The sequence below is a fragment of the Actinoplanes sp. NPDC049265 genome (assembly GCF_043197135.1).
Classification (GTDB): Bacteria; Actinomycetota; Actinomycetes; order Mycobacteriales; family Micromonosporaceae; genus Actinoplanes.
Map to the genome: position 1 here is coordinate 242,654 of NZ_JBICSP010000002.1, position 54,710 is coordinate 297,363.

Sequence of the window (54,710 nt, forward strand, 5' to 3'; positions counted from 1 at the left end):
CCTGACGCTGCACGGACTCGGGCTCCGCCTGATGCTGCACGGCGGACGATTCCGCCTGTTGCGGGGCAAGCAGTGACGACACCGCCCGGTTGCCCGCGTCTCGTTGCAGGCCGAGAAGCCCGGTGCGCGACGGACGCTTCTTGTCCGCGTGCCCGGCGGCCGGCTCGGCCCGCTGTTCCGAGGCCCTGTCCAATTCCATTCACTCATCCAACAACCGGCCGCCCGGACCCCGGCCTCACCTGACAGGAATCCGTCAGCTCGCATCACGCCGGGGTGAGCCGCATCACGGGAAGAAGCCGAATGTGGTCCGGCCGGTGGACGGGAGACCACAGGCGGCCGGTGGTGACCACGCTGGCCGCCGCGTGGTCAGAAGTCGCCGTTGACCTGGTTGCTGCGGGCACGGCGCCGTCGCCGTCGACCCAGCGACCCTTGATGTAGATCTCGTCCCGGTCGAACAGGTCCTCGTCGAGCGACCCGCCGATCTCGTAGAGAGGTGGATCGTGAAGACGGTCGCGGCCTGAGCGGGGGCGGTGACCGCGACGATCGCCATCGTGGCGTCCAGGCCGAGCGCGGCGGGCAGCCGTACGAACATCTTGGTGTTCTCATCGTGCTCCTTCGATCAGCAGAGGTGTGTCAGCTCATGGGGTCGGTCTGGGCCCAGCCGGCGAAGTCACGCGACTCCTCATTGGTCACCCGGAAGGCGCCGTTGCCGGTGTTGTAGGCGACCGGGATCGTCGTCCAACCCGAACCGAGGCCGGGCAGCAGCGCGATGTCCTGGAGGCCGCCGGCGGTGAAGTCGCCGCTGCCCATCATCGGCGGCGTCGCGGGACGCAGCAGGCCGGGCAGCGGGTCCAGTCGTGGAACAACCAGATGCCGCCGCGAACGACCGTCGCCGGTTCGGCGAGGTAGTCGTAGCAGCCGCCGTGGCCGCTGATCGGCCCGCTGCCGGTGGGCGGGTTCACCGGGTTGTCGATGGTCGCCCCGCAGGTGGGCGCGAGGACCTGGCGCAGCCGGGTGTCGGCCGGAGGAGAGGGCGGCGCTGCTGCCTTGATGTCGTGACGGTCAGAGGGGCGATACATATCTTTACACCCCGTGTCGTCAACTTACGGTTGACCGGATTCGGGCCGTAGCCAGGGCATGGGACACCTAGGCTGAGCGTGGCCTTCATATCCCGGTTCCGGGCGGCGATGCTGGATTCACGCCAGCACGAAGGGAGGTAGAACATGGATGACAAAGCGCTCGGCGAGTTCCTGCGCCATCGGCGGGAACGGTTACGACCCGAGGATGTGGGGCTGCCCGGCGGTGGCCGGCGCCGCACCCCCGGCTTACGCCGGGAGGAAGTGGCAAGCCTGGCGGCGTTGTCACCGGACTACTACTCGCGGCTCGAGCAGGGCCGGGTGCGTACGCCGTCGGCGGCGGCCCTGGCCAGCCTGGCCCGCGCCATCCGGCTCACCGGCGACGAGCAGAACTACCTGTTCCGCCTGGCCGGGCAGCAGCCACCGGAGCCGCGCTCACCACTGGCCCACGTCGACCCGGCCATGACCTACCTGCTGGACGCGCTCGAGCACACACCCGCCCAGGTCGCCGACGACCTGCTCACGGTGGTCGCGCAGAACCGTGCCGCGGAAAACCTGCTCGGTGTCTGGACCGGTCGGCCCGGGTACGAGTCCAATGTGACGTGGCGCTGGTTCGCCGACCCGGCCTCACGCGACAGCAACGATCCGGCCGAACACGAACGCATCGGCCGGGCCTACGCGGCCGACCTACGCGCCGGTGTGGCCCAGCGCTCACCGCGCGACCGGTTCGCCCACGGCATCGTGGCCGACCTTCTGCGGCGCAGCACCGAATTCGCCGGCCTGTGGGCGGAACAGTACGTCGCGGCGCTCAGCTCGGCGCCCAAACTGATCCGGCATCCGCTCGTCGGCCAACTCGACCTGCAATGCGATGTCGTGTTGAGCCCCGCCACCGGTCATCGGCTCATCCTCTTCCGGCCCCGGCCCGGGTCCGACGCTCGCGAACAGATCGCCTTCCTCGACGTACTCGGGAATCAGAAGTTCTCCTGAGCAACACCCCTCGCACCTCCAGAAACCGCGGAACGCGGACACTTCCGCGCGCCCATCACCAGAAGGAACCCCGTGAACATCACCGGAAACACCGTCTTCATCCCCGGCGCCACCTCCGGCATCGGCCTCGGCCTGGCCCAGCGGCTGAAGGCCAAAGGCAACACCGTCATCGCCGGTGGCCGCCGCACCGAGTTGCTCCAGCGGATCCAAGCCGAGCACGGCATCGACACCATCGCCATCGACACCACCGACCCGGCGTCGATCACCGCGGCCCGGGACGAACTCACCGCCCGCTATCCGGCGCTGGACACCCTGATCACGGTGGCCGGCATCATGGAGACGGAGGACCTGCGCGACCCGGCCGACCTGGAGGTCGCCGAGCGTACCGTCGCGGTCAATCTCCTCGGCCCGATCCGGCTGATCAGCGCGTTCCTGCCCGGACTGCTCACCCAGCCGGCCGCGACCGTCATGACTGTCACCTCCGGCCTGGCCTACGTGCCGCTGCCGGCCACGCCGACCTACAACGCCACCAAGGCCGCCGTCCACTCCTTCACCGAGAGCCTGCGGGTGCAGCTGACCAACAGCAACGTCCAGGTAATAGAGCTGGTGCCGCCGGCCACCCGGACCACGCTGATGAACCAGCAGAACTCCGAGGTGGCGATGCCCCTGGACGACCTCCTCGACCAGGTCATGGGTCTGATCGAGGCCGACCCGAAGGCCGAGCAGATCGTCGTCGAGCGCGTGAAGTGGCAGCGCAACGCCGTGGCCGAGGGCCGTTACGCCGACGTGCTGGGCGTACTCAGCGGCCGTTACCGCTCCTGACCACCCGCGGCGGGGGTCCGACAGGCAAAGGACGAGGCGGGGCGCGATGGGCACGGACCGCGCGTCCACGGCGCCGGACACCATCGTGTCCCGCGTGCCATCGACGGCCGTTGACCTGGTCTTGCGGAGTCCGCGTACCGTGCCGGAGGATGACCGGACAGGGGTCACCGAGGGTGAGCGTTTTCGAGGTTCAGATCGGGCAGCTGCGAAAAGCGGCCACGGCGGCGGCATCGGCCGCGGACCAGGCGCGGACGGTGGACCCGGGCACCGGCCTGGAGGCGGTCGCGACGGCGCTGCCCGGCGGGACCTCGGCGGCGGACGCGCCGGCCCTGGCGTCGACGTTCAACGAGCGTACGCGGGCGTGGGCGGATGAGATCGACCGATGGAGCGCATCGGTCACGGCCGCCGCGAAGGAATACGCCGAGAGCGATGAATCCGCGAAAAAGGCCTTCGGGGGATGACCGTCGGCTACGACGACGTCCGCCGATGGAACGCCGAGGCGGTCGAGACGGCGGCGACGGGAATGCGGGGCCGGCGGGACAAACTGGTCGGGCTGCAGGACGAGCTCGACGCGGCCCGGGCCCTGCCCGACTGGCACGGCGCCGCGGGTGAGGGCGCTCGCCGCTCACTCGGGGACACCCGGAACAATGCCGAGATCCTGGTCGCCGAGCTGTCCGCAGTCGTACGCGCCCTGGAGGACACGTCGGACGATGTGTCCACATTGCGGAGCCGGGTCGCCAACAACGACTCCCTCGCCGACACCTACCAGTTCCGGATCGCCGCCGACGGCGCGATCGTCGACGTCCGGCCGGCCGACCCGCCGCCGCAGTCGCGGTTCGAGGCCGAGGACCGGGCCGAGACCCGGCGGCACCGCGAGATCATCCGGGCGCAGCTGGTACGGGACACCACAGCGATCCTGACCACGGCCACCAGCATCGACGCCACGCTCACCCGGGTGCTGCAGCTCGCGCGGGACCGCAAGGTCAGCGACCACGAGGCGACCACCCTGGCCGACGCCGGCACGGGCGGGCAGATCGACGCGCAGGTGGCCGAGATGGAGCAGTCGCTGCGTGACGCCGGGCTGCTGACCGGGCCGCCCGCGTCCGGCCACTACCGGGAGTGGCTGGAGAACGCCGTACGCCGCGGCGTGCCGGTCGACACGATCAAGAAGATGATCACCGACCACCACATCACCCCGGAGGACTTCGCGATCCTCGACCGCATGGAGGAGATCCGCGAGGACGAGGACGGCGACGGGATCTACAAGTCGTACTTTCTGATGCCGGCGGACTTCAACGGGGACGACGCGGCCAAGGCCGTACGCATGACCTATGTTCTGAACGCCGGCACCGACTACGGCACCGAGGGCGAGAAGACCGACTTCGCGCCGGCCCCGTACGGATCAGAGGAACTGCGGCGCATCACCGACCGGCAACGGGAGAACTCCTTCAGCTACGACGACGATGTCGGATTCGTCCACGGCAACGGGGGCCGGCTGGTGACCACCCCGAACGGCATGATGATGGGTCTGGGCGGCAACCTCATCCAGGACCAGTTCAGCCAGCGCGGCGGGACGACGTGGGGCGACACGTTCATGCTCAACATCGACGACCCGCAGGACCCGGCACAACAGCTGCGCGAGACGGTGACCTCCGGCCACGCCTGGTACGAGGGCGACGACGGCGCCTACCGTGGTGATCTCGACATGGACCGGCTGCTGCACCACGAGGAGCGCCACTCCCAGCAGTGGGCGCGCGAAGGCTACACCGGCTTCCTCGCCTCGTACGCGTGGGAGCAGATCACCGGCGGCAACGAGACCGAGGAAGACGCGGGACTTTCCGATGGCGGATATCACTAAACTGCTGCGCCTCGCGTGCGCCGCCCTGCTCGTGAGCACAGCGGCCGCGGCGTGCGACACCGAGGCGCAGTTCGCGCCGTCCCTGCCGCCCGCGGCCGGGTTCCGCGTCGACGGCGGCGTCCTGAAACTGTGGACGGGCACCCCGTGCCCGGGCGTCACCGGCATGCGGCTGACCTTCGACTCCGGCACCCAGCAGAGTAGGGAGCAGGTGTGGGCGGCGCCGCAGCCCGGCGTACAGCTGGAACGCATGGATTTGCTCGAGACCGGCAGCCAGCCCGCCCCCGGCACCCCCGGACTTCACATTCAAAAACCACTACCCGCCGGGTACGACTGGACCAAGGCGAATTCCCTCAACTTCTCCGTCGACGGCCCCAAGGCCCTCGGCGCCCGAGCCGACGTCCCCCAGGTGCTCCGCGAGTCGCCCCAGCACCCGTCCGACAGCTATCTTTTCGGCCAGCGGGGCTGGATGAACGCATCCGACGTCCAACGCGAGAACCAGAAGAGTTTCCTGACCATCTGCACCCCCGACCCGAACTGACGCCGACCGTGAATTCGCCGAACCGCACCGGTCCAATACGGAAAGCGTTGCGTTACGTCGTCCTCGGCGCGTTCGCCGGCACCGCCCTGCTGATCCTGTTGCTCGCCGGCGAAGCGATACTCAGCGCCACCGGTCTGCTTTCCGACCCGCACGGCTACGGAATCTTCGCCGGATTCCTGTTCGCGGCGATCCTGACCCCGGTCGCCTTCGTGCTGTGGCTGGTCTACCGCTCGATGCGCCGCCGCGGCACCTGACCAGCGACAGAGCTCGCCGCGCGCTGCCGAAACCTGATCTGATCCGCTCCTGGCGTCCGGCGCCTACGGCGCGGACGGGCAGGCGGCGGTGCCGACGGTGCCGGGGCGGGCGATGCCTCGCCGGTCGAGCAGGTGTTCCAAGGTCGTCGGCCGGGACGACATCAGGCCGTCGGCGCAGGCGTCGATCAGGGAGTTGTAGGTTGCCTCGGTCTCGGCGGCGGTGCCGCTGAACCAGACGTGTACGGCGTACCCGTCGCTGTGTGCTCTTGCGATGAAGGTCGGCGTTGCGACATCGAGACCCTGGAACTCGACCGGGATCTGCAGCGCCACGGTTCCGTCGATCGGGCGGATGCGAAGGGTCAGATATCGGAGCACCCCGTTGAATCCGGGGGCCAGGCCGACCGACGGCGCCGAGCGGTGGAATTCGGCGATCGCCTCGTCGTTGAACGACGCCACGATGATGTCCCGGGTGCGGTTCAGGCGCTGTAGGAGGGCGGCCAGCAGTCGCGCGTTGCGTACGAAAGAATCGTCGTTCTCGCCCTTGATCTCGACGGTGAACGGGGTTTGCGGGAATCGGGTCAGCACCTGTTCGAGCGACGGCACGGTGAAGTCGTCGGGTGAATAACCGGGCGGCGGTGGGCGATCACCGGTTCGTATGCCGCGTAGCTCGGAGTGGAACGCCGCGTCCAGCTGCTGGATGTCACGTAACGACTTGTCCCGGACGGCGCCGTGGCCGTCGGTGGTGCGGTCGACCTCGGCGTCGTGCATGACGACGAGCACGTCGTCGGCGGTCGCGTGCACGTCCATCTCGAGCATGTCGGCGCCCAGGGCGGCGGCGCGGCGGAACGCGTACATGGTGTTGGACGGCGCCTCGCCCTCGCCGCCCTGATGCGCGATGGAAAGGAACGGCCGGGCCATCCACGGGCCCGGAGGCGAGTCGCCGGGGCGGGTCAGGTGCACCACGAACCCGGTCGCCAGCAGCACGACGACCGCGGCGACGATCAGCCAGGTTCGTCGAGACCTCATCCCGGCCAAGCCTAACGGCGAATGCGGAAATAGTAGGGTGGCGCGGTGGATATTCATTCCCTTCGCTGGCGCCTGGTCGATCGGCCCGGTTCCTGGGGCGCGCGACGGCGGGAAGCCCGGTCGCGCTGGCTGGGGGAAACGTTTCCGGAACTGACCGAGATGTCGGTGATCGATCTCGGTGGGCGGGTCGGGTTCTGGCGACAGCTGCCGGTACGCCCCAAGCACGTGCACGTGGTCAATCTGGAACCGTCGTCGGCCGATCTGCCCGAAGGCGTGACCGTCGATTACGGCGACGCCTGCGCGCTTCCGGCCGAGATCGCCGCGCGTCGATACGACCTGGCGTTCAGCAACTCCGTGATCGAGCATGTGGGCGGGCACGAGCGCCGGCTCCGATTCGCCGAGGCGGTTCACACGCTCGCGCCCGCACACTGGGTTCAGACGCCTTACCGGTATTTCCCGATCGAACCGCACTGGATCGCCCCGGGCATGCAGTTCCTGCCGGTGGCCGCGCGCCGCGAGATCGCGCGCACGTGGCCGCTCGCCTATACCCCGGGGCGGACCCGGGAGGAGGCCCTCTCCCGGGTCCTGTGGATCGAGTTGCTGGACCGGACGCAGATGCGTTCCTATTTCCCGGACTCGGAATTGCGGTCCGAGAAGGCCTACGGTCTCACCAAGTCCCTCATCGCGTACAAACGCTGAGGGGGAATCAGAGCCAGGGGCCGGGACGCCAGGTCGTGGTGGCGGTGGCCGACACGTCCTCCGGCGACGGGCCCGTGCAGAACTGGTCGCGGGCCGGTAGCCGGCCGTCGACCAGGAAAGCGGTGGCTATCGCGTCGGTGCACGGGCCGGAGCGGATGCCGTAGATGCCGTGGCCGCCGGCGTCGACGGTGACGAACGCGGCTCGGTGGCCCAAGGCCCGGCGCAGGCCGTAGCCGTTGCTCCAGGAGGTCGCCGGGTCACGCAGGTTCTGCAGGATCAGGACGTTGCGCGGCCCCCGGTCGGTGACCTTGACCGGTGGCTCGACCGGGCGGTAGGGCCAGAACGCGCAGGGCCAGATGTTGGCCGGCATGCCGGCGGTCGCCGGGTACTCGCGGCGGCTGGCAGCCGAGCCACGTGCGTAGACGTTGGTGTCGCGCGGCCAGCTCACGTCGTCGCAGACGATGCTGTAGAGCACGGCGATGGAGTTGTCGGGTGAGGGCTCGGCCAGCCCGGCGACTCCGCCGGCGGCGGGCGGGGTGGCCGGGTCGGAGAACTCCTGCCAGAACTCGGCCAGGAAGGGGAAGGCCCGGTCGTCGTACAGCGCGCTGCGGGTCTGCTCGCGGAAGAGGTTGCCGTTCACGGTGACGTCGGGCAGTTCGACCGGATCGCGGTCCAGCCGTGCGGCGATCCGATAGTAGGTGCGCTCGACCGCGCGCGGCGTGGCGCCCAGGTGGTAGATGTCGTCGCGGCGAGCCGCCCACTTGGTGAAGTCGGGCAGCCGCAACGCCACCGCCTCACCCCAGCTGCTCCACACGCCGTACCAGACCCGGGCCGGGTCGACCGCACTGTCCAGGATGATCCGGTCGGTGCGCCGCGGGAACAACGAGACATAGGCCGCGCCCAGGTACGTGCCGTACGAGTAACCGAGATACGACGTCTTGGACTCGCCGAGCGCGGCACGGATGCGGTCCATGTCGCGGGCGGTGTTGGCGGTGGTGATGTACGGCAGCACGTCACCGGCGTTCGCGGCACACCCTCGAGCGGTGGACCGGGCGTACGCGACGTTGCGCGCGATCGAACCGTCAGTGTCCGGGTACGGCAGGATCAGGTCGGTGGGCGTGGTGACGGGGATGCCGCAGGTGATCGGCGTGCTCTGGCCGACGCCGCGCGGGTCGAAGCCGATCAGGTCGTAGCGGTCGACCACATCGGCGGGCAGGCTGGCGGCTTCGAAGAGCGGCATGTCCAGGCCGCTGCCGCCCGGACCGCCGGGGTTGAGCAGCAGGATCCCCCGCCGCTTGGCCGGGTCGGCCGCCTTGAGGCGGGAGACGGCGACCGTGATCGACCGGCCGTGCGGAGCCCGGTAGTCGAGCGGCACGCTGAGGTCCGCACATTCCAGTGCGGCGTCCGGGACGGTGGCACACGGTCCCCAGCTCAGGCCCGGACTGGCTTGAGCCGCGGTGGCGAACATCTGCGATGCGAGGACGGAGACGGTGACGAACAGGGCAAGTGACCGTTTCATCGAGATACCTCCATCTCTCGATGCTCTCGCACCGGCGCCAGCCCCGGACAGCTCCAGGCCGTGTTTCGCAGTCCGGCCGTGGCCGCACACGGCCTAAACGAAGGCGAACATCCGCCCGTCCGGGACCGCGGGCGGCCGCCCGGTCAGGCGGTTGAGACCGACCCGGAAGTGCGCGTCGTCCGGGCGGGTGAAGTCCAGCTCGGTGAAGCCGCAGGTCAGGAAGTGCTCGCGCAGTTCCTGAGCCGGGTCGGTGTCATCGTCGGCGAAGTGCCCGCGGGTCCAGATGACCAGGCCGCCGTCGGCGAGCAGCCGCGGCAGCACGGCGATGGTGCGCAGCGCGTCGGCGCGGACCACGTTGCCGAAGACGCCGCACGCGGTCAGGATGTGCGCCGGGGCCAGGTCGGCGTAGGTCGCCGGGTCGCCCGCGTCGGCCGTGCGTACCTCGACCCCGGCCAGGCCGAGCTCGGCGGCGCTGGCGCGGGCCTTGGCGGCCAGGTCAGGATCGAATTCGACGAGTACGGCCGAGACGTGCGCGTCACGGCGCTCGGCCAGCACCGGCAGGACGTCGCGGCCCTCACCGGCACACATCACGACCAGCCGCAGCCGGCCGTCCTCGCGAGGCGCCTCGTCCAGCGCCCGGCGCAGGTCACGTTGCACCACCCGCAGGCGCCCGGCCAGCGACGAACCCGGGTCGTCGTAATGCTGGTGCCACTCCTGCCAGTCCTTCTCCCCATTGGCCATACCCGATTCGATCACGTCACCGGGCGGTCGGCGAAGGCTAGCCGAACGACGCGACCACCGGGTAATGGTCCGACGCCATGTCGGTGACCTCGTCGCGCCGCACCGACACGTAGCGGGCCAGCTTGGCCAGCGGCGGGCTCGCCATCAGATAGTCCAGCCGGAAGTCGCCGAACTCGTCCTGGCGCAGGCCTTCGGTGGGTACGGTCGGGCCGATGCCGCGACCCACGTCGACGAACCCGGCGGCGGCCATGGCCTGGATCGCGCGCGTGTCGACGCTGCCGTCCGGGCGCAGGTGGCGGCGCTGATACCGCGGGGCGATCCGCTTGACCGCCTCGCTGTGGTCGGTGCCCGGATCCAGTGAGTTCAGGTCGCCGGCGATCAAGACCTTTTGCCGGGTACGGAAGAAGCACGCCGACAACCAGGTCGCCTCGCGACGGCGTCGTTCCGGGTCGAACGGGTTGAGGTGGGTGCTGACGACTGTCAGACCACCGACCGTGGCGACGGCGGCGGCGTGGTGCAGACGCCACGTGATCGACCGGGTCCGGGCCGGCGCCCGACGGGAGAGCACGGCCACCGGCTGGCCGAACACGGACGGGGCCAGGTGGGCGTGCATGCCGACCTGGCCCGCGAAGTCCCGCGCGCGGCGGGCCGACCAGCCCTTGAGCTCCTGAAGGGCGAGCACGTCGGGCTGCTCACGCCGGATCACCGAGGCGATCGCGTCGAGCCGGTCCTGGCCGCCGACCAGGATGTTCCACGTCATCACACGCACCGGGCACCTCACATCGCCGCCAAACACTTCCCGGCCACGTTCTTTACCCACATTCCACCGTCAGGCGCGCCCCGGATCACGTCGCAGCCCCGGCTGGACTGCGAAACACGGCCTGAAACCCGGACTCGCCGTGGGCGTTGGTGTGACGTTCGGGCGGCCTGGGTACGACTCGTGGCAACGATCCGCGTGGCGAGCGCGACGCGGTCCTCTATCGAAGGTGAGGGACGATGGCGAGCAAGTTCGAGGTGTTCTCCGACAAGGCCGGCAAGTACCGGTTCCGGCTCAAGGCCTCCAACGGGCAGGTCGTCGCGACCGGCGAGGCGTACGACAGCAAGGCCGGGGCCAAGGACGGCTGCGAGGCGGTGCAGCGGGCGGCCGTCGGCGCCGAGATCGTCGACGCCGACGCCTGAGAACCGGGCCGCTCCCCGCCGGTACACGGAACGAATGACGGCACGGGCCGGGATCACCGCACATGATCCGCGTGCCGTTCGTCTCCGCTGATCGCTGGGTGGCGGGCGCCTTCACAGTGGTAGCCCTGAGCGGTGTCCGCGTCCCGGATACCGCTCAGGGCTACCACTGTGCTTTCGCCGGCGGGCGGCCAGGGCCAGCGACAGCAAGCTGGCCGTGATGGACAGGACGTCGCCGGCGACCTGGACGTACTCGTGCATTCGGGCTTCCTCCGAGGTGAGCGCGAGATGAGCGCGACGGGTGAGTGGAAGCACCAGGCTCCCGGCCGGCGGGCGGGTCCGGCCACCGGTCCGGACTCGCCCGGACCGGTGAATCCGGCGACCTGACCGTTCCGGCCGGAGCCGGCCGCGCCTACCGTGGTCCGGTGCTCGCTCCGGACCCCGACCACGTGCGCACACCCGAGCAGTTCGTGGCGGCGCTGAACGCCCTGCGCGGGAAACGCTCCTACAAGACGCTCGTCCGGGCGCACCCGGCGCTGCGGCCGAGCACGCTCGGCGACCTGCTGACCGGAAAGTCCACGCCGACCCGGGAGACGGTCGCCGCGTTCCTCAGCGCCTGCGGCCTCGACCAGCAGGCCCAGCGGCCCTGGATGGCGGCGCGGGACCGGGCCGGGGCCGCCCATCTGAACCGTCCGGCGGGGGCGATCCGGGTACGCGCGGCGGTGGCCCGGCGGCTCGGCGTCCACCCGTCGATCCGGACGAGCACGGACGCCGGTGAACTACCCGGCTACGTGCCGCGGGACTTCGATCCCGGCCTTCGGGAGATGCTGCGGCCGGGTACGTTCGTGCTGCTGCGCGGCGGTTCGTCGACCGGCAAGACGCGGGCGCTGTTCGAGGCCGTACGAGAAACGCTGCCGGACTGGTGGCTGTTGCACGGCGACGGTACGCCGGGTCCGCGAACCGTGTGGTGGCTCGACGAGTTGCAGCGGTGCCCGGTGCCGGCCGACCGCATGCGGGCAGCCCTGGCCGTCGGGGCGACAGCGGTCGCGACACTGTGGCCGGACGAGTACAACTGCCGGACCACGCCTCGGATCCCCGGCCGGCCCGACCCGTACGCCGACGAACGCGAGATCCTCGGCCTGGCGCACGTCATCGACGTACCGGATGAGTTCACCGCGGCCGAGCGCATGCGGGCCGAGCGCCTGGCCGCCGACGACCAGCGCCTGCGGATCGCCGTCGACAGCACCGACGCCGGCGTCACCCAGGTCCTCGCGGCCGGACCGGAACTGATCCGCCGCTGGGCCGGCGCCGACAGCACAGACCCGCGCCAGTATGCCGGCCAAGCCATCATCACGGCTGCCCTGGACGCCCGGCGGGTCGGAGCCCGCGGCCCGCTGACCCGCGACTGTCTGGCCGCCGCCGCACCGGCCTATCTGACCGCGGCGCAGCGGGCCGCCGCCCCGCCGGACTGGCTCGACCGCGCCGTCGACTACGCCACCACCCGGCTGCATGGTGCCGCCGCCTGCCTCACCCCGGTCGGCGCCGGCATGGCCGTCACCGCCGGCTACCTGACCGCCGACTACCTGCACCAGCACGCCCAGTGCGGGCGGCGGGCCGAGCCGCTGCCGGACGCGGTCTGGCAGGCGCTGGTCGATCACCATCCCGGCGACACCCTGGATCTGGCCGACAACGCCGCCCGCCGGGGCCGGCCCAAGATCGCGCGGCTGTTGCACGACCGGCTGCCGCGGGTGGAACGGTTACGCCACTACCTCAGCCGCGAATGCCACCGCACCCTGGTCAACGCCGTCATCCGTGACGGCCTCGCCGACGCCGACGAACAGGTCAACGCGTCACTGGCGGCCGGACGACGGTGGGCCGCACTGCGCGAACGCTCCGACGCCGGGTGTCCCGGGGCCGCCCGTCACCTGGTCGACGGGCTGACCCGCGACGGCGACCTGGACGCGCTGCTGGCCGAGGTGCACGCGGGCACACCGCTGGCCGCCGACCGCCTGTCCGCCCTGGACCGGCGCGCCGCCGGCTCCTGAGGCGCCCCGGGCCGTCATTTTCGCCCGGCCGACTCGGCGGCCGACTCGGCGGCAGGCTCGGCGGCAGGCTCGGCGGCAGGCTCGGCGGCAGGCGAAACAGCGGACGAACCGGCGGCAGGCGAAACAGCGGACGAACCGGCGGACGAATCGGCCGGAGGCGAGACGGAGGCGGCGGCGGGAGAAGGAGCCTCGGCCGCGCGCAGGGGACGGATCACCCAGCACAGCAGGCCCAGCCAGAGCCCGGTCAGCACGAGAGCCCCCAGCACGTCCGTCGGGTGGTGCATGCCTCGGTACATGCGGGACGTCGCCACCCCGAGCGGCATCACGATCGCCGGAAGCAGGGCGAACCAGCGCCACCGGCCGGTGAACCGGCCGATGACCAGGATGGCGATCGCCGTCCAGAGGCACAGCGTCGCGGCGATGTGGCCGGACGGGAACGACGACGTCGGCATGTGGCCGTCCAATTGTTCGACGCGGGGGCGGGGGCGTTGCACCGCCGCAGCCGTACACAGAAAGAGGGTGATCTCTCCGGCCATGGTCACGAGCAGGAACACGACCGGGCGCCACTGACGCCACACCGCGAGGGCCAGTGGGCAGGAGATCAGCAGGACCAGGGTGATGGCGTGGGTGTCGCCGGCCTTGCTCCAGAAGTAGCTCCAGTCGTCCAGCCCGGGGGTGCGGTGGCTCTGCATCCAGCGGTTGACGCCGTCGTCGTGGAAGGTGCGGAACCAGAGGCCGAGGACGTACAGCACGCCGAAGGTCAGGACCCAGCCGGTGATGATCTCGGCGGCGCGCAGCCACGGGCGGGAGATGCCCTGATGCCAGGGCGCGGGGCGGAGGTCGGGCGCCGCGGACGGGTCGAGGCCGCGGGAGGGGAAGTCAGGGCGGAAGGCGTACGCCGTCACGCCCAGCCACGCGACGCCGAGCAGCCAGCCGCCCAGCACGTCGGTCGTGTAGTGCACACCCAGCGCCACCCGGCTGAAGCCGACCAGCAGGATGATCAGGACGGGTACGGCCAGGAACGGCTTGCGCCACCGGGGCGGGACGGCGGGCAGGAAGATCAGGGCGAGCGCGCCGTAGACCACCATCGAGCCCAGGGCGTGCCCGCTCGGGAAACTGTTGCCGGGAGCGTGGGCGACAGGTGTCTCGAAGATCGGGCGTACCCGGCCGACCAGGGTCTTGAGGGTCGGGTCGAGCACGAGCGCGCCCACGCCGGCGACCACCAGGTAGAGGGCCAGCCGCCAGCGCCGCCGGATCAGCAGCACGAGCACCACGATCACGACCAGCCACAGCATGATGGGCCGGCCGCCGAGGGCCGAGATGCCGTTCAGGACCGGGACGTACGGCTCGACGACCGCGTTGAGCCCGTCCGCGACGGAAACGTCGAACCGGGTCAGCGGCGCCCACTGGCCGCGCACGAGCAGCAGGAGCAGGCCGAATCCGAAACCGACGGCCGCCACCACCAGGAAGCCGGCCACTGAACGGGAGCCGAAGCGACGGGTATCAACAGACACGGCCGACCCTTACCCCATGACAAGGATCGTCAATCGTCGGCCGACGGCTCCCACCGATCGGGTGGCGCCGGCTGGACGACCCCGACGCGCTGCGCCTCCAGCTGGGCGGCGAAGGCCAGACCGAAGAAGAACGCCACGCCGGTCAGGTTGGCCCAGATCAGCAGGGCCATGATCGCGGTGAGGGGTCCGTAGGTGGCGTCGAAGTCGTCGCTGATCCGCACGTAGCCGCCCAGGGCCAGGCTGGCCAGCCACCACAGCGCCGTCGCGATGCCGGCGCCGAACAGCAGCCAGGACAGGGCCGGCTGCTTGCGGCGCGGGGACTGCTCGAACAGCACGCCGACGGCGACCACGATCAGCGCCAGGCTGAGCGGCCACCGGACCCAGTCCCAGGTGGTACGCATGACCGAACCCCAGCCCAGCTCGCCGGCCAGCGAGTCGCCGGCCGCTCCCCCGGCCACCAGCAGCAGGAAGCCGGTCAGCGCGGGCACACCGGCGACCACGGCCAGGATCGCGGCCCGCACGTACTTGGCCAGGGCCGGCCGGTCCCGTTCGACACCGTAGATCCGGTTCGCGCCCCGCTCGATCTGCGCCATCGCCTGGGTCAGGGCCACGAGGCCGGTGATCAGGCCGACGACCAGCGCGAACTCGCCGTGGTCCTCGTCCTCCTCGTCGTCCGACATGGAGAGCAGGTCACGCACGAGCGGCTCGGAGGCGCCGGGGGTGAGCGCGACGACGGTGTCGGCGACGACCTTGCCACCCTCCTCGGCGCCCAGGTCGGTGGCCAGGCCGGAGAGCGCGATGAGGAACGGGACGATGGCCAGGCACAGCTGCAGGGCGAGCGCGCGCGAATGGCTGAAGCCGTCGCCGTACCGGAACCGCACGAACGCGTCCCGGAGCAGCGGCCACCGCCCGTAGTGCCACAGAGCCTCGAGCGCGTCGTCGGCGGAGAGTTCGTCCCCGGGCATCATCCGGGTCTCGGGGACCGGTTCGGTCGAGCTCACTCCGCCCTCTCACGCACCGCCTTGGCGTCGTACGCCAGGTCCGGGTCGGACGCGGGACGCGGCACGCAGAGCAGCAGCGCCTTCGGTTTCACCTGGACCCGCATCGTCTTGCCCGGGTCGATCAGGTCGCCGTCGAGCTGGCGCGGCTGCACGTGGTTGCTGGTGATCTCGACCCGCTCGGCCGAGTACGTCTCCATCCGCGGCACCCGCTTCTGCCGCCGCAGCACACCCCAGCCCAGGGCCAGCCAGTGCCACAGGTTGTTGGGGGTGAGGACGGCGACGTCGAGCCTGCCGTCGTCGGGCGAGGCCTCGTCGAGCAGGCGGATGCCACCCTGCAGGCGGCCGACGTTGCCGACGATGACCGTACGCGGGTGGCGGTGCTTGGGCGGGCCTCCGTCGAGCACGATGCGGACCCGCATGGGCGGATCGAAGAGCTTTTTCAGACCGCCGCCCACGTACGCCAGAGATCCGATCCTCTTCTTGGCCGTTTCCGACGTGGCGTCGAGCATCTGGGCGTCGAAGCCCATGCCGGCCATCACCGCGAAGCACTTGTCGTCGACCACGCCGACGTCGATCCGCTTGCGGCCGCCCTCGATCGCCACCTGCAGCGCCCCGGCCAGGTCGGTCGCGAGCCCGAGGTTGGCCGCGAGCAGGTTGCCGGTGCCGGCCGGCAGCACCGCCATCGCGACGTCCGTGCTGGCCAGAGCGGTCAGCACCGCCATCACCGTGCCGTCCCCGCCGCAGGCGAAGACCAGCTCGGCACCGTCGGCGACGGCCTGCTCGGCCTGCCCCTGGCCGGCGTCCTCGGGGGTGGTCTCCAGGAACCGGGGCTCGGGCCAGCCGGCGCCGGTCAACGTGGAAACGATGTCCGAGCGCAGCTGATCGAGGTCGTCAATCTTGGACGGGTTGACCACCACGGCGGAACGGGGTCCAGTCACGCCGCCCAGTCTGGCGGAGCCAGGTCACGACCGCATGTCGAGGTGAGTACCGTGAACTGGTGGGCGAGACGAGCGTCACCTGGTGGGGGCACAGCACGATGTGGCTGGCCGACGCCGGCATCACCCTTCTGACCGACCCGGTCCTCACCGACCGCCTGGCCCATCTGCGCCGCGCCGCCGGACCGCCGCCGCGGCTGCCCGGCCCACCGGACGCGGTGCTGCTCTCCCATCTGCACGCCGACCATTTCCACCTGGCGTCGCTGCGGATGGTCCAAGGCGAGCCGCTGCTGATCGTGCCGCGCGGGTCGGCCGGTTTCATCGCCAAGGGCCTGGGCCGATCGGCCGCCGAGCGCTGCGTCGAGCTGTCACCGGGCGAGGAGACCAAGGTCGGCGACGTCCGGATCCGTGCGGTGAAGGCCGCCCATCCGGGCGGTCGCGGGCCGTGGTCCGGCCTGCGGGCGGTCGCGCTCGGCTTCGTCGTCGAGGGCACCTCCCGGACGTGGTACGCCGGTGACACCGGCCTGTTCGACGAGATGTCCGGCCTGGGCCCGCTCGACCTGGCGCTGATACCGGTCGGCGGGTGGGGACCGACCCTGCACGCGCACGAGCACCTCGACCCCGAGCAGGCGGCCGAGGCCCTGCGCCGGGTCCGCGCCCGGCACGCCGTGCCGGTCCACTACGGCTCGTTCTGGCCGGTCGGGTTCGGCCGGGTCCGGCAGCACATGTTCGGCCAACCGGGTCCGGAGTTCGCCCGGTTCGCGGCCGAGAAGGCGCCGGACGCCCAGGTCCGGGTGCTGCGGCAGGGCGAGACGCTGACCGTACGCCCGGCCGCACCGATCAGGGACGACGCGTGATCCACTGGCTCGGTTCGCTGTTCGGGCTGTTCGGGGTGGTCGCGTTCGGTGCGATAGTGCCCGTCGTTCCGACCGGCGCGGCGGTCAGCGGTGCCGCCGCGCTCGCCTTCCACACCGAACCCCTGGTGCTGGTCCTGGTGGTGGCCTTCGGCGCGGCCGGTGCCTACGTCGGCGACCTGGTGATGTACGCCGTGTGCCGCGCCGGTGGCGAGAAGCTCGCCCGGCGGCTGCGCTGGCTCCGCGACGAGGAGCACCTGGCCTCGGTCAAGGAGCGCCTGCAGGACCGCCAGGTGCCGGTGTTGCTGGTGTCCCGGCTGATCCCCGGCGGCCGGGTGCCGGTCCTGCTGGCCGCGGCCTTCCTCGGCATGCCGTGGCACACCTTCGTGATCGCGAACCTGCCCGCCTGCGCGCTCTGGGCCACCGTCTACGCCGGGATCGGCCTGGCCGGCGGCTCGATCTTCCCCGAACCGTGGCAGGGCGTGGTGGCCGCCGTCCTGCTGATCGTGGTCGTCACCCTGGTCGTCGGCCGCATCCAGAAGCGCCGCGAGGCCAAGGCGAAGGCCATCAGTACTTGAGGTACTGCCGGGTCATCTTGGCGACCTTCTCCACCACGGCGATGCCGCCCGGCATGTCCGCGTTGTTGTGCGACAGCACCGCGATCGACACGTCGGTCTTGCCGTCGTCGGTGCTGACCCGGCCGACCGTGTTGATGATCCAGCGGTTGCCCTCGGTCGAACGGGCCAGCCAGCCGTTCTTGACCAGGAAGTTGTCGCCCTTGGTGGCGGCGGCGGGCACACCCCAGTCCTGGTCGGCGTTGACCGAGCTCATCAGTTCCTTGGCGATGCCCCGGGACTTCTCGTTCAGCGGTCCTTTGGTGTTGACCAGCTGACCGAGCAGCTTGACCTGGTCGCTGACGGTCGTCTTGGTCAGGCCCCAGGACTGGTTGACCCGGGTCTGCTTGAGGCCGAGCTTCTTGTTCGACCGGTTGACCGCGCTCGCCCCGCCCAGCTGCGTGAACAGCGACGTGGTGGCGTCGTTGTCGCTGGCCCGGATCATCCGGCCGGCCCGTTCCTTCTCGCTCGCGGTCAGGTCCCGCTGGCCGTCCTGCGCCTTCAGCAGCAGGCAGGCCAGCACCTGCACCTTGACGATGCTCGCCGTCTCGTAGGTCTCCGAGCCCCGGTAGGCGTACGTCTCGCCGGTCTTCTTGTTCAGCACGGCCACCGAGAACTCCGGCGCGGCGGCCGAGTACTTCTTCAGCGCGGCGTCCAGCGACTTGGTGCGCTTGGCGTACTCGATCTTGCGCAGTTCCTGCGGGCTGGGACCGGTCGGCGTCGGGCTGGCCGTCGGGGCCGACGTGCCGCCGAAGACGCCCGAGAGCGCCTTGCCACCGCCTTCCCCACCGGCGCCGGAGTTGCCGGTCATGCCGACGGCTACGAGCGCGCCACCGCCCAGAATTCCAACGGCGGCGACGGCAAGAATGAGGCTCTTAGTCCGAAGCACCCATGCATATTGCCGTGCCCGCCGCCCGAATCGTTACCCGGAAGCGGGATCAGATCGATATTGGCCCCAAATTTCGACGCAGCGCCCCGGCCCGCGCACACCCTGTGACCCAACTCCTGGTGAGCAGAGCCTCTGCGCACCGGGAGTGGCCACCCCTCGTTGGTGAGCAGAACCGCTCTGCGCACCGGGAGGAGCCACCCCACGCCTGGTGAGCAGAACCGCTCTGCGCACCGGGAGGAGCCACTGGGCCGGCGGCGCGGCGCTAGCTGAGCAGGGCCAGCTCGGTCTTGGTGCGCTGCAGGTCGGCCGGGGCGACGCCGTACGCGCGAAGGGTCTTGGACACCCGGCGGGCCACCGCGGCGGCCTCGTCGACCGGGCATTTGGTGGACAGTTCGAGCAGGTCGGAGCCGTCCGGGTAACGCCAGCGCTCGGCGGTCAGGCCACGGTCGAGGCCGCGCAGCTCGATGTTGAGGCGCCGGACGTCGACGGGGCCGTACACGATCAGGTCGGTCAGGGCGACGCCGGCGGGGGCGTACCGGTCGAAGAGCCGGCGCTGCCGCGCGGACAGCAACCCGGTCAGGGGGCGGCCGGCCCGGAGGGTGCGGGCCACGTCGTTGCGGTCCAGCCGGCGTTTGAGCGCGCCGGAGCACAGGGCGTGACCGGGCAGCGCGTCGATCTCCACCTGGAAGCGGTCGGCGTCGCGCAGCCAGCCGGGCACCCGGCCGGGGTCGACGGGGCGCAGCTTGATCACGGCGTCGTCGCGGCGGCGTCGGCGATCGCGGAAACGGACGATCAGGTCGTTTCGGTACAGCGCGAGATCGGGGGTGTCCAGGTAGTAGACGCGGCGGGACGGCCCGCGTTTCGGGTCGATGCCCAGGGAGCGGCCACCCCGCTCGGGCACCACGACCTTGAGCTCGACCTCGCCGGCCTGCCCGCCGAGGTTGCGCAGCGGGTCCGCCGACCAGAATCCCGTCGTCACGAGCACATCCCTTCACTTTTGTTGCCCGCTGACAACCGTACGTGATCCTCAGAGCTGAAGTCGTATACCCCTCGTCTCATTCTTGTTAACCCGCTGTCCATCTTCGGACCTCGGGCGGCGCCAGGCCCACAATCGGCGCACGGGGGGCGTGGGTGAGCATCTCGTGGGCACAATGAGGGCATGGCTCTCTTCGACCTCGCCCGTGCCGCCGTCGACCTGGCCCGCACCGCCGCGGGGCAGGTGATCGAGACCGCCGCCAACCTGGTCACCGTGCCCGCCCGGGTGCTCGGCGTGCTCGGGCAGGCGGAACTGCTCGTGGCCCGGATCGGCGTGGTCGCCGAACAGGCCGAGGCGATGGTCGAGCGCGCGGGGCGGTCGGCCGCCGAGGCGGAGGGGGCGATCAAGGAGATTCGTACGATCACCAGCGCCGCCGCCAAGCTCGTGGCCGAGGCGGAACACGTCGCCATCGGGGCCCAGCGGCTGATCATCGAGGGTGACAACGTGGCCATCGGGGCGGCCAAGGTGGTCGGCAGCGCCGCCGCGGCGACCGACGCGGCCACGTCGGTGATCACTGACGCGGCGGCCACCACGGGGGCGGCGTCGGGCGTGGTGGTGCGGGCGGCCAAGGCCACCGAGGAGGCCGAGGGGCTGCTGCACGCGTACACGCCGACGCTGCGGAAGGCGGCGCCCCTGGCCGAGCGGTTCGTCGACGAACTGTCGCCGGAGGAGATCAGCGCGGCCATCTCGATGGTCGATACCTTCCCGGAGCTGCGCCGGCACCTGGTCGAGGACGTCCTGCCGCTGCTCGGCAAGCTCGACCAGGTCGGCCCCGACCTGCACAAGCTGCTCGAGGTGACCGAGGACCTGCACCTGGCCATCGCCGGCCTGCCCGGCCTGCGGATGCTCAAGCGTCGCGGCGAGGAGAAGGAGGAGCGGGCCGATGAGCGGGCGGCCAATGGGCGTTAACGTCTGATCTGCCGGTTACCGGCAATATGGTGGGCCTGTGGCGAAGCGGAACGCGAACAGCGGCTGGTCACGAGGATGGTCGGCGTTCTTCGCCATCGTGATCATCCTCGGGGGCGTGGCGGTTTCGCTCGGTTTCGGCGTACGCCTCAGAAGTGCCCTTGAACGCAACGCCGAGAACCGGATGGCCACCGCCAGCACGTCACTCGAGCTCACGGTGACCGAGCAGCTCGCCCGCTACATCGACACCGTCCGGCTGACCGCGGCCGCGCTCAGCTCGCTGGACACGCCGACCGCGCGGACCTTCACCGACATCACCACCGCGGTGGCCAACCAGAAGCTCACCGCGACCACCGGGATCCGCTTCGTGGTCCCGGCCGACCCGAGGTCGGCCGGTTCGGTGGCGCCGTACTGGCGCGACCGCGGCGCCCGGGATCTGAAGATCGGCAAGGTCGCCGACATCCAGGAGCACCTGTTCACCGTCTTCGCCCGCGGGCTGAACGGCGCGACCGCGCCCCCGCTGGGCACCGACCAGGGCTTGGTGCCGGCCTCGGTGGAGGTGACCCGGCTCGCCCGGACCGCCAACGGGGTCGCCGTCTCCGACGCGTACGTGCAGCTCGGCGAGACCAAGAAGGCCAAGGCCGACCAGCAGCTGTCGTTCGACGTGGTGGCGCCGGTGGCCGGGGCGGACAAGCGCCCGGCCGGGTACGTGATGCTCAGCGTCAGCGGCACCGAGTTCGTCACCACGCTGCTCGCCCGGTCGGCCGGCGACCTGCTCGACGCCCAGCTGGTGACCCGGTCCGGCGGTGGCCAGTTGATCGAGGTGGCCACCGTGCTGCACGCGGGCCGGGCCGCCGACGTCCGCCGCGCCCAGGACTTCCAGGCCGGGCAGCGCCAGTGGCTGCTGCGGACCAGTGCCGACCGGGACGTGCTGCTGCCCACGGCCGGGCGTACCGACATGGTGATCGTCCTGGCCGGCAGCATCCTCGCGGTGATGTTCGGCACGCTGATGTACCTGCAGATGTCGGCGACCAAGCGGATCGAGCAGGAGATCGAGGAGGAGGTCGAGGAGCGTCTGCTCGCCATGGACCGGTTGTAGACTGCAAGTGGTCTGGGGAAGGGGTTCCGATGAGCGACGGCCACCGGTCGGGCTGCCCGATCAACCTCTCGCTGGAGGTGCTCGGCGACAAATGGTCGCTGCTGATCATCCGGGACATGATGTTCGGCAACCGGCGGCACTTCCGGGCCCTGCTCACACAGTCCGAGGAGGGCATCGCGTCGAACATCCTGGCCGACCGGATCGCCAAGCTCAGCGAACTCGGCCTGATCACGTCGGCTCCGGATCCGTCGCACAAGCAGCGGGTACGCCTCAGCCTCACCGAACCGGCCATCCAGCTGCTGCCGGTGATGGCCCACCTGGGCGCCTGGGGCCGGCGGCACCTGCCCGTGTCGCCCGATCTGGCCATCCGGGCCCAGCTGCTCGAAGAGGGCGGACCCGCGCTGTGGGACGAGTTCATGGACGAGCTGCGGGAACTGCACCTCGGCGTGGCACGCCCGGCCGGGACACCGTCGGTGCTCGCCGCGCTGACCGCCGCCTACCTCGCGCAGAAGGAAGGGGCCCCGCTCCCGTAGAGCGAGGCCCCCACCTTTGTCATCAGTAGACGCTGACGCCGTACACCGAGAGGGGCTCGGTCACCGGCTGGAAGTAGGTCGTGCCGCCGGAGGAGCAGTTGCCGCTACCGCCGGAGGTCAGGCCGTGGGCCGTCGAACCGGAGTAGAGCGAGCCGCCGCTGTCGCCCGGCTCGGCGCAGACCGTGGTGCGGATCAGGCCGGAGACGCTGCCCTCGGCGTAGTTGACCGTCGCGTTGAGCGCGGTGACCCGGCCACTGTGGATGCCGGTGGTGGAACCGCGACGGGTGACGGTCGCGTTGACGGCCGGGGTGGCCGCACGCGTGATGTCGACCGAGCCGACGTTGCCCGGGCGCGAGACCGAGCCGGTGTAGCGCACGATGCCGTAGTCGTTGCCCGGGAAGCTGGTGCCGGCCCGGGAGCCGATCGTCGTCGAGCCGTTGGTCCAGGTCGCGCCGATGTTGGTGCAGTGACCGGCGGTCAGGAAGGACTGCTGTCCCGAGCTGTTCTGCACGTTGAAGCCGAGCGAGCAGCGCGCGCCGCTGGTGTAGATGGCGTCGCCGCCGGAGATCAGCGTGGTCAGCTTGCCCGGCTCGAGCTCCAGCCGGGCCGCGTCACCGAGGCCGGCTACCAGCTCGCGCACCTTGTCCAGCTTGGCGCCGGTGACCGTGCTGTCGGCCGTGACCACGACCTGGTTCGAGACCGGGTCGGTGGCGAACGACGTACCCGTGATCTTGAGGTCCTTGGTCAGTGAGCCGTTCGCGGCGGCCAGCACCGCGGCGCTGCGGGTCACCATGCGCGGGGTGGCACCGGACGCGGCGACCGTCTTCGCGGTGGCGGCGTCGGTTACGTTGACGACCAGCTTGCCGTCGGAGCCGAGGTACGAACCGGCGGCGCTGTCGCCGAGCTTTGCCTCCAGCGTGTGCGAGAGAGCCGTCGCGGTGAAGGTCGCGTCGGCGGAGAGCGGTGCGGCGGCCGCCGGTGAGGCGGCGAAGGCACCACTCACGAGGATGCCGACGGCCAGGCCGACGATCGGTCGGCGAAGCTTCGGGTTGAGCACGATTCCTCCCAGGGGGGTGGGTGGCGCGCCGGGGGTTCGCCGCGCCGGAGGTGCTCCCGCAGTATCGAACGCCGTCGATGCTCTCCTCAAGGTTCGTTAAGGTTTACACAATGTTTCGTCGATCCTCGTCAAACCAGGCCTGACCAGGGATTTTGGGCGCGTCATACGTCTGGGTTATTACCGAATCGGGATGCTGCCCGGCGAGCTCCTCGGCCAGGTCCCGCGCCTGAGACCTGATTTCCGGCACGGCCGTGGTCTCCCAGCTGACCCCGCGGCGCAGCGGCCCCAGCACCCAGACGTGCGGCTGCACGCGACCCGCGCGGTCCACGTCCAGGCCCAGCTGATGCGGGCCGACCCGGGCCAGACCCGTACGGAGCAGGGCTGCGGTCAAGCCGGAGGCGGCCTCGGGCAGGCGGCCCGGACCGGCACAGTTGACGACCGCGGCCGGCGTCACCTCAGGGACACCTTTCCGGACGACGAGGCGGCCGGTCTCGCGCAGGTGGGCGATGCGCTCGGCGACCCGCGGGGCCATCCGGTGGCGGTGACACTCCCAGACCCGGGCCAGATGCCGCAGGAAGGCCTCCCGGTCACGCTCGCCGAGGCGGTCCCAAATGCCGTTGACCTGCGGGCGGAGGCCGTCGACGACCGTACGCCAATCAGCGGTCGACGCCGCCGCCGCGCGCACCGCCCGGACCACCTCGCGCAGGCCGGCCAGGTGCGCGACCGCCGGAGGTTCGAGCTCGGCCGGACGCTCGACATGAGTCAGCGGCAGCAGACCGTGCCGGCTGTAGGCGATGATCACCCGGTCGGACGGCTCGAACGCCCCCCACTCCCGCTCCGGGGCACTGCGGGACGGCGCGTCCCAGTAGGCGCCCGGGCCCGCGTCCAGATCGCCGACCGGGCTGACGCGGGCGGCCGGTTCCGAGCCCCCCGTCAAGGTCAGTGCCACGTCGACGGCGGTCAGACCGGTGCCGACGAGCACGATCGGGCCGCCGCCGGACGGCAGCCCGTCGAGGGCACCGGGCCGCCACGGGTCCGGCACGTAGAACGGATGATCGCCGCGCCCCGGCCGCGCGCTGGCCGGATTGCCCAGGGCCAGAACCACGTCGTCGGCGCGCACCTCACGGCCGTCGGCCAGGATCACGCGAGGATCGGCGCGTACGTCCACCGCCCGCCCCGGCACCCACCGGAACCGCCCCGGATGCGCGACCGCGGCCCAGTCCAGCACCTCACGCAGATAGCGGCCGTAGGCCTGGCGCGACACGAAGTCACAGTTCTCGACGCCGGCCCAGCGCGCGAAATGGCCCGGGTCGTCCGGGTAGGCGCTCATCGCCCCCGCGCGCGAGTTGAGCAGATGCCACGGCCTGGCCGCCGCACCGTAGGCGACGCCGCCGCCCGGCTCGCCCGGCTCGATGAGCACCACCTCGGCGTCGGTGCGGCGCAGGATCGCGACGGATGCCAGCACACCCGAAGCCCCACCACCGACCACCGCAACGATCCGTCGCCCGGTCATGCGCGCCCCCTCGACTAATTCCTATCCATACGATAGGCAATGGAGGCTATGCCGGTCCAGAACAAGCCACCATGAGGGCCCACCTTATCGGGCGAACGCCGGTCGTTTTGCCGGTTACGCGCCCCGAACTGTGGATAACCGCCGCGATTCGTCACACCCGTCGGCTACGTTTCCCGCCCACCCACAGGGGTGGGGGTGGCGGCGGTCACGGGCCCAGGAGTGAGTGCGGCCGGGATCAGACGACGCGAACGGGAGCCGAGTCGGCCAAGCGGTAGCCGACGCCGTAGACCGTGGTGATCAGTTCGGGGTCGTCGAGCTTGGTGCGGAGGCGGCTGATGTGGACGTCGACCGTGCGTACGCCGGTGTGGACGTGGCCCCAGACGCGGGACAGCAGCTGCGCCCGGGTGAAGACCTGGCGGGGGTGCTCGGCGAAGAAGAGGAGCAGGTCGTATTCGAGGCGGCTCAGGTCGAGGAGTCTGCCGTCGCGGAAGGCCGCTCGGGGGGCCGGGTCGAGGCTGATCACGCCCGGTTCGCCGGAGGGGACTTCGACGGGGGCGCGGAGGGCGATGTCGGCCGCGGGGCCGGCCAGGGACACCAGTTCGCGCAGGGCGGCGAGGATGCGTTCGCGGTTCTCGCCCTCTCCCCCGTCGATGCTGATCGTCACGGTGAGCGGCGCCGCCGGGTCCAGGACGTCGCCGGGACCGAGAGGCTCAGCCGCGCTGAAGGCGACAGCGGGAGCGGAGGCGGGACGGGAAGGGTCGGGGACGGCGCGGAGGCGCGGTCGTCGGTGGGCCTGCGGCGCGTGGGCGGGGGTGGCGACGTCAGCTACGGCGGGTGCGGACATTTGTGGTCCTCCGGTGGATGGGTGGTGCGGGGTGGCCGCCGGGTCGCGGCGGAGCCTTTGAATACATTTCCCATATGCTAGATGGGTTTTGAGGCGCGGCGATGCGCGGGGGCGAAGAGCTCGCGAGGGGGGACCCGGTGCGGGGTCAGAGGCAGCGCGGACACCGGGCGCTTGCGCACCGCAGGAGGTCGATGGCAATGCGCGTGGTGAGTCGCTCACGCCGCTGCATGAGCCCATCGTCACCATTGGGCCGACGGCCCGTCAAAGCATGTCCACCATATGGGAATAGTGTGACTTCAGGCACCGGACGGCAAAAGGAGAGGAAGCCGACCGGCTCCCTCTCCTGATGACGAGAGTTCTGGCGAGAGACGAGAGCGAAGGATCAGGCGCGCACGTCCAGCAGATCCCCGCTCGACATCACGTTCCGCAGCTGACCGACGTCCAGCCCACGGTTCTGCAACATGGTCACCAGGTCGGTGGCCGTGCCGGCCTGCGCCGCGACCTCGGACGCGGGCAGGTCGAGCAGGTCGCTCACCCGGCCGAGCTTCTCCGGGTCCCGGAGCCCGGCGTTGACCGCGCCGGCCGGAAGCCCGGCCTTGAGGGCGTCGATCAGCTCGGTCCGCGACACGCCCTTGGCCGTGGCGAGGTCGGTCAGCCGGTCGCCGCTGCCCACCTCGTCCCGCGAGTCGTCGCGGCCGGGACCGGGCGAGTCGGCCACCGCGGCCATCGGGTCGCGGCGTACGGGCGGCGCCGGCGCGACCCGGTACGCCGCAGCCGCCGAGGAGGCACTGATGCTCGTGATGGCAGTCATGGTTCGACGTTCCTTCGCTGGAGGACCGGGGGTCGGTCCGTACGTCAGGGGGCTATCGGCGGGCCGGACGGGGTCATGAGCGGAATCAGCGGACGGTGAGCAGGAACGTCCGGGAGCTGGCCTGCGGGACGTAGTCGGTGAAGGTGAACTTCACGCGGTAGGTGCCGGCCGCCCGCGGGGTGCCGACGATCCGGCCGATCGAGGAGACGCGGAGGCCGGGCGGGAGCGAGCCGGCGCTGACGGCCCAGGTGCCGGTGCGCGCGGCCGTCAGGGCCAGGGTCCCGGAATAGGCCTTTCCGACCGTACCCGCGGGAAGGGCTGTGGTCTTGATCGCCGCGGGCGCCGGCGGGCGGGGCACGAAGAGGAGGCGGTTGGGCGAGCCCTTGGGGTCGGTGACGACACGGGTGGTGGCGTCGCGCAGCAGCGTCGAGGTCACCGACGCGGGGGTGTAGCCGGGGTGGGCGTCGAGGACGAGCGCCGCCGCGCCGGCCACGAACGGGGTCGCCATCGACGTGCCGCTGAGCACGGCCGAGGCGGTGTCGCTGCCGATGTAGGACGAGCGGATGCCGTTGCCGGGGGCGAAGATGTCGATCCGGCTGCCCCAGTTGGAGAACGAGGCGCGCGCGTCGTTGCTGCTGGTCGCGCCGACGGTGATGGCGGCGGCGACCGAGGCGGGGCTGTAGCCGGCGGCGTTGCTGTTGTCGTTGCCGGCGGCCACCGCGTACGTGACACCGCTGTTGATCGAGCGCTGCACGGCCGCGTTCAGGGTGGGCGAGACGACGGCCGCGCCGAGGCTCATGTTGGCGACGGCGGGGTGGTGCGCGTGTGCGGTGACCCAGTTGACGCCGGCAACGATCTGCGACAGGTAGCCGATGCCCTGGCAGTCGAGGACGCGGACGGAGACGATACGGACCTTCTTGGCCACCCCGTAGGTCGAGCCGCCGAGGATGCCGGCGACGTGGGTGCCGTGGCCGGCGCAGTCGGCGGCGACCGCGTCGTTGTCGATGAAGTCGTAGCCGTAGGAGGCGCGGCCACGGAACTGGGTATGAGTGATGTTCACGCCGGTGTCGATCACATAGGCGTACACCCCGGCGCCGTCGGCCGAGGCGGTGTAGGTCCTGGAGGCGGGCGTCCGCTTGCGCTGGTCGATGCGGTCCAGGCCCCACGTCGGGTTGGCCTGGGTGCCGGCGGCGCTGACGACGCGGTCCTGTTCGACGGTACGCACGTCCGGCGACGCCGCGAGCCGGCGCGCCTCGGCGGCGGTCAGCGTCACGGTGTACGCGCCGGTGCCGGCGTCGGAGGCGGCGGTCACGGCCGGCGTCACGATATAGCGGCCGGGGATCGTGTCGGCGGCGTCGGCCCCGATGACCTGGCCTTCTTTGACGACAGAGGCCGAGGCGGCGGTGGGGGCGACGAGGAGACCGGGGAGAAGGGCGAGCACGGCCCAGGGGGTACGAGTCACGGGACCCACGGTCAGCAGCACCGGTTGCGACTCGGGAGTGTGACGGTTGCGAAGCAGTTGCGTGACCAAAGGTCATCGATTGGTTACAGAGAGCTCCTGGCCTGGCGCCATGGCCCCTCCGGCCTCGTACGGCACGGCGAACACGCTCTGAGGCATCGGCGTGTTCGCCGTGGTGATCTTCCTGACCGGGTTCCCGCTGGCCTACTACGCCGCCCGGTACAACCTGGACCTCGACCTGGGGGCCGCGGCCCTGGATGCGGCGCGGGCCCGAGCCCACACGGGACACCTACGTTCACCCGTGGGAGTGGCTTCGGCTACTGCGGCTCGGTGGTCACCACCGTCATCGTCGCGACGTTCACGACGCGTACGTGTGCTCGCTCTGTCTGAGCACCGACAAAGTCGCGGATCACGTCCGGCCGGCCGGGTAGGCGCGTTACCGTTGAGTACGCAAGGCCGGGAGCCCGCCGCCACGGGCTCCCGGCCTTTCGTACGCGACCATTGGTGCGCAGAGCGGCTCTGCGCACCAACAGCGCGCGGAGCGGCGGGTCAGAGGCCGCGGGCGAGCAAGGCCAGCCGGACCCGGTTGGGCGCTCCGGTTTTGGTGATCAGGGCGGTGACGTGGGTTTTCACCGTCGTCACACCGATGTGGAGGCGGGCGGCGATCTCGCTGTTGGACAGACCCTCGCCGATCAGGTCGAGCACGTCCCGCTCCCGGCCGGTCAGCCCGGTCACCGGCGGCGGCGTGCTCGTCCGCGCGGTGACCGCCCGACGCACCAGCCGCTGCAGCACCTCGTTGCTGAACGGGCTGTCCCCGGCCGCCGCCCGCCGGATGCCGTCCAGCAGTTCGGCCGGCGGCGCGTCCTTGAGCAGGAAGCCGGTCGCCCCCGCGGTCAGCGCCGGATAGAGATGGTCGTCGTCGCCGAACGTGGTCAGCACCAGCACCCGGGTGGCCGGCCGTTCGGCCAGGATCCGGCCGGTCGCGGTGATCCCGTCCACCCCGGGCATCCGCAGGTCCATCACCACCACGTCCGGCGTCAGGCGGCCGGCCAGGGTGACCGCCTCGCGCCCGTCACCGGCCTCGCCCACCACGTCCAGGTCGGGTTGCGCCTCGCACAGCATCCGCAACCCGGCCCGGATCATCCGCTGATCGTCGACGAGCAACACCCGGATCATGCGGCATCCGGCAGCGCGGTGCGCACCCGCCACCCGTTGCGGTACGGCCCGGCCTCCAGCTTCCCGCCCAGCACCTCGACCCGCTCCCGCATGCCGATGATGCCGTGCCCACCGCCCGGCGGCGTGCCGTTCACCGGGCCCGGGCCGCCGTCGTCGGACACCTCCCACGTGACCTGGTCGTCGGTGACCGCTACGACAAGGCGGACGCGCGCTGTCGTCCCCGCGTGTTTGGCCACGTTGGTCAGTGCCTCCTGGGTCAGCCGGAGCACGGCCAGCCCACGCACCGCGTCGAGCGCGGCGAGCGGGCCGGAGATATCGGCGTCCACCACGAGACCGGCCCGGCGGGCGGTCTCCACGGCGCCGTCGAGCGCGGCGGGCAGCGCGGACGGGTCGATGGCGGTCAGCGCGGGGTCGCGTACTCCATCGGGGTCGCGCAGCACCGCGACCAGCCGGCGCAGATCGGCCAGCGCGGTGGTCCCGGTGAGGTGCACGTCGTCGAAGATCTCGGCCGCCTTCGGGTCGAGGCCGGGCAGCACGTGCCGGGCGACGCCGACGCGCAGCACCATCGACGCCACGTGATGGGCCACCACGTCGTGCAGCTCGCGGGCGATCGCGTTGCGCTCGTCGGCCCGCGCCGCCCGGTTCTCCGACTCGCGGCGGCGCTGTTGCTCGGCGGCGCGCTCGGCGGCCTGCTGGCCCAGCTCCCGCGTGGTCCGCACGACCATGCCACCGAGCAGCGGCAACGCTATCGCGATGGCCAGCCCGAAGAGGCTGCCCTGCAGCTCGCTGAGCGGATCGCCCACGGTGTCGGCGAGGTGGACCCCGACCAGCAGCGCGGTGCACCAACCGGCCGTCCGCAGCCGGGGCGTGACCGTGGTGACCTCGAAGAGCATCCAGCTCGAGCCGACCACGTTGATCAGCGGGTCGTCGACCAGCACGCACGCGGCGGCCAGCAGCGCCGCCTGCACGACCAGGCTGAGCACCGGCCGCTTGTGCAGCACCAGGATGGCGGTGAACGCGGCCGCCCCCAGCACCCACTGCGGGATGCTGGGGGTGAGGCCGGGATGGTCGTCGCTGAGCGCCAGGTAGCAGAGCCCGCTGAGGTCGAGCAGGATCAGCCGCACGAGCATGTCGCGCGGGTCGAACAGCCTGCTCATCCAGCTCACGGCGATCAGCCTACGGTTTCCCTCGCGGTTCCCCGCACGGCTTGTGGCACGGGCGCGAACCGGGTGCGGACCAGCAGGTAGGCCAGCAGGCCGAGTGGGCCGAGGAGGATGGTCAGCACCAGGATCGGGGCCATCAGCAGGGCCGGCACGTCGCGTTCGCGCGAATCCAGGTACGCCCACCGCCCGGTGAACAGGTCGAAGGCGATGAAGTGGGCCCACCCTGCCGCCGCGCCGACGTCGGTGCCGAGCAGTTCGCGTACCCCGGGCAGGGTGGGTCGCGTGACCGCGGGGAGCACGTCTCCGATCGCCCCGGCCACCAGCACGAGGTAGATCAGCACCGGCACCACCACGATCCAGGGCGAGCGGGCGATCCGCTTGGTCCACGTCCAGTGCGGCAGCAGGATCATCAGCGCCCAGAACGGTGCCGCCCCGACGAGGAAGACGATCGAGAACAGAAACTCGGTCATGCGGCCAGCTCCAAATCTTCTTGGCGATCGGTACGGACGATCAGGGTGATCCCACCCAGCACCAGGCCGGCCAGGATGCCGAACGCGGTCAGGGTCAGGGCGTCAGGACGGATCAGCGGCTGACCGCGCAGCGCCTGCCAGGTGAGCAGGACGGTCAGCGCGGCATAGCCGGCGCCGGCCATGAGCAGCAGCCGGACCTTGGTGCGCTCGGACATCCGACCCGCGAAGCGGGCCAGCGCCCAGGCCAGCAACGGCAGCGCCTGCAGGGCGTGCAGCCCGACGAAGTGTCCGATCCGGAGGTCGCCGGCCACCGTGCTCCAGCCGACCACGGGCAGGCCTGGTCCACCGTCCGGGGCGCCGACCGTATGCGACATGACGGCACGGCCGCCGACCATCGGGAACGCGGCCATCAGGCCGAGCGCCGAGACACCGAGGCCGAGCCCGACCCCGGTTCGCGCCACCCGGTCCGGGATCCGCGCCCGCAGCACCAGGACCGAGATCAGGATGTGGGCCATGAACAGCACCATGATCGCCACGCTCATCATGTTCCAGAGGGCGGCGTTGAGTGGGGTGGACATGTTGTAGTGGCTGGTCGTACCCCGAATCACCTGACCGATGATGATGGCCATCTCGACGAACAGGGCCAGCACGATGGCGACGGCCGTCCACTCGGCGACCCGCCGCCGGACCGGTAACAGCGACAGCAACCAGGCCAGCGTGAACGCGTAGAGCAGGACCGACACGGAGAACTTGAAGGGTTTGAGCCAGATCGGGGCGCCGGTCAGCACCCGGTCGTCGGTGAACACGCCGACCGCCGTGCCGACCGTGAGGATCGCCATGGCCGCCACCAACAGCATCAGGGGACGGTGCCAGGTCTTGATTTCCATGCTCCGAGCCTTTCGGCACCGGGTGCCGGATTCGCCCGTCCGGAAGCCCGACTCGCGGCCGCGAGGACGAACCGGGCTCAGACCTGGGTAGGAGGGAATACTCATCCCATGGGGTTCGATTTCCCGGCCGACGCGGGTGGCCGGCGGAGCAGTCTGGCGTTCGGCCGGGCGGTGGTCGCTGACGCGCTGCGTACGGTCGACCCGGCCGCCGCCGCGGCCGCCGAGCGCGAGCCGGACTGGCGCAAGGGCTACGTCCGGCACTTCGTCAAGCTCACCGAGCTCGCCTCGCCCGAGGTCGCCGCGGCCGGCCTGGCCTCGGTCCACCGCCGGTTCGACCGGCCCGACCTCGACGGCGGTGCAGCCGCGGCCGTCGAGACCATTGTCGGCAGCGGCACCCCCGAGCGCGAGGTGACGCTCCCCTACCGCGGCCGGCTGCTGCGCGGCTCGGAGCTCGGCCGCCAGCTCGACGCCTGGGTCTCCGGCAGCGTCATCGAGCAGTCCTGCGCCGACGCCGTCCGCGAGGTGGCCGGCAACCCCGAATGGCTCGACGTCGCCGGTCACACGCTCGTCGTGCTGGGCGCGGGCGCCGAGATGGGTCCCCTGGCGGCCTGGCTGGGCTGGGGCGGCACGGTCGTCGGCGTCGACCTCCCGCGGCCGGACCTGTGGGAGCGGGTGGTCGCGGTGGCCGGGAAGAGCGCCGGCCGGCTGCTCGCGCTGCGCGCGGATCTGCTCGCCGAGCTGCCCGAGGTCGCCGGTTGTCTCGCCGAGGTGCCCGGGCCGCTGGTGCTCGGCAACTACGTGTACGCCCCCGGCGCCACCTATCCCCGGCTGGCCGTGGCCGTCGACGCCCTGGGCGAGCACCTGCGGCGGCGCCGCGACGACGTCACCCTGGCCGGGCTGGCCACACCGACCGACGCCTTCAACGTCCCGGCCGCCGCCGTGGCCGAGAGCCGGGAGCGCTGGCAGCGGCGTTCGCTGCGGGCCAAGGCGGGCCACCGGCTCGGCGCCGGGCGGGTGATGGCACCCAACTACCCCGACGGCTCGCCGGCCGTCTTCGACGGGCTGTTCCCGATCCAGGGCCCGAACTACGCGCTGGCCAAGCGGATCCTGCGGTGGCGGTCGGCACTGACCAGCCCGGTGGTCTTCGGGGTGGCCCCGTCCACGCGTACCAGGTCGGTCACCAGCAACCGGCTGCTGGCCGCCGCGTACGCCGGGGCGCACCTGTTCGACGTCGAGATCTTCGAGCCGGCCACGGCCAGCAAGCTGATGGCCATCCTGCTCGTGCATCAGCTGCGCAAACCACACCCCTTCGACGAGGGGTACGCCGCAGCGCACGGCGGCCTGTGGCGGGCCCCGTTCCGGCCTCGCACCGCCCTCCCGCTCGCCGCCGTCCGCGGCCTGTTCCCCTAGTTCCGGGTTTACTCTCGGCCGATGAGGATCGCCGGGGTGGTGCTGGCGGCCGGCGCCGGCCGACGGTACGGCAGGCCCAAGGCCCTCGCCTCCCACCAGGGCATTCCCCTGCTTCGCCGGGCCGCTTCGGCCCTCGCCTCGATCCCCTCGGTCGTCGTCGTCGGCGCCGCGGCGGCTCAGGTCCGGGCCTTCGCACCGGATCTCACCTATGTCGACAATCCGGACTGGGAGTCGGGCCTGGGCTCGTCGCTCCGGGCCGGCCTGGCCGCGGTGGCCGGCGCCGACGCGGCCATCGTCACCCTGGTCGACATGCCCGGGGTCACGCACGCCGCGGTCACGCGCATCGCGGCCTTCGCGAGCCCGGACGCCCTGGTCATGGGCGGGTACGGCGACCGGCGCGGCCACCCCGTACTCCTCGGCCGTGATCATTGGACCGGCGTCGCCGCGGCCGCCGTCGGTGATCGGGGCGCCCGCGACTATCTCCGCGCCCACGACGTGCGGGTGGTCGACGTCAGCGACATCGCCGACGACACCGACCTCGACGTCCCACCGGCGCACCCGGGTCACACGGACCCTTCGGCGACCTGATCAGGACGTCATGGCCACCATGACCGCCCAGGCGATGTAGGCCACGTTCAGGACGATGTTCAGCACGCCGACGGGCCGGCGCTTGCGGGGGAAGGCGTCGACGTGAGCCACCAGGAAGACCGCGATCATCGCGGCGGCGCACCAGGCCGCGAAGGCGCGGGCGGGCGGGATCAGCAACAGCCCGCCGACCGCGAACAGGCCGGCGCCACCGGCCGCGACGAGCAGCCGGGCGTGCCCCAGCCAGGCCGGGACCAGCGAGCGGACGTAGCCGGGGCGGACGAAGTGCGCGGCGCCGTTGACGAAGAGGAAGACGGCCAGGGCGACGGCCGCGATAGCGTTCATGCCGTGATGCTCGGCCCGGCCCGGTCGTGGACGCTTGAACGAAACGACCGCCGCCTCGAATTCGCCGCCGACGACACGACGATGCTGTTCGCCGAGTCGGCCGGCCATCGGGTGACCTGGCACACCCAGCCGGCGTGGAAGGTGGTGCTCACGCTCGGCGACGGCCTGGTGGAGGCCGACCTCGGCGACGGCCGCCGGGTGACCGCGCCCGGCGTGATCGTGCCGCCGCAGCTGCCGCACGCCTGCGTGGCCGGCTCGGCCTACCTGGCGCTGGTGGTCGACCCGTGGACCCTGCGCCCGGCGCGAGCGGCAACCGGCCTGGACGCCGCCACCACCCGCCGGATCGTCCAGGCGTCGGCGTACGGCCGCGGGCGGCTCGACGTGGCCGCCGCGCGCGCGGAACTCGTCGGCCACGCCGGTGCCGGCCGGGGCCTCGATCCTCGCGTGGCCCACGCCGTACGCGGCGACACCGACGTCAATCTCTCGCTGTCCCGGCTGCGGGCGCTGGTGCGGGCCGAGATCGGGATCCCGTTGAGCCGGCTGCGGCAGTGGTCACGGCTGCGCCTCGCCATGGCCGAGCTGCCGCACGCGGGCGGCGCGCTGGTCGCCGCCTCGGCCGGGTTCGCCGATCAGGCCCACCTCACCCGCACCGCCCGGGCCCTGGTGGGCCGCACCCCGTCCGAGTTCACCCGACACCCCGGCCGATCACCCGCGGACCGGAGCCGCCGGGCACGGTGAGCCCGACACCCCGGCCGATCACCCCCGGAGCGCAGTCGCCGGGCACGGTGAGCCCGACACCCCGGCCGATCACCCCCGGAGCGCAGTCGCCGGGCATGGTGAGATGACCGGGTGCTGCACTTACGGATCATCACACCGGCCGATCGGACCGCCCGGGTCGAGGAGGTGCTGGCCGCCGACGCCGCGGTCACCCACGTCGTGGTGCTGACCGGGGTGGCCCGGGACCCCGTCGGTGACCTGGTCACCTGTGACGTGGCGCGGGAGGGCGCCAGCGGCCTGCTCGACGCGCTGCGCGGGCTCGGGCTGGAGCGGGACGGCTCGATCATGCTCGAGCGGGTCGACGCGGCGGTGTCGGCGTCGGCCGAGCGGGCCGAGCGGCGGGCCCCCGGCTTCGGGGTGGACGCGGTCGTGTGGGACGAGATCGAGCACACCACCGGCGAGGAGACGCGGCTCTCCGCCGCGTACCTCATCTTCATGGTTGTCGCGACGGTCATCGCGGGCATCGGCGTGCTGCTGGACCAGCCGATCCTGATCGTCGGCGCGATGGTCGTCGGGCCGGAGTTCGGGCCGCTGGCCGCGCTCTGCGTCGGGGTGGTCCGGCGGCGGGCCGTGCTGCTCCGGCGGGCGGTGACCGCCCTGGTGGCCGGCTTCGCCGCCGGCATCGTGGTGACCGTGCTGACGACCTGGCTGCTCGACGCGGCCGGGCTGGTCGGGCGGGACATGCTGCTGGCCGAGCGGCCGCTGACCAGCTTCATCTGGCAGCCCGACGCGCTCAGCTGGGTGGTCGGGTTCCTGGCCGGCGTGGCCGGGATGCTGTCGCTGACCTCGGCCAAGGCGGGCACGCTGGTCGGGGTGCTGATCTCGGTCACCACGGTCCCGGCAGCGGCCAACGCGGCGGTGGCGCTGGCCTACGGCGTACCGGACGAAGCGGCCGGCTCGGCCCTGCAGCTGGTGATCAATCTGGCCGCGATCGTGCTCGCCGGGGTGCTGACCCTGCTCGTTCAGCGCCTCGCGTGGCGCCGGACCTAGAGGGTAATCTCCGATCATGGTCACACCCTTGACTCTGGGCGCCTGGCCGACCCCACTCGAACGCGCCCCGCGGCTGGCGGCCGCCCTCGGCCTGCGCGAGTTATGGATCAAGCGCGACGATCTCGCCGGTCTCGGCGGCGGTGGCAACAAGGTACGCAAACTGCAGTACACCTGCGCCGAGGCGTTCGCGGCGGGCGCGCACACCCTGATCACCACCGGCGCGCCGCAGAGCAACCACTGCCGGCTGACCGCGGCGGCCGCGGCCCGGCTGGGTCTGCGCTGCGTCCTGGTCCTCGCCGGGTACGAGCCGCCGGCCCTCGCCGGCAACCTGATCCTGGACACGCTGGCCGGCGCCGAGATCGTCTGGGCCGGTGACGAGTCGCCGACCCGGTTGGCCCAGGCCGAGGCGGCCCGGCATGACGGTGCGCACCTGATCCCGTTCGGTGGCACCACTCCCGGGTCGGTGCAGGCCTATGTGGACTGCGCCAAGGAGCTGGTGGGCCAGCTGCCCGACTTCGACCGGGTGGTGGTCGCGGTGGGGTCCGGCGGGACGATGGCCGGCCTGGTGCGTGAGCTCGGCCCCGAGCGGGTGTACGGGGTGGACGTCGGCGCCGTGGCCGACCCGCACGCCACCGTCGGCGCGCTGCTCCCGGTGCCGCCGTCGGCGCTGACCATCGACCAGAGCCAGGTCGGCCGGGGGTACGCCGCGTTCACCGAACCGGCGCGCGACGCGATCAAGCTGGCCGCCCGCACCGAGGGCCTCTTCCTCGATCCGACCTACACCGGTCGCGCCCTGGCCGGCCTGATCGCCGCCGGCCGGGGCGACGGCCTGACCCGCACCGGGCGAGTCGTCTTCCTGCACACCGGTGGCCTGCCCGGCCTCTTCGGTCACCCCGAGCTGTAGCGGGGTTGATGCGTGTTTCAAACCCGGCCAGGGCTGCGGCGTGGCCGGGACATGAAGCACGCATCAACCGGGAGCCGGGCCGGTCAGGGTGATCCAGGCATGCTGGGCGAGCCAGCGTTCGGCGGCGTCGTAGCTCCACCCGCTCTCCTCGATCAGCGATCGCCAGGAGTAGAGCCCGAAGTAGAACCACAGGTGATCTGTGACCGCGTCGACGTCCGGGTCGACCAGGCCCGCGGAGACGAGGTGCCGGGCCGCCTCGCGTAGTGCGTCACGGCACTGCGCCACCACCTGACGCCAGATCTCGTGGGCCTCGGCGTCGCTGGACATCGACGAGTGCAAGAGGTCGATGGAGGGTTTGAACATTTCCTGATCGGCGCGGGTGCCCGCCGCGAGGGCCGCGAGGGCCGCACGGAGGTCCGGTGCGTCGCGGACCTGTCGGAGCGCGGTGGAGGCGTTCGAGGAGGCGGCCACGTCGCCGAGCAGGAGAGCGTGCAGGACGTCGGCCTTGGCGCCGACGCTGAGATACACCGTCTTGACGGAGACCTGGCTGGCACGCGCGATGTCGGCCATGGTGACTCGCGCGTAACCCTGCGAGACGAACAGCTCCCGGGCCGTCCGGAGGACATCGTCGCGGGTCTGTTGCGCGTTCAGTACACGCCGCGGGGAGTGATAGGCCCGGGTCGCGTCGTTCACGCCGCCCACCCTAGCAAGGAGGAGCCCGGTCGTGTATTGATTACACGTCCAATGAAATGAATACTCCGGAAGGAACCTGATGATGTTGTTCGTGCTGGTCCACGGCGGATGGCAGGGCGGCTGGAGCTGGGACGGCGTCAGCGAAGTGCTCCGGGCCGAAGGCCACCGCACATTGGCTCCGACGTGGCTCGGCGCGGTCGACGGCCACCCCTTGGCCCCGGCGGACACGACAATCGACGCGGCCGGCGCCCGGATCGCCGAGACCGTGACCGGCACCGCCGGCGCCGACGACGTCGTCCTGGTCGGGCACAGCGGTGGCGGGCCGATCGTCCAGTCCGTGGCGGACCGGCTCGCGGCCCGGGTGAGCCGCGTCATCTACGTGGACGCCGTTGTACTCCACGACGGCGAGGCCTTCACCGACGTCATGCCCTTCCCGGAGGAATTCGCCGCGTCCGACGCCCCGATCGACGCCGTCGCGCCGGCCCCACCGGCCTCGGTGTGGGGCGAAAGCTTCCTGAACGGCGCTCCGCCCGAGCTGATCGCCGAGACCGCGGACCGGCTGGTCGACGTACCCCTCGTCTCCCTTACCAGCCCGGTGCACCTGCCCCGGTACTGGCGGTCGGAACCACCGGCCGGCTACGTGTTCCTGCGCGACGACATCGCCGTCCCGTCCAGCGTCTGGCGAGACATGGCCGCGCGGCTGTCCGACCCCGCCGTCTTCCAGTGCGACGGCCCGCATCAGGCCATGCTGACCCATCCCGACCAGCTCGCCAAGGTGCTGATCGACGCGGCCACCCGATGATCGCAGTAGCTTCGACTCGGCCACATCGCGAGTATGCGGCCGTCAACGACGCGTGGCGGTAGGTTCGCCCCATGGGGAATCTGACGGGGAAGACGGCAGTGGTGACGGGCGGCTCGCGGGGCATCGGACGGGCCATTGTGGAGCGGCTGGGGCACGACGGCGCCACCGTCGTGTTCAGCTATCAGGCGCGGGGCGACGACGCCGCCGCGGTGGAAAAGTCGGTGCCGGGGTCGCGGGCGGTGCGGGTCGACCTGGCCGCGGCGGACGCGGTCGGCACGCTCTTCGACGGCGTCGACGAGCTGGACATTCTGGTCTGCAACGCGGCCGAGCACTTCACGCCGACGCCGGTCGCTGACGTCACCGACGACGACTACGACCGGATCATGGGGGTCAACGCGCGGTCGGTCTTCTTCTCGATGCGACACGCCGCCCGGCACATGCGGGACGGCGGCCGGATCATCACACTGTCCACGATGAACACTCGGCAACCGGCGCCGGGAGCGGCTGTCTACATGGGCTCGAAGGGTGCGATCGAGCAGTTCGGGCGGGCCCTCATGTACGAGCTGGGCCCGCGCGGCATCACGGTCAACTCGGTGTCGCCGGGCGCCACCGACACCGAACTGCTCCGCACCACCAACTCGCCCGAGCAACTGCGGACCCTCGACGCGTACACGCCGCTGGGCCGGGTCGGGCAGCCGGCCGACGTCGCCGACGTGGTCGCGTTCCTGGCCGGCCCGGACGGCCGCTGGATCACCGGACAAAACCTGCGGGCCAGCGGAGGCCTGTTCGGCTGACGGGTCAGCGGGCCACGTTGTCGGTCGCGGCGATCAGGTCGGCGCGGCGGGGCAGGCCCTCGCAGTCACCGGGGACGGTGACCGCGAACGCCCCGGCCGCGATCGCCGTGGCCAGCCGGGCCGGTGGGAGCGCGCCGGCCATGCGGTCGGCGAGATACCCGGCGACGAACGCGTCACCGGCACCGACCGGGTCGACCACCGTGGCGGTGATCGCCGGCACCTCGTACCGCTGCTCGTCGATCAGGGCGGCGCAGCCGCGTGCACCGTCCTTGACCACCACCTCGGCCGGACCGAGCGCGGCCAGCCCGGTCACCGGGTCGTCGTCGCCGACGAACAGCGCCGCCTCGTCCGGCCCGGCGAACGCGATGTCGGCCCGCGACACCAGGTCCCGTAGCACCGGCGCGGCGTCGAAGCGCGACCACAGCTTGGCCCGGTAGTTGACGTCGACCGACACGGTGACCCCGGCCGCGCGCGCCTGCTCGACGGCTTGGAAGACAGCGGCTCGGGCCGATGACGACAACGCCGGGGTTATGCCCGTGACATGCAGAATGTCCGCCTGGTCGAGCGCGGACGGCAGGTCGGCGGGCGCGAGCCGGGACCCGGCCGACCCGGCGCGGTGGTAGTCGACGTGAGTGAGGGCGCCCGTACGCCGATAACGCACCATCAGCCCGGTGAACGAATCGTCCCGGACGACGTGCGCGACGACCCCCTCGGAGACCAGGCGCCGGGCGATCAGGTCACCGGTGGCGTCACGACCGACCCGCCCCAGCCACGTGGCCGTCCCGCCGAGGCGGGCCACCCCGATCGCCACGTTGCTCTCCGCGCCGCCGATGGCGAACGAGAAGCCGCGCGCGTACTCCAGCGGACCGATGCTGTCCGCCGCGACCAGCCCCATCGTCTCGCCCAGGGTGAACAGACCGCTCATTCGGCGAACCTGGCCACCGCGACCGCCTCGGCCGCCCGCCGGGCCCGCACCGCCAGCTGGCCCAGGTCGCCGCCGGTGAACGCGTCGCCCAGCAGCGGGCCGCCCATGCCGACCGCCGAGGCGCCGTTGGTCAGCCAGGCCGTGATGTCGTCGAGGCCGATGCCACCGGTCGGCATGATCCGGATGCCGGGCAGCGGGCCGTGCAGGTCCTTGAGGTAGCTGGGCCGGACCGCCGACGCCGGGAACAGTTTGACCAGGCCGGCGCCGGTCTGCGCGGCCTGGTGGATCTCGCTCGGGCTGAGCCCGCCCGGATAGAACGGCACGCCGAAGTCCTGTCGCATGGCCGGGTCGACCACCGGCGACACCAGGAACGCCGCGCCGGCGTCGACGGATGCCTTGGCCTGGTCCGGGGTGAGCACGGTGCCCGCCCCGATGACCGCGGACGGCGGCAGCTGGCGGCGCAGCCCCGCCAGCGCGTCGATCGCCCCGCGCGAGGTGAGCGTGACCTCGATCGCGGTGATCCCGTTGCCGACCAGCACGTCGGCCACCGCCGCGAAGCCGTCCGCGGACGCCGCGCGCAGCACCGCCACCACTCCGCTGCGCACGATTGCCGCGGTGGTGCCGTCCATCTCCGACATGTCGCCCTCCCCAGGGGTGTTTGTCATTTCCGATCCTGCCGGACAACGCTCCGCTGCGGGGGCTCCGAGGTGATCTCCAGCTCCTCGCGGATGGCCACCTCGAGCTCCTGCATGACCAGCGGCACCTGGGCCAGCAGCTCCCGGAAGTGCTTCTGCGGCTCCACCCCCGGCGGCGTCGGCCCGTTGGCGGCGTGCAGCTTCTCCAGCTGCAGGTGCACGGCCAGCGCGGCGCTGCGGACCGGCCCCGAGGCCAGGAGCCGCACCTGGGCCAGCGGCGGCCCGACCTCGCCCAGGTAGATCATCGGGTCGGGATTCGTGGTTCCGGCGCGCAGCCGGTAGATGACCCGCTCGAACACGGCCATCAGGTCGACGTAGGCGGACTTGCGTTCGGTGTACCACCGCTTGGTCCGGCGGTACCGGCTTCGGGCATAGTCGGTGCGAGCCTGCACGAGCAGCGCCACACCGGCGCCCGCCAGCGCGAACACGACGGCAACGAGGGGCAGCGCCCACCACGGGATCGGAGACACGAGCTAACGGTATCGGCGTCGCGCTGAGTGACGTTCAAGACCGCTATGGGTACGCGCGACGAAAAGCTCCGTTCCCGCTCCGCGGCCTGGCCGGTCCGTCCAGGCCGGGCCGCGCGTTCCGGGCGTGAGCGTTCCGTCACCCTCCCGCGGCCCGCCGTCGCCCGCGCCGGGGCAGCGTGAGCCGGTAGGGACGGTCGTCGGCCAGCTCGAACCCGAGCTCCTCGCACAGCCGGTTGGCGGCGGCCCGCGACGTCCGCGAGGTCAGATCGATCGTGTAGACCCCGTCGATGCTGGCCAGCCGCACCGCCTCGAGCATCAGCGCCGAGCCCACCCCGCGCCCCCGCGCGGCCGCGTCGACGACCACGTCCTCGACCCGGGCCCGCAGCCCGCTCGGCGCCGGATAGACCACCAGCGTCAACGTCCCGACGATCAGGTCATCGACCCGGGCGACCAGCACCCGGCTGCCCGGCCAGCCGACCAGCGCCCCCACCGCCTCGGAGTCCATCACATCGACCGACCGCGACAGCTGCGGCATCAGCCGGGCGAGGGCGGCGACCAGTTCGTCGCTGGCCTGCTCGGCAACTTCGACACCCACGCCCATGACCGACGAATATAGGCTGCTCAGCCCCCGTCCGGAGGTCCCTCGGACGGCGATGTTCCAGGAGCGGCCGGGTGGGTGTCCGCCCCACCGCGCGCGTGGCTCGCGATGACGGGACGAGCAGGTCGGCGGGGATTCGGCGCGCACTGTCGAACGCGGCGGTGTCCGTGCCGTTCGTTCGGTCGTTCGTTCTGAGCCAAGGCGAGAGCGAACACGTTCGCAACGAACATGTTCGTCAATAACGTCCGTCTACTCTGTCCCGATGGCCGACATCGACAAGATCGCGTGGCTCCACCTGGTCGACGGCGCGATCCTCAGCACCCGCAGCAAGGGCCGCGACGCCTTCTACCTGCCGGGCGGCAAACGCGAGGCCGGCGAGTCCGACCTGGAGACTCTGGTACGCGAGATCCGCGAGGAACTGACCGTCACCGTCGACCCGGCCACCGTGACACCGGCCGGCGTCTTCCGGGCCCAGGCCGACAGTCACCCGCTCGGCACCATGGTCCGGATGACCTGCTACGAGGCGTCGTACACGGGCACGCTGACCGCCGCGTCGGAGATCGCCGAGGTCGCCTGGCTGACCTACGCCGACCGCCCCCGCGTCTCCCCGGTCGACCAGCTCATCTTCGACCACCTGCGCGAGGCCGGCCGACTCTCGTAACCACACGACTCAGCCGAGTCCGGGCGGTGCGCGAGTAGCGCCCAGGGCTACCACTGCAGGGGCGCGCGGTGGGTGGGAGGTGGCCGGAACGCCGTCAGCCGTTCGAGTGAGTGCGTGAACACGGCGGGTGTCCGTAGAGTGATTGCCGTCCTTCGATGTCGGTCGGAATGGGCTCGCGGTGGGTGTGGTCGAAACGGCGCTGCTGCGTACGGCGGCATCGGTGGTGTCCAAAGCCGGACTGCTGTGGCTCGGCCGGCGCCGCAAGCAGCGGGAACGCGAGTCGTCGCTGGTCGACCTGATCGGCACCGGCGTCACCGACGACGTCGGGCTGCGGCGGGCCGGCCGGGCTCGCGAGGAGATCGTCGACACCGTCCTGGAACGACTCAGGCCGCTGGTCAGCCGCAGGGACGGCGGACTGCCGGACAACGAGATCGCCGCGGCCCTGAACGCCGTCGCCGACACCCTGGACGCCGCCGACCTGTCCGACGCGGCTCTGTTCGCCGACGACGTCGATCCCGCGCTGATCGCCGCCCGGTTACGCCGCGAACTGCCCGACGCGCCGGCCCGGACCGGGCTGCACGAGATCCCGGCGATCCGGTTGTACGAGCGGGTCCTCGACGACTGCTGCGTCTGCCTGACCCAGCTGGTGATCCAGCTCGGCCCGTTCCAGGCCCGGGCGGCGGTACGCATGCTGCAGCGGTTCACCGGGGTCGCCGCCGACCTGCGCGAGGTCCTGGCCCGGATCCCGGTGACAACCTTGGACGCGCCGGCCGGGGACCGGCACGACGACGAGTTCCGCACCCGGTATCTCAGCCACGTGCTCGACCGGCTCGACGTGCTCGAACTGTTCGGTGTCAACGTGCACCGCTACCGGCTGCGGACGCCGCTGAGCATCGCGTACATCAGCCTGGCCGTGACCGGTTCGCGAAGCGGCCGCCGCGGGGCCCGCTGGGATCCGGGCCGGTTCCGGCACGACAGCGCCGGCGGCAGCGCCTCGGTGCGGGCCGAAGAAGCGCTGGGCAACGCCGAGCGGATCCTGCTGCGCGGCGACGCCGGTTCGGGCAAGACGACGCTGCTGCAGTGGATCGCGGTCACCGCCGCCCGGCACGGGTTCACCGGCGACCTGGAGTCGTGGAACGGGCGTACGCCGTTCCTGATCCGGCTGCGGGACCACGTGAAGCAGCCGCTGCCGGCGCCGGACCAGTTCCTCGACAAACTGGCCCCGATCATCGCGGGCGGTATGCCACCACGGTGGGTCCATCGATGTTTGCGGGCCGGTGCGATCCTGCTCGTCGACGGGGTGGACGAGGTGCCCGAGACGCAGCGCCGGAACGTCCGCGAATGGCTCCACAGCCTCCTGCACGAGTATCCCGACCTGCGTCTGGTGGTGACATCGAGGCCCGCCGCGGCGTCGGCTCGCTGGCTCAACGACGAAGGATTCGCCTCGATCTTTCTGGAGCGGATGAGCCCGGCCGACATCAAGGCACTGATCCGGCATTGGCATGACGCGGTACGCCCGGCCGGCGACCTGCCGTGCGAGGCGCACCGGCTGCCGGCGTACGAACAACGCCTGCTGGCCCAGCTCGGCGGCAGTGCCCACCTGCAGAACCTAGCGGCCAGCCCGCTGCTGTGCGCGATGCTCTGCGCGCTCAACCTGGACCGCGACAGCAACCTGCCCCGCAACCGCATGGACATCTATCAGGCGGCCGTCGACATGCTCCTGCACAAGCGGGACGACAAACGCGGCGTGCACAGCGAGCTGCCCCAGCTCACCAGCAACGATCAGGCCTTGTTGCTGCGCGACATCGCGTGGTGGCTGACCGAGAACGGGCGCACGGAGCTGTCCCGGGCTGAGGCCGCGAAACGGGTCGAGGAGCGGCTAGCCGGCATCCGCCACGTCACGGCGCCGGCCGCGCTGGTGCTCGACCACATGATCCAGCGCAGCGGCGTCCTCCGCGAGCCGATCCCGGACCGCATCGACTTCGTACACCGCACGTTCCTGGAGTACCTGGCCGCGCTGGAGGCCGCCGACCAGGGCCGGGCCGGGGTCCTGTGCGAGCACGCCCACCTCGACACGTGGCGCGAGACGATCATCCTGGCGGCCGGTCACGCGCACACTCTCGTACGCAACGAACTCCTCGCCGGGCTCCTGAAGGTGGCCGAGCGTCAGCCTCAGCACGCCCGCAAGGTCCGCCTGCTGGCGGCGGCCTGCCTGGAGACCGCGTCCGAGGTGGAACCGGTCATCCTGGCCCGGATCCGCGCCCACCTGCGTGGGCTCATGCCTCGCTCGGTCGCCGAGGCCCGTTCGTTCGCCGGCGTCGGTGAGCCGTTGCTCGACGAGCTCCCGGGGGATCTCAGTGCTCTGAGCGAGGCCCAGGCGGCGGCCGCCGTGCTGACCGCGGCCCTCGTCAACGGACCGGCGGCGATCGATACGCTCGCTCGTTACGCGGTTGATTCACGGTCGCGCGTGCAGCGGCAGTTGATATCCGCCTGGGAATACTTCGACCCTATGGACTACGCCGACCGTGTGCTCGCCGACGCCGCTCTCGACAACGGCCGGGTCCGAATCCACAACACATCTTTCATTCCGGCCCTGCCCCGATTGCGGCATCTCACCGCGACCGAGCTTATGGGCGGGACAGAAGAGGTGGACCTCGCCCTCCTGGCCGAAGTTCCCCAGCTTCAAATTGCCAATCTGTTCGGAGGATTTGTTGGCAATATCGGGAGATTGAGAAAGCATGCGGAGCTAGCATATCTTACCGTCAGTTTCGGCGGCAAACACTGTCGCCTCTCGGTCCTGGCGGAGCTGCCCAAACTATGGGGTATCAATCTCTATGGATTGGCGCACGCTCAGGATCTCTCCTTCTTGAGCCGCATGTCATTGAAACGCCTGGGTCTGGGATCCATCGCGATTTCTGAGCGCCTGGTCAACTCAATTCCGAAGATCGAAGGCTTATCGCTCAGGACTTCATCGACCTGGAGTCCGGAGACAATCGGCACTCTGACCAAACTCACGGATTTCTCGGTCCATTCGGAAGTGGAGCCGGACGGGGGATCCCGCCGACTGATCGATGTGCTCAGCGGAATGAGTCACCTTCAGAGCCTCAGCTTTCAGAGTCCTGACTGGCTGACCGAATTGTCAGACATCGGCAAGCTGGAACGGCTGTCCACGCTCTCGCTGGACAACGCGCCGATAAGAGACCTGGGTCCGCTGAGCGAACTCTCGCAACTGGAGTGGTTGAGCTTCGGGAATGACCAATACGTACCCGATCTTGCTCCGCTCGGCCGGCTCGGCAATCTGAGCACCCTGTGGATCGCAGGACCGGCTCCGGGGCTGGATCTGGCACCGCTTCGCGGAAAGCGCATGACCGTCCACCTGCCGCGCACCGTGCGGCTGGCGGATGCGGGAGATCTGGCCGGCGTCCGCGTGAAGCGGTATTGACCGCGAGGGAACGCTCACGCCCGGAGCTCGCGGCACGGCCTGGGCGGACCACCTGGGTCGCGGAGTGGGGACAGGACTGTGAGACGCGCGTACTCATCAAGGTTTGGGTTCGAGCATTTGCTGAGCGCCGCCTTCGAGCAGCTTCGCGATCTCGGTGGAGCGCGGCCGCATCGTGGCCTCGTAGGCCTGGACGGCCTCGGACAGTGTGGCCGTGCCGGCGATGGACAGAGCCAGGTCGCTCGCGTCGAGCATGGCCAGGTTGACGCCCACGCCCAGTGGGGGCATGAGGTGGGCGGCGTCGCCGAGGAGGGTGATCGACGGGTGGCGGGGCCAGGCGTGCGGGACCGGCAGGGCGAAGATGGGGCGGTCGACGAACGGGCCGTCGTTGTCGGTGATCATCTGGCGTAGGCGCGGGGACCAGGCGGCGAATTCCTTCAGCACGTGGGCCCGGACCGATGATGTGTCCTCGATGGACAGTCCGGCGCGGTCGAGCCAGTCGGCGGGGACCTGGCGCATCAGGTAGACACGGATGTGGCCGCCGCTGTTGCGCTGGGCGAAGACGCCGCGTTCGCCGTCGGCGGCGTGGGCGCTGCCGGGGCCGACCAGGTCGGAGAGGTCGGCGTGCCGGGTCTCGACCTCGTCGAACCACGCCTCCAGGAAGCTGACGCCGGTGTGCCGGGGGACGGCCGGGGACACCGCGGCGCGGACCCGGGAGAACGCGCCGTCGGCGCCGATGATCAGCTCGGCCTCGGCCGCCGTGCCGTCGGTGAAGCGCAGATGCCGGCCGTCCGTCGAGGCCAGGGCGTGGCCCCAGCGGACCGTGCCGGGCGTGAGGGAGTCGAGCAGCAGTTCGCGCAGCTGGCCGCGGTCGATCTCGGGCTTGGTGCGCTCGCCGGGGGCGGGCACGTGGTGTTCGACGAGCCGGCCGTCGATGGCCAGGCCGCGTTCCTCCTGGCCCTCGGCCCGGGCCAGGGCGAAGAACTCGTCGAGAAGGCCGGCCTCGCGCAGAGCGATCTGGCCGTTGTCGTCGTGCAGGTCGAGGGAGCCGCCCTGGTTGCGGGAGTCGCGGCCGGGGTCGGCGTCGTAGACGGTGACGGGGATGCCGTGGCGCTGGAGGACGCGGGCGCAGGTGAGACCGCCGGGGCCGGCGCCGATGATGCTGATCGCTGTCATGTTCACCAGAAAAGCAGACTCAGTTCAAAAGTGCAACGAGTCAACTTTGTGCTTGATGCCACCTTCGCCTAGGCTCGGCTTCATGACCGAGGCTCCGATCGGGCGCCGTGAGCGCAAAAAAGCAGCGACCCGGCAGGCGATCGCCGACGCCGCGGTGCGGCTGTTCCTGGAGCGTGGCTACGACCAGGTGAGCATCCGCGAGATCGCCGACGCCGCCGACGTGTCCACGACCACGCTGTTCAAGCACTTCAGCGGCAAGGAGGCGCTGGTCTTCGACCAGGAACAGGACGTCGAGGCGGGACTGGTCGCGGCGGTGCGCGAGCGGGTGCCGGGGCAGGGCGTCGTCGAGGCGCTGCGGCAGCACGTGCTCGCGCGGTGGCTGGCCTTCGTCGAGCACCCACAGATGGACGAGTTCAGCGCGCTGGTCCGGTCGACGCCGGCGCTCCGGGCGTACTCGGAACGCATGTGGACCCGGCACACCGACCGGCTCGCCGCGGCCATCGCCGACGAGGCCGGCGTGCCGCACGACGATCTGGCCTGCGCCACGCTGGCCCGGTTCGTGCTGCAGGTGCCGGCCCTGACCGACGGCCGGCCCGATCAGCGCGCCGCGGTCGGCACCGTCTTCGACATCCTCGAACACGGCTGGACCCTGACCTCGAGCTGACCTCAGCTTTGCGACCTGGGCCAATGAGCGCCGCATTACATGAAAGCCTCACGCGACTCCGCTGAACGTTTCATCCTGTTTCGGGAGAGTTGGTAACCGTTCTGCGGAAGGGACACGCGTGAACCTGGTTCCGAAAGTGACGGCCTTTGGCGTACTGATATCCGTTTTGTCGGTTCCGGCTCCGGCGGTGGCGGCGGACGAAGGGCTGCAATCACTGCCGATCGGCGGTTTCGCCCGAACCGGAAACGCCCACTACACCCGGCCGTTCGCCCTGATCGGCGCCACCTGGGACGACCCCGGCACGAAGCTCGACACCACGATCGACGTCCGGGCCCGCTCGGCCGCCACCGGCACGTGGGGAGCGTGGCAGCCGCTGGAGAGCGACGGCCGCTCCCCCGCCGAGCCGGGCAGCGCGGACAGCCACGGCCGGGGGCGCACCGATCCGCTGTGGGTGGACACGTCCGACGCGGTGGAGGCGCGGACCACGGGCGGCGTACTCCCGGCGGGCCTGCGCCTCGATCTGATCAACCCCGACGTGGACGTCCCGCGCATCCGGTCGAGGGCCGCCGTTCCGGCCCGGCCGGTCCCCCGGTACGTGAGCCGGGCCGCCTGGGGCGCCGACGAGTCGATCGTGAAGAAGGCGCCCGAGTACACCCCGTCCGTGCGGGCGTTCTTCGTGCACCACACGGCCACGTCCAACAACTACAGCTGCTCCGACTCGGCCCGCATCGTGCGCGGCATCGAGGCGTACCACGTGAAGAGCAACCACTGGAACGACATCGGCTACAACTTCCTGGTCGACAAGTGCGGCACGCTGTTCGAGGGCCGCAAGGGCGGCGTGACCCGGCCGGTGCTGGGCGCGCACACGCTCGGCTTCAACTCGTACGCCAGCGCCATCGCGGTGATCGGCAACTACGACGGGGTCGGCGCCTCGGCCACCGTCCGCAACGTGGTCGCCGAGGTCGCGGCGTACAAGCTGGGCATGTACCGGGTCCCGCCGATCGGCAAATCGGCGATGATCTCCAGCGGCAGCGACCTCTTCCCGCGCGGCACCCGGGTCGTGCTGAACCGGATCTCCGGCCACCGCGACACCAACGAGACCACCTGCCCCGGCTCGACCCTCTACGCCCAGCTGCCGGCGATCCGCCGGGTGGCCGGGGCGGCGCCGGGCGGGCTGCGACTGCGGGCGATGTACGGTGCCGTGGCCGCCGGGTCGGCCTACTACACGCGGGGCGCGATCCGGCCGTACTGGGCCGTGTCCACGCCGACGATGCTGATGAACCGTTTCGACCTCTACGTGGACGGCACGTACGTGTCCTCGACGACCAGCGCCGGCCGGATCGCCCTGCTGCGGCTGCGCCCCGGGCGCCACACGGTCACGATCCTGGCCGTCCACCTGTCCGGCCGCACCACCAGGCTGAGCCGGACGGTCGTGGCCGACACCACGCCGCCGCAGTTCGTGTCCGGTCCGTCGCTGATCCTGCGGCCGGGCAGCCTGAACGGGTCCATCCCGGTGCGGCTGGGCTGGGGCATCGGCGACCCGAGCGGGTTGCGGCAGCTGGGGCTGACCAGCCCGCGGCCGGTGTTCTTCGGGGTCGGCCGGCGTTCGTACGACACGGTCGCGGCCCCGAACGCGGCGAGCACCTGGGCGGTCAAGGCGGTCGACCGGGCCGGAAACACGTCGGTGGGCAAGGTGACGCGTACGCCGACCGTGACCAACGACGCCACCGCCGCGCACGCCGGCGGCTGGACCACGGTGCGTGGTTCCGGCTACCTCAGCGGCACGGCCTCGCAGAGCCGCACCCGGGGTTCGAGCATCGCCTGGACGTTCACCGGCCGCTCGGCCACGCTGGCCGTGACCAGGACACCCGCCAGCGGCAACGCGACGGTCTACGTCGACGGCGTCAGCGCCGGCACGTTCAACCTGGCCGCCGCGCGCACCGCCAACCGCGTCGGCGTCTGGGCCCGGAACTGGGGCGCGAGCGGCCGCCACACGATCCGGGTGGTCAGCTCCGGGACCCGCCCCGGCATCGTCGTGGACGGCCTGGTGGTAATGCGTTAAAACCTGTGCCGGGTACGCGGACTCGACGGCTCTGTCCCCACACAGCGATCTTTCGCCGGGGGCAGGGCCGTTGGGCCGCGTCCGGGCTGAACAGTTCGGTCCGAAAACCTCAGTGGTGGCCCCGAGCGGTATCGGAGCGGCGACCAGCGCCCCCGCCCACCACTGTGGAGGGCAGTGGTAGGCGGGACCGGCCGGCCGCGCGGTCCGGTCCCGCCGCACGCGTTCCCCGGGGCGTGGGGGTCGGCCGGGCTTCGAGGGGGGGTGAAGCCCGGCCGCGCGCGGGAGCCCAGGCCGGGCTCCACTGGAGGAGGGCCGGCGCCGCTCGCGACGGCGCCGGCCCGCCATTCACCGGAGGCCGGCCCTGGGGGGCAAGGACGGTTTCCGGGTCCGGGCCGGTCTGGGGGGCGAGACCGGTCCGGCAGGGTGGTCTAGGTGTCTGCCACCTGTCGGTCGATGACTCCACGCAGGGCGTGCATGGCGTGGTAGAGCCATTCCTTGACGGTTTCGACGGGAACTCCGCGGTGGTGCGCCGCTTCTTCGAGGGACACACCGCGGTAGAACAGTTCGACCAGGATGTCACGGTGGGTGTCGGCCAGGGCGTCCATCGCACCGAGGATGGTGGTCGCGGCCGGCACTGCGGAGAGTACGAAGTCGGGGCGGTCGTCGTGGCCGGCGGGGGCCAGGCGTTCGCCGTCGCGGAGGGCCGTGCGGGCGATGAGTACCAGCCAGGGGCGGACCGCGGAGGGGCGTTGCGGGTACCGCGCCGGGTCCTGGCTCGCCCGGTAGAGGGTTTCCTTGACGATGATCTCGGTGCGGGCGTCGTCGCCCTCGGTCAGTTTGTAGACGTAGTCGCGCAGGCCGGCCCGGTGCGGCCGGACGAGGGCCTCGAACGCCGCGAGGGCGTGGGACTCGCCGGCCTGCCGGGCGCTGGTGCCGGGCGGCGGGGTGAAGAGGTCGGCGTGCAAAGGCGGGCGGCCGACGGCGTGGCGGCCCATGGCGTTCCCCTCTCTGCTGCGATCGGTTCGCCGTCCATCTTGTTCCCCTGCGGTCCAGCCGGACACGGGGAAACTACCCGCATCACTACCCGTGTTCGCCACCGTTCTACGGAAGGTCACCTCAGGAAGGTCGCATTTGGGAAAGTCGCAGCTGAGCGCGGCGATGCCCTGAGCAGCCAAGATACGCTCAGTGAGGAGCCGGCGTCACTGAGCGCCACAGACATCGTTGTCAAAAAGACCAATAACTACAGTTCGACCGTATCCCCGGTACGGGCGCTCACCCGGGCGGCGTCGAGCACCTCGAGGGCGCGTACCGCATCGTCCGGATCGACCGGCAGCGGGCCCTCGCCGCGCACCGCGGCCGCGAACATCGGGTAAAAGAGGTCCCACCGCCCGCGCTCGGAGCGCACCGGCGCGCCGGCCCGGCCGCGGTAGAGCCGTCCCCAGCCGTGCTCGGGCTCGACACCCCAGCGATCACCCAGCGACGCGGGCGTACGCCCGGCCTTGAGCGCCGCCTCCTGCCCGTCCATACCCTCGATGCCGTCAACGATGTACGTCCCGGTGCTGCCGCTGACCCGGAACCGCGGCCCGGGCGCACCCTGCCGCCAGCTGCCCCAGAGCAGCGACTCGGCCCCGGACGCGTGCCGGATCGCCGCGAACCAGTCGTCGTCGAGCGCCGCGCCACCGCCGCCGACCGTGGCGTACACGTGGGTGGCCGGGCCGTTGAGCAGCAGGGCCTGGTCGACCAGGTGGGAGCCGAAGTCGCGCAGCGTACCCCCGCCGGCCGGGCTCATCTCGCGGGCCGGGTCCCACCGCTCGAAGCGCGACTCGAAGCGGCGCAGCTCGCCCAGCGTGCCCTCGTCGACCAGGCGCCGCACGGTGCCGAAGTCGGAGTCCCAGCGCCGGTTCTGGTAGACGGTGAGCGGCACGCCCGCCTCCTCGGCCGCCGCGACCACCTCGCGGGCGCTGCCGGCGTTCAGCGCGAACGGCTTGTCCACGACCACCGCGAGCCCCAGCCGGATCGCCTCTCTGGCCAGATCGGCGTGGGTCGCCGCAGGCGTGGAGATGGTCACCGCCCGGACGCCGTCCTCGGCCACCTGCTCCAGCGAGTCGTACGCCGTCAGTCCCTCGGGCAGTGACGCCCGGCGCTCCGGCGACGTGGTGACGACGCCGGCGAACTCGACACCTGCGGCCGAGGCCAGCAGCGGGGCGTGGAAGATCCGGCCGCCGGAGCCGTACCCGACGAGCGCGAATTTCACCGGAGCGGTTTCAGACATGTGACGATCTTAAGCAGCGATCACCGCGGGGATGCGATCCACGGGTACGGGCGCCGATTTGTTCGGTGGTGGGTCTGGCCCGGGGGCGCCACGCGGGCCCGGCCCAGCCCGGTGTCCGGGATCCACGCGCGCAGCCGGTTCACATCCGCCCGTTCGGCCTAAACCGGGCATTCCTCAACGTGTCGGATGCCCGACGAGGATCGGGATCATGGGGACGGTCATCGCAGAATGGCGGCATGGACCATGCTTCGGTGGGCACACCCTTTGCCGACCTCGACCGGATGCCCGCTCCGATGCTGGCACTGCTGATCACCTCCCTGGAGGCGATGTCCCGCCATCCCGAGATCGAGCGGGTGCGCTCGGTGGCGATGGAGGCTCTCGATCCGCGGCCCGGTCAGCATCTGCTCGATGCAGGCTGCGGCGGCGGCGAGGTGGCCCGGCAGCTGGCCGCGCGGACCGGCCCGGACGGTTCGGTGACCGCGGTGGACTTCTCCGCGGTGCACATCGAGGCGGCCCGCAGCCGGCACGACGGCAGCAACGTCGAATATGTCCGCGGTGACGTCGCCGACCTCGACGTCTTCGACGCGAGCATGGACGGCGTGTGGTGCGAGCGGGTGCTGCAGCACGTGCCCGACCCGGAGCAGACGATCGCCGAGCTGCGCCGGGTCACCCGGCCCGGCGGCCGGATCTGCCTGATCGACACCGACTGGCGTTCGCTGGCCTTCGACGGCGTACCCGGCCGGCTGGCCGCGGGGCAGGTGGCGCACACGCTGCGCACGTACCCGCGGCTGCAGCGGGACATGGGCCGGACGCTGCGGTCGCGGCTGGTGCGGCACGGCCTGGACGCGGTCTCGGCGGTGCCGGTCACGCTCTTTTTCGATACGCCGGCCTCGGCCGCCGTCGTCCTGCCGATGGTCAACCCGGCCGTGCCGCCGGATGCGGGGATGTGGCCGGCCGGTCAGCGCGACGCGTGGCTGGCCGAGGTGGCCGCGGCCGGCGATCGTGGCGACTTCCTGGCCGTCCTGACCATCTGGGTGGTGACCGGCACGGTCGTGCCGTTCTTTTAGCCGATCGGCCGCCAGTACTGCTTCTTGCGCTGGTCGCGCACCACGTAGCCGTGCCCGGCGAGCACCTCGCGCAGCTCGGCCGCGTCCTTCTCGTCGTCGTGGTCGAGCGATTTCTGCCGGGCCCGGAACACCGCGTTGGCCACGTCGGTGACCTCGGGTGAATCGGGGATCCAGCGCCGGTACGCGTCGGCGAACGGGTCCTGGGCGGCCCACCTGATGCCGTACTCCCGCAGCAGGGGTTCGACCCGGCCGGGCGAGGTGTTCGCCGGTTCCCGAGCCAGTTCGCGCCCGTCCCGGCCGAGCAGCACCAGCCTGTCCTTGTCGCGGAACGCCGACGCCACCTCGGCCCGGGGCACCACGACCCGCCGGCCCGGCCGGGTCAGCACCAGGTCGGGACCGTCGACCCGGACGGCCAGCGACTCGGCGTCGACCATCGCGGCCAGGATCAGCCCGAGGACCACGCCGACGGCCAGCGCACCGGCCGTGCCCCACGGCTCGGGCAGGTCGCGGATCAGCCGGAACACCCCGCGGAAGGGAATCCACTCCCACCCGGCCACGATGTCGGCGAGCCAGTGCAGGCCGTAGCCGAGACCGGCCCCGAGCAGGGTCGGCACGGCCCAGAACAGCACCCGGTAACCGATCGGCGTGGAGATTTCCCGTTCGTACACACCGGAAAGCCTTCACCACCGGTGAGCGGGCGCGCTACCGACTGAAGTCTAGTGCTGGTGGATCGGGACCATGGCGTCGAGGAGGCGGCCCAGCTCGATGCAGGCGAAGCCGACGCGGACGTCGCTGGCGCCGTACGGGAGCCAGAACAATCCGTCGTGGACCATGCCACCGCACGAGTAGAGCACGTTCGGCACGTAGCCCTCGCGCTCCTCCTCGTCCGGTTCCAGCAGCCCGTGCGGCAGGTCGGCGATGACCCGCTCGGGGTGGTCGAGGTCGAGCAGCATGGCGCCGATCGCGTACCGCCGCATCGGGCCGACGCCGTGCGTGAGCACCAGCCAGCCCGCATCGGTCTCGACCGGCGACCCGCAGTTGCCAACCTGGATCAGGTCCCAGCCGCGGTGCGGGACGAGCAGCGGTTCGGCCGGCTGCCAGCGGTTCTGCTCGTCGAGCACGGTCAGCCCGAGGGTCTCGCCGTCGGAGCGGCACAGGGCGAGGCGGCGGCCACCGACCGGCCGGGGGAACAGCGCCATGCCCTTGTTCCGGGCGGCCGGGCCGTGCAGCGCCGTGACCTCGAAGTGCCGCAGGTCGCGGGTGGTGATCCGGCGGCCGCCGATCTGCCGTCCGTCGTACGCGGTGTAGGTGGCGTGGTAGACCACCCGGCCGTCGGGCTCGACCTCCTGGACGAAGCGGGCGTCCTCCATGCCGTTGCTCTCGGCCGGTGTGGCCGGCCACAGGATGCGCTGGTCGAGCGGCACCGTGCAGGGGAAGGTGACCGCGTAGTCGGTGCTGACGATCTTGCGGATGACCTCGAGCGTGTCCTGGGTGGTGGGCCGGGACAGCAGCTCGCCCGGCAGGTGGCCGAGGACGTCCTCGAACTCCTCGTCGTCGTAGCGATCGGGCAGCGCCGACAGCACGTACGCGGAGGCCTCGTTGTCGATCTCGGCGTCGGCCAGCCCGGCCGCCAGCTGTTCGAGCTGGTGCTTGGCGCCGGTCCGCTGGCCGATCATCAGTGGCCCGCCGCGGTCCTCGAGCCGGATCATCGGGCCGGGCCCGAGGATGGCGGTGGCGAAGCCGATCGAGGAGATGTGCCCCTCGCCGATCTGGCGCAGGCTGATCGCCGCGCGCAACTCGCCGGCGCCGAGGTCGGTCTGGTCGGGGTGCGCCACCATCGACGGGTTGCACAGGGCCGCCGCCTCGACCGAGAACTCGT

58 protein-coding genes (1 of these 58 cut by a window edge) are annotated in these 54,710 nt (G+C 71.4%); 26 read left to right on the plus strand and 32 right to left on the minus strand.

Annotation, left to right across the window (positions count from 1 at the left end; all coding sequences use genetic code 11):
• The 3 genes from ACGFIO_RS06840 to ACGFIO_RS06850 all read right to left on the minus strand — a co-directional run.
• Nucleotides 1-199: hypothetical protein (locus ACGFIO_RS06840; protein WP_392823050.1), on the minus strand; the 199-nt coding region annotated here is incomplete at its 3' end.
• Nucleotides 200-633: 434 nt separating this feature from the next.
• Entirely contained in the window at nucleotides 634-813 is a 180-nt protein-coding gene (locus tag ACGFIO_RS06845) for a hypothetical protein (protein ID WP_392823051.1), read from the minus strand.
• Nucleotides 810-1,079 (minus strand): hypothetical protein, encoded by a 270-nt coding sequence (locus ACGFIO_RS06850; RefSeq protein WP_392823054.1) that lies wholly within the window; start codon nucleotides 1,077-1,079, stop codon nucleotides 810-812. The genes ACGFIO_RS06845 and ACGFIO_RS06850 overlap by 4 nt, the downstream gene beginning before the upstream one ends.
• Nucleotides 1,080-1,223: 144 nt before the next feature.
• On the opposite strand from ACGFIO_RS06850, the gene ACGFIO_RS06855 reads away from it, so the two are divergent.
• The 6 genes from ACGFIO_RS06855 (at nucleotide 1,224) to ACGFIO_RS06880 (ending at nucleotide 5,535) form a co-directional block, all read left to right on the plus strand.
• Nucleotides 1,224-2,063, plus strand: coding sequence for a helix-turn-helix transcriptional regulator (locus tag ACGFIO_RS06855; RefSeq protein WP_392823056.1), 840 nt, complete (start codon nucleotides 1,224-1,226; stop codon nucleotides 2,061-2,063).
• Nucleotides 2,064-2,135: 72 nt separating this feature from the next.
• The gene (locus ACGFIO_RS06860; protein WP_392823058.1) at nucleotides 2,136-2,885 is read left to right on the plus strand and encodes an SDR family oxidoreductase; all 750 of its coding nucleotides are present in this window, start codon (nucleotides 2,136-2,138) and stop codon (nucleotides 2,883-2,885) included.
• Between the two features lie 173 nt (nucleotides 2,886-3,058).
• Nucleotides 3,059-3,346 (plus strand): hypothetical protein, encoded by a 288-nt coding sequence (locus ACGFIO_RS06865; RefSeq protein WP_392823060.1) that lies wholly within the window; start codon nucleotides 3,059-3,061, stop codon nucleotides 3,344-3,346.
• A complete protein-coding gene (locus ACGFIO_RS06870; RefSeq protein WP_392823063.1) occupies nucleotides 3,343-4,743 on the plus strand; it encodes a hypothetical protein in 1,401 nt (466 codons plus the stop codon). The genes ACGFIO_RS06865 and ACGFIO_RS06870 overlap by 4 nt, the downstream gene beginning before the upstream one ends.
• Entirely contained in the window at nucleotides 4,727-5,281 is a 555-nt protein-coding gene (locus tag ACGFIO_RS06875; protein ID WP_392823066.1) for a hypothetical protein, read from the plus strand. Before ACGFIO_RS06870 ends, ACGFIO_RS06875 begins: the two co-directional genes overlap by 17 nt.
• Nucleotides 5,282-5,328: 47 nt before the next feature.
• Nucleotides 5,329-5,535 (plus strand): hypothetical protein, encoded by a 207-nt coding sequence (locus ACGFIO_RS06880; protein ID WP_392823068.1) that lies wholly within the window; start codon nucleotides 5,329-5,331, stop codon nucleotides 5,533-5,535.
• Nucleotides 5,536-5,598: 63 nt separating this feature from the next.
• Here the strand turns inward: ACGFIO_RS06880 and ACGFIO_RS06885 are convergent, their stop codons facing one another.
• A complete protein-coding gene (locus ACGFIO_RS06885; protein ID WP_392823071.1) occupies nucleotides 5,599-6,561 on the minus strand; it encodes a glycerophosphodiester phosphodiesterase family protein in 963 nt (320 codons plus the stop codon).
• Nucleotides 6,562-6,606: 45 nt separating this feature from the next.
• Here ACGFIO_RS06885 and ACGFIO_RS06890 point away from each other — a divergent pair, with 45 nt between their 5' ends.
• Nucleotides 6,607-7,260, plus strand: a complete 654-nt coding sequence (locus tag ACGFIO_RS06890) for a class I SAM-dependent methyltransferase (RefSeq protein ID WP_392823073.1) — start codon at nucleotides 6,607-6,609, stop codon at nucleotides 7,258-7,260.
• A 7-nt stretch (nucleotides 7,261-7,267) separates the two neighbouring features.
• Here the strand turns inward: ACGFIO_RS06890 and ACGFIO_RS06895 are convergent, their stop codons facing one another.
• The 3 genes from ACGFIO_RS06895 to ACGFIO_RS06905 all read right to left on the minus strand — a co-directional run bounded on the left by ACGFIO_RS06895 (nucleotide 7,268) and on the right by ACGFIO_RS06905 (nucleotide 10,280).
• Nucleotides 7,268-8,779: an alpha/beta hydrolase gene (locus ACGFIO_RS06895; RefSeq protein ID WP_392823075.1), complete on the minus strand. Its 1,512-nt coding sequence runs from the start codon at nucleotides 8,777-8,779 to the stop codon at nucleotides 7,268-7,270.
• Nucleotides 8,780-8,872: 93 nt separating this feature from the next.
• Complete coding sequence (locus tag ACGFIO_RS06900) at nucleotides 8,873-9,520, minus strand: class I SAM-dependent methyltransferase family protein (RefSeq protein WP_392823077.1); 648 nt, start codon at nucleotides 9,518-9,520, stop codon at nucleotides 8,873-8,875.
• Between the two features lie 37 nt (nucleotides 9,521-9,557).
• The gene (locus ACGFIO_RS06905) at nucleotides 9,558-10,280 is read right to left on the minus strand and encodes an endonuclease/exonuclease/phosphatase family protein (RefSeq protein WP_392824334.1); all 723 of its coding nucleotides are present in this window, start codon (nucleotides 10,278-10,280) and stop codon (nucleotides 9,558-9,560) included.
• 236 nt (nucleotides 10,281-10,516) lie between these two features.
• On the opposite strand from ACGFIO_RS06905, the gene ACGFIO_RS06910 reads away from it, so the two are divergent.
• Nucleotides 10,517-10,699 carry a YegP family protein gene (locus ACGFIO_RS06910; protein ID WP_392823080.1) on the plus strand — a complete coding sequence of 61 codons (183 nt, stop codon included), beginning with the start codon at nucleotides 10,517-10,519 and terminating at the stop codon, nucleotides 10,697-10,699.
• 422 nt (nucleotides 10,700-11,121) lie between these two features.
• The gene (locus ACGFIO_RS06915; RefSeq protein WP_392823083.1) at nucleotides 11,122-12,741 is read left to right on the plus strand and encodes a hypothetical protein; all 1,620 of its coding nucleotides are present in this window, start codon (nucleotides 11,122-11,124) and stop codon (nucleotides 12,739-12,741) included.
• 14 nt (nucleotides 12,742-12,755) lie between these two features.
• Here the strand turns inward: ACGFIO_RS06915 and ACGFIO_RS06920 are convergent, their stop codons facing one another.
• From ACGFIO_RS06920 to ACGFIO_RS06930, 3 genes are read right to left on the minus strand one after another with little or no spacing between them, the layout of a single operon-like run.
• Nucleotides 12,756-14,255 (minus strand): phosphatase PAP2 family protein, encoded by a 1,500-nt coding sequence (locus ACGFIO_RS06920; protein ID WP_392823085.1) that lies wholly within the window; start codon nucleotides 14,253-14,255, stop codon nucleotides 12,756-12,758.
• Nucleotides 14,256-14,284: 29 nt separating this feature from the next.
• On the minus strand, nucleotides 14,285-15,256 hold the full coding sequence (locus tag ACGFIO_RS06925; protein ID WP_392823086.1) for a YihY/virulence factor BrkB family protein: 972 nt from the start codon (nucleotides 15,254-15,256) through the stop codon (nucleotides 14,285-14,287).
• A complete protein-coding gene (locus ACGFIO_RS06930; protein WP_392823088.1) occupies nucleotides 15,253-16,194 on the minus strand; it encodes a diacylglycerol/lipid kinase family protein in 942 nt (313 codons plus the stop codon). Before ACGFIO_RS06930 ends, ACGFIO_RS06925 begins: the two co-directional genes overlap by 4 nt.
• Before the next feature lie 59 nt (nucleotides 16,195-16,253).
• Here ACGFIO_RS06930 and ACGFIO_RS06935 point away from each other — a divergent pair, with 59 nt between their 5' ends.
• Nucleotides 16,254-17,048 carry an MBL fold metallo-hydrolase gene (locus ACGFIO_RS06935; RefSeq protein ID WP_392823090.1) on the plus strand — a complete coding sequence of 265 codons (795 nt, stop codon included), beginning with the start codon at nucleotides 16,254-16,256 and terminating at the stop codon, nucleotides 17,046-17,048.
• Nucleotides 17,045-17,623: a DedA family protein gene (locus tag ACGFIO_RS06940; RefSeq protein WP_392823092.1), complete on the plus strand. Its 579-nt coding sequence runs from the start codon at nucleotides 17,045-17,047 to the stop codon at nucleotides 17,621-17,623. The genes ACGFIO_RS06935 and ACGFIO_RS06940 overlap by 4 nt, the downstream gene beginning before the upstream one ends.
• On the opposite strand, the gene ACGFIO_RS06945 is transcribed toward ACGFIO_RS06940, so the two are convergent.
• Both ACGFIO_RS06945 and ACGFIO_RS06950 read right to left on the minus strand, forming a co-directional pair.
• Nucleotides 17,613-18,548, minus strand: a complete 936-nt coding sequence (locus tag ACGFIO_RS06945; protein WP_392823095.1) for a serine hydrolase — start codon at nucleotides 18,546-18,548, stop codon at nucleotides 17,613-17,615. The two genes, ACGFIO_RS06940 and ACGFIO_RS06945, sit on opposite strands and share 11 nt — an antisense overlap.
• Nucleotides 18,549-18,810: 262 nt before the next feature.
• Nucleotides 18,811-19,527: a hypothetical protein gene (locus tag ACGFIO_RS06950; RefSeq protein WP_392823097.1), complete on the minus strand. Its 717-nt coding sequence runs from the start codon at nucleotides 19,525-19,527 to the stop codon at nucleotides 18,811-18,813.
• 180 nt (nucleotides 19,528-19,707) lie between these two features.
• Between ACGFIO_RS06950 and ACGFIO_RS06955 the strand changes: the two genes are divergently transcribed.
• Genes ACGFIO_RS06955 through ACGFIO_RS06965 form a run of 3 tightly spaced genes read left to right on the plus strand, consistent with a single transcriptional unit; the run spans nucleotide 19,708 to nucleotide 22,122 of the window.
• Nucleotides 19,708-20,493, plus strand: coding sequence for a hypothetical protein (locus ACGFIO_RS06955; RefSeq protein WP_392823100.1), 786 nt, complete (start codon nucleotides 19,708-19,710; stop codon nucleotides 20,491-20,493).
• A 37-nt stretch (nucleotides 20,494-20,530) separates the two neighbouring features.
• Entirely contained in the window at nucleotides 20,531-21,589 is a 1,059-nt protein-coding gene (locus tag ACGFIO_RS06960; protein ID WP_392823103.1) for a hypothetical protein, read from the plus strand.
• Between the two features lie 29 nt (nucleotides 21,590-21,618).
• The gene (locus tag ACGFIO_RS06965; RefSeq protein WP_392823106.1) at nucleotides 21,619-22,122 is read left to right on the plus strand and encodes a winged helix-turn-helix transcriptional regulator; all 504 of its coding nucleotides are present in this window, start codon (nucleotides 21,619-21,621) and stop codon (nucleotides 22,120-22,122) included.
• A gap of 22 nt (nucleotides 22,123-22,144) precedes the next feature.
• Here the strand turns inward: ACGFIO_RS06965 and ACGFIO_RS06970 are convergent, their stop codons facing one another.
• From ACGFIO_RS06970 to ACGFIO_RS07010, 9 genes are all read right to left on the minus strand, one after another.
• Nucleotides 22,145-23,179 carry a S1 family peptidase gene (locus tag ACGFIO_RS06970; protein ID WP_392823108.1) on the minus strand — a complete coding sequence of 345 codons (1,035 nt, stop codon included), beginning with the start codon at nucleotides 23,177-23,179 and terminating at the stop codon, nucleotides 22,145-22,147.
• Nucleotides 23,180-23,282: 103 nt separating this feature from the next.
• A complete protein-coding gene (locus tag ACGFIO_RS06975) occupies nucleotides 23,283-24,692 on the minus strand; it encodes an FAD/NAD(P)-binding protein (RefSeq protein ID WP_392823110.1) in 1,410 nt (469 codons plus the stop codon).
• 235 nt (nucleotides 24,693-24,927) lie between these two features.
• Nucleotides 24,928-25,536, minus strand: a complete 609-nt coding sequence (locus ACGFIO_RS06980) for a winged helix-turn-helix domain-containing protein (protein ID WP_392823112.1) — start codon at nucleotides 25,534-25,536, stop codon at nucleotides 24,928-24,930.
• 382 nt (nucleotides 25,537-25,918) lie between these two features.
• Nucleotides 25,919-26,347, minus strand: coding sequence for a hypothetical protein (locus ACGFIO_RS06985; RefSeq protein WP_392823113.1), 429 nt, complete (start codon nucleotides 26,345-26,347; stop codon nucleotides 25,919-25,921).
• Nucleotides 26,348-26,432: 85 nt separating this feature from the next.
• Nucleotides 26,433-27,809: a S8 family serine peptidase gene (locus ACGFIO_RS06990; RefSeq protein WP_392823115.1), complete on the minus strand. Its 1,377-nt coding sequence runs from the start codon at nucleotides 27,807-27,809 to the stop codon at nucleotides 26,433-26,435.
• Nucleotides 27,810-28,355: 546 nt separating this feature from the next.
• The gene (locus tag ACGFIO_RS06995) at nucleotides 28,356-28,982 is read right to left on the minus strand and encodes a response regulator (RefSeq protein WP_392823117.1); all 627 of its coding nucleotides are present in this window, start codon (nucleotides 28,980-28,982) and stop codon (nucleotides 28,356-28,358) included.
• Nucleotides 28,979-30,139 (minus strand): sensor histidine kinase, encoded by a 1,161-nt coding sequence (locus ACGFIO_RS07000; RefSeq protein WP_392824336.1) that lies wholly within the window; start codon nucleotides 30,137-30,139, stop codon nucleotides 28,979-28,981. Before ACGFIO_RS07000 ends, ACGFIO_RS06995 begins: the two co-directional genes overlap by 4 nt.
• A 14-nt stretch (nucleotides 30,140-30,153) precedes the next feature.
• Nucleotides 30,154-30,615, minus strand: coding sequence for an ABA4-like family protein (locus ACGFIO_RS07005; protein WP_392823119.1), 462 nt, complete (start codon nucleotides 30,613-30,615; stop codon nucleotides 30,154-30,156).
• Nucleotides 30,612-31,502, minus strand: coding sequence for a hypothetical protein (locus ACGFIO_RS07010; RefSeq protein WP_392823121.1), 891 nt, complete (start codon nucleotides 31,500-31,502; stop codon nucleotides 30,612-30,614). The genes ACGFIO_RS07005 and ACGFIO_RS07010 overlap by 4 nt, the downstream gene beginning before the upstream one ends.
• A gap of 108 nt (nucleotides 31,503-31,610) precedes the next feature.
• Here ACGFIO_RS07010 and ACGFIO_RS07015 point away from each other — a divergent pair, with 108 nt between their 5' ends.
• Together ACGFIO_RS07015 and ACGFIO_RS07020 are read left to right on the plus strand one after the other, a co-directional pair.
• Complete coding sequence (locus ACGFIO_RS07015; RefSeq protein WP_392823123.1) at nucleotides 31,611-32,912, plus strand: hypothetical protein; 1,302 nt, start codon at nucleotides 31,611-31,613, stop codon at nucleotides 32,910-32,912.
• Nucleotides 32,913-32,933: 21 nt separating this feature from the next.
• A complete protein-coding gene (locus ACGFIO_RS07020) occupies nucleotides 32,934-33,500 on the plus strand; it encodes an NTP transferase domain-containing protein (RefSeq protein ID WP_392823125.1) in 567 nt (188 codons plus the stop codon).
• Here the strand turns inward: ACGFIO_RS07020 and ACGFIO_RS07025 are convergent, their stop codons facing one another.
• Nucleotides 33,501-33,842 carry a hypothetical protein gene (locus tag ACGFIO_RS07025; RefSeq protein ID WP_392823127.1) on the minus strand — a complete coding sequence of 114 codons (342 nt, stop codon included), beginning with the start codon at nucleotides 33,840-33,842 and terminating at the stop codon, nucleotides 33,501-33,503.
• Nucleotides 33,843-33,848: 6 nt separating this feature from the next.
• On the opposite strand from ACGFIO_RS07025, the gene ACGFIO_RS07030 reads away from it, so the two are divergent.
• The 3 genes from ACGFIO_RS07030 to ACGFIO_RS07040 all read left to right on the plus strand — a co-directional run bounded on the left by ACGFIO_RS07030 (nucleotide 33,849) and on the right by ACGFIO_RS07040 (nucleotide 36,513).
• The gene (locus ACGFIO_RS07030) at nucleotides 33,849-34,580 is read left to right on the plus strand and encodes a helix-turn-helix domain-containing protein (protein WP_392824338.1); all 732 of its coding nucleotides are present in this window, start codon (nucleotides 33,849-33,851) and stop codon (nucleotides 34,578-34,580) included.
• 111 nt (nucleotides 34,581-34,691) lie between these two features.
• Complete coding sequence (locus ACGFIO_RS07035; protein WP_392823129.1) at nucleotides 34,692-35,609, plus strand: DUF389 domain-containing protein; 918 nt, start codon at nucleotides 34,692-34,694, stop codon at nucleotides 35,607-35,609.
• Nucleotides 35,610-35,625: 16 nt separating this feature from the next.
• Nucleotides 35,626-36,513, plus strand: a complete 888-nt coding sequence (locus tag ACGFIO_RS07040) for a pyridoxal-phosphate dependent enzyme (RefSeq protein ID WP_392823130.1) — start codon at nucleotides 35,626-35,628, stop codon at nucleotides 36,511-36,513.
• A 63-nt stretch (nucleotides 36,514-36,576) separates the two neighbouring features.
• Here the strand turns inward: ACGFIO_RS07040 and ACGFIO_RS07045 are convergent, their stop codons facing one another.
• Nucleotides 36,577-37,206, minus strand: a complete 630-nt coding sequence (locus tag ACGFIO_RS07045) for a TetR/AcrR family transcriptional regulator (protein WP_392823132.1) — start codon at nucleotides 37,204-37,206, stop codon at nucleotides 36,577-36,579.
• 79 nt (nucleotides 37,207-37,285) lie between these two features.
• Between ACGFIO_RS07045 and ACGFIO_RS07050 the strand changes: the two genes are divergently transcribed.
• Together ACGFIO_RS07050 and ACGFIO_RS07055 are read left to right on the plus strand one after the other, a co-directional pair.
• Complete coding sequence (locus tag ACGFIO_RS07050; RefSeq protein WP_392823133.1) at nucleotides 37,286-38,008, plus strand: alpha/beta fold hydrolase; 723 nt, start codon at nucleotides 37,286-37,288, stop codon at nucleotides 38,006-38,008.
• A gap of 71 nt (nucleotides 38,009-38,079) precedes the next feature.
• Nucleotides 38,080-38,802, plus strand: a complete 723-nt coding sequence (locus ACGFIO_RS07055; protein ID WP_392823134.1) for an SDR family oxidoreductase — start codon at nucleotides 38,080-38,082, stop codon at nucleotides 38,800-38,802.
• Nucleotides 38,803-38,806: 4 nt separating this feature from the next.
• On the opposite strand, the gene ACGFIO_RS07060 is transcribed toward ACGFIO_RS07055, so the two are convergent.
• The 4 genes from ACGFIO_RS07060 to ACGFIO_RS07075 all read right to left on the minus strand — a co-directional run bounded on the left by ACGFIO_RS07060 (nucleotide 38,807) and on the right by ACGFIO_RS07075 (nucleotide 41,493).
• A complete protein-coding gene (locus tag ACGFIO_RS07060; RefSeq protein ID WP_392823137.1) occupies nucleotides 38,807-39,727 on the minus strand; it encodes a sugar kinase in 921 nt (306 codons plus the stop codon).
• Entirely contained in the window at nucleotides 39,724-40,392 is a 669-nt protein-coding gene (locus tag ACGFIO_RS07065; protein WP_392823140.1) for a bifunctional 4-hydroxy-2-oxoglutarate aldolase/2-dehydro-3-deoxy-phosphogluconate aldolase, read from the minus strand. The genes ACGFIO_RS07060 and ACGFIO_RS07065 overlap by 4 nt, the downstream gene beginning before the upstream one ends.
• Nucleotides 40,389-40,892: a hypothetical protein gene (locus ACGFIO_RS07070; protein WP_392823143.1), complete on the minus strand. Its 504-nt coding sequence runs from the start codon at nucleotides 40,890-40,892 to the stop codon at nucleotides 40,389-40,391. Before ACGFIO_RS07070 ends, ACGFIO_RS07065 begins: the two co-directional genes overlap by 4 nt.
• 136 nt (nucleotides 40,893-41,028) lie before the next feature.
• On the minus strand, nucleotides 41,029-41,493 hold the full coding sequence (locus tag ACGFIO_RS07075) for a GNAT family N-acetyltransferase (protein ID WP_392823146.1): 465 nt from the start codon (nucleotides 41,491-41,493) through the stop codon (nucleotides 41,029-41,031).
• A 259-nt stretch (nucleotides 41,494-41,752) separates the two neighbouring features.
• On the opposite strand from ACGFIO_RS07075, the gene ACGFIO_RS07080 reads away from it, so the two are divergent.
• Together ACGFIO_RS07080 and ACGFIO_RS07085 are read left to right on the plus strand one after the other, a co-directional pair.
• Nucleotides 41,753-42,151, plus strand: a complete 399-nt coding sequence (locus ACGFIO_RS07080; protein ID WP_392823148.1) for an NUDIX domain-containing protein — start codon at nucleotides 41,753-41,755, stop codon at nucleotides 42,149-42,151.
• A 178-nt stretch (nucleotides 42,152-42,329) separates the two neighbouring features.
• On the plus strand, nucleotides 42,330-45,593 hold the full coding sequence (locus ACGFIO_RS07085; protein ID WP_392823151.1) for an NACHT domain-containing protein: 3,264 nt from the start codon (nucleotides 42,330-42,332) through the stop codon (nucleotides 45,591-45,593).
• Between the two features lie 96 nt (nucleotides 45,594-45,689).
• Here ACGFIO_RS07085 and ACGFIO_RS07090 read toward each other — a convergent pair whose 3' ends face one another.
• Entirely contained in the window at nucleotides 45,690-46,766 is a 1,077-nt protein-coding gene (locus ACGFIO_RS07090) for an FAD-dependent oxidoreductase (protein WP_392823154.1), read from the minus strand.
• Nucleotides 46,767-46,848: 82 nt separating this feature from the next.
• Here ACGFIO_RS07090 and ACGFIO_RS07095 point away from each other — a divergent pair, with 82 nt between their 5' ends.
• Both ACGFIO_RS07095 and ACGFIO_RS07100 read left to right on the plus strand, forming a co-directional pair.
• Nucleotides 46,849-47,430 carry a TetR/AcrR family transcriptional regulator gene (locus tag ACGFIO_RS07095; protein ID WP_392823156.1) on the plus strand — a complete coding sequence of 194 codons (582 nt, stop codon included), beginning with the start codon at nucleotides 46,849-46,851 and terminating at the stop codon, nucleotides 47,428-47,430.
• Between the two features lie 187 nt (nucleotides 47,431-47,617).
• Nucleotides 47,618-49,492 (plus strand): peptidoglycan recognition protein, encoded by a 1,875-nt coding sequence (locus ACGFIO_RS07100; RefSeq protein ID WP_392823159.1) that lies wholly within the window; start codon nucleotides 47,618-47,620, stop codon nucleotides 49,490-49,492.
• Between the two features lie 428 nt (nucleotides 49,493-49,920).
• On the opposite strand, the gene ACGFIO_RS07105 is transcribed toward ACGFIO_RS07100, so the two are convergent.
• Together ACGFIO_RS07105 and ACGFIO_RS07110 are read right to left on the minus strand one after the other, a co-directional pair.
• Entirely contained in the window at nucleotides 49,921-50,487 is a 567-nt protein-coding gene (locus ACGFIO_RS07105; protein ID WP_392823162.1) for a sigma factor-like helix-turn-helix DNA-binding protein, read from the minus strand.
• A gap of 245 nt (nucleotides 50,488-50,732) precedes the next feature.
• The gene (locus tag ACGFIO_RS07110) at nucleotides 50,733-51,764 is read right to left on the minus strand and encodes a Gfo/Idh/MocA family protein (protein WP_392823164.1); all 1,032 of its coding nucleotides are present in this window, start codon (nucleotides 51,762-51,764) and stop codon (nucleotides 50,733-50,735) included.
• A gap of 251 nt (nucleotides 51,765-52,015) precedes the next feature.
• On the opposite strand from ACGFIO_RS07110, the gene ACGFIO_RS07115 reads away from it, so the two are divergent.
• Complete coding sequence (locus tag ACGFIO_RS07115) at nucleotides 52,016-52,831, plus strand: methyltransferase domain-containing protein (protein ID WP_392823166.1); 816 nt, start codon at nucleotides 52,016-52,018, stop codon at nucleotides 52,829-52,831.
• On the opposite strand, the gene ACGFIO_RS07120 is transcribed toward ACGFIO_RS07115, so the two are convergent.
• Complete coding sequence (locus tag ACGFIO_RS07120) at nucleotides 52,828-53,499, minus strand: hypothetical protein (RefSeq protein WP_392823168.1); 672 nt, start codon at nucleotides 53,497-53,499, stop codon at nucleotides 52,828-52,830. The genes ACGFIO_RS07115 and ACGFIO_RS07120 overlap by 4 nt on opposite strands.
• A gap of 48 nt (nucleotides 53,500-53,547) precedes the next feature.
• Nucleotides 53,548-54,710, minus strand: partial view of a glycoside hydrolase family 130 protein gene (locus tag ACGFIO_RS07125; RefSeq protein WP_392823170.1) — the 3' portion only. 319 nt of this gene lie beyond the right edge of the window; only the last 1,163 of its 1,482 coding nucleotides appear in the window; the start codon falls outside the window, past its right edge; it ends in the stop codon at nucleotides 53,548-53,550.

What these genes read in the sequence shown, in the direction of transcription:
- ACGFIO_RS07015 (WP_392823123.1), top strand. Translation starts at nt 31,611, where the DNA reads ATGGGGTTCGATTTCCCGGCCGACGCGGGTGGCCGGCGGAGCAGTCTG.
- ACGFIO_RS07005 (WP_392823119.1), bottom strand. Translation starts at nt 30,615, where the DNA reads ATGACCGAGTTTCTGTTCTCGATCGTCTTCCTCGTCGGGGCGGCACCG.
- ACGFIO_RS06965 (WP_392823106.1), top strand. Translation starts at nt 21,619, where the DNA reads ATGAGCGACGGCCACCGGTCGGGCTGCCCGATCAACCTCTCGCTGGAG.
- ACGFIO_RS06905 (WP_392824334.1), bottom strand. Translation starts at nt 10,280, where the DNA reads ATGACGTGGAACATCCTGGTCGGCGGCCAGGACCGGCTCGACGCGATC.
- ACGFIO_RS07025 (WP_392823127.1), bottom strand. Translation starts at nt 33,842, where the DNA reads ATGAACGCTATCGCGGCCGTCGCCCTGGCCGTCTTCCTCTTCGTCAAC.
- ACGFIO_RS07040 (WP_392823130.1), top strand. Translation starts at nt 35,626, where the DNA reads ATGGTCACACCCTTGACTCTGGGCGCCTGGCCGACCCCACTCGAACGC.
- ACGFIO_RS06985 (WP_392823113.1), bottom strand. Translation starts at nt 26,347, where the DNA reads ATGACTGCCATCACGAGCATCAGTGCCTCCTCGGCGGCTGCGGCGTAC.
- ACGFIO_RS07095 (WP_392823156.1), top strand. Translation starts at nt 46,849, where the DNA reads ATGACCGAGGCTCCGATCGGGCGCCGTGAGCGCAAAAAAGCAGCGACC.
- ACGFIO_RS07090 (WP_392823154.1), bottom strand. Translation starts at nt 46,766, where the DNA reads ATGACAGCGATCAGCATCATCGGCGCCGGCCCCGGCGGTCTCACCTGC.
- ACGFIO_RS06855 (WP_392823056.1), top strand. Translation starts at nt 1,224, where the DNA reads ATGGATGACAAAGCGCTCGGCGAGTTCCTGCGCCATCGGCGGGAACGG.
- ACGFIO_RS07110 (WP_392823164.1), bottom strand. Translation starts at nt 51,764, where the DNA reads ATGTCTGAAACCGCTCCGGTGAAATTCGCGCTCGTCGGGTACGGCTCC.
- ACGFIO_RS07065 (WP_392823140.1), bottom strand. Translation starts at nt 40,392, where the DNA reads ATGACAAACACCCCTGGGGAGGGCGACATGTCGGAGATGGACGGCACC.
- ACGFIO_RS07020 (WP_392823125.1), top strand. Translation starts at nt 32,934, where the DNA reads ATGAGGATCGCCGGGGTGGTGCTGGCGGCCGGCGCCGGCCGACGGTAC.
- ACGFIO_RS07010 (WP_392823121.1), bottom strand. Translation starts at nt 31,502, where the DNA reads ATGGAAATCAAGACCTGGCACCGTCCCCTGATGCTGTTGGTGGCGGCC.
- ACGFIO_RS07000 (WP_392824336.1), bottom strand. Translation starts at nt 30,139, where the DNA reads ATGAGCAGGCTGTTCGACCCGCGCGACATGCTCGTGCGGCTGATCCTG.
- ACGFIO_RS07080 (WP_392823148.1), top strand. Translation starts at nt 41,753, where the DNA reads ATGGCCGACATCGACAAGATCGCGTGGCTCCACCTGGTCGACGGCGCG.
- ACGFIO_RS07050 (WP_392823133.1), top strand. Translation starts at nt 37,286, where the DNA reads ATGATGTTGTTCGTGCTGGTCCACGGCGGATGGCAGGGCGGCTGGAGC.
- ACGFIO_RS06895 (WP_392823075.1), bottom strand. Translation starts at nt 8,779, where the DNA reads ATGAAACGGTCACTTGCCCTGTTCGTCACCGTCTCCGTCCTCGCATCG.
- ACGFIO_RS06900 (WP_392823077.1), bottom strand. Translation starts at nt 9,520, where the DNA reads ATGGCCAATGGGGAGAAGGACTGGCAGGAGTGGCACCAGCATTACGAC.
- ACGFIO_RS06955 (WP_392823100.1), top strand. Translation starts at nt 19,708, where the DNA reads ATGGCTCTCTTCGACCTCGCCCGTGCCGCCGTCGACCTGGCCCGCACC.
- ACGFIO_RS06875 (WP_392823066.1), top strand. Translation starts at nt 4,727, where the DNA reads ATGGCGGATATCACTAAACTGCTGCGCCTCGCGTGCGCCGCCCTGCTC.
- ACGFIO_RS06910 (WP_392823080.1), top strand. Translation starts at nt 10,517, where the DNA reads ATGGCGAGCAAGTTCGAGGTGTTCTCCGACAAGGCCGGCAAGTACCGG.
- ACGFIO_RS07030 (WP_392824338.1), top strand. Translation starts at nt 33,849, where the DNA reads ATGCTCGGCCCGGCCCGGTCGTGGACGCTTGAACGAAACGACCGCCGC.
- ACGFIO_RS06850 (WP_392823054.1), bottom strand. Translation starts at nt 1,079, where the DNA reads ATGTATCGCCCCTCTGACCGTCACGACATCAAGGCAGCAGCGCCGCCC.
- ACGFIO_RS06980 (WP_392823112.1), bottom strand. Translation starts at nt 25,536, where the DNA reads ATGTCCGCACCCGCCGTAGCTGACGTCGCCACCCCCGCCCACGCGCCG.
- ACGFIO_RS06845 (WP_392823051.1), bottom strand. Translation starts at nt 813, where the DNA reads ATGATGGGCAGCGGCGACTTCACCGCCGGCGGCCTCCAGGACATCGCG.
- ACGFIO_RS06975 (WP_392823110.1), bottom strand. Translation starts at nt 24,692, where the DNA reads ATGACCGGGCGACGGATCGTTGCGGTGGTCGGTGGTGGGGCTTCGGGT.
- ACGFIO_RS06885 (WP_392823071.1), bottom strand. Translation starts at nt 6,561, where the DNA reads ATGAGGTCTCGACGAACCTGGCTGATCGTCGCCGCGGTCGTCGTGCTG.
- ACGFIO_RS06995 (WP_392823117.1), bottom strand. Translation starts at nt 28,982, where the DNA reads ATGATCCGGGTGTTGCTCGTCGACGATCAGCGGATGATCCGGGCCGGG.
- ACGFIO_RS07105 (WP_392823162.1), bottom strand. Translation starts at nt 50,487, where the DNA reads ATGGGCCGCCACGCCGTCGGCCGCCCGCCTTTGCACGCCGACCTCTTC.
- ACGFIO_RS06870 (WP_392823063.1), top strand. Translation starts at nt 3,343, where the DNA reads ATGACCGTCGGCTACGACGACGTCCGCCGATGGAACGCCGAGGCGGTC.
- ACGFIO_RS07060 (WP_392823137.1), bottom strand. Translation starts at nt 39,727, where the DNA reads ATGAGCGGTCTGTTCACCCTGGGCGAGACGATGGGGCTGGTCGCGGCG.
- ACGFIO_RS07075 (WP_392823146.1), bottom strand. Translation starts at nt 41,493, where the DNA reads ATGGGCGTGGGTGTCGAAGTTGCCGAGCAGGCCAGCGACGAACTGGTC.
- ACGFIO_RS07055 (WP_392823134.1), top strand. Translation starts at nt 38,080, where the DNA reads ATGGGGAATCTGACGGGGAAGACGGCAGTGGTGACGGGCGGCTCGCGG.